The organism is Luteibacter yeojuensis (assembly GCF_000964085.1).
In the GTDB taxonomy this organism is placed as follows: Bacteria; Pseudomonadota; Gammaproteobacteria; order Xanthomonadales; family Rhodanobacteraceae; genus Luteibacter; species Luteibacter yeojuensis_A.
In genome coordinates, this window is sequence record NZ_JZRB01000021.1 from 112,382 (window position 1) to 168,446 (window position 56,065).

General features: G+C 66.8%; 49 protein-coding genes (1 of these 49 only partly in view). 28 read left to right on the forward strand and 21 right to left on the reverse strand.

Annotated features, from left to right (window positions below):
* Positions 1-82: the 5' portion of a YajG family lipoprotein gene (locus tag VI08_RS10670; protein WP_198148917.1), read on the reverse strand. 554 nt of this gene lie to the left of the window's left edge; the window shows 82 of its 636 coding nt (coding positions 1-82); the start codon lies at positions 80-82; its stop codon lies off the left edge, out of view.
* A gap of 107 nt (positions 83-189) precedes the next feature.
* On the opposite strand from VI08_RS10670, the gene treS reads away from it, so the two are divergent.
* Together treS and VI08_RS10680 are read left to right on the forward strand one after the other, a co-directional pair.
* On the forward strand, positions 190-2,271 hold the full coding sequence (gene treS, locus VI08_RS10675) for a maltose alpha-D-glucosyltransferase (RefSeq protein ID WP_045829560.1): 2,082 nt from the start codon (positions 190-192) through the stop codon (positions 2,269-2,271).
* 30 nt (positions 2,272-2,301) lie between these two features.
* Positions 2,302-3,519 carry a glycoside hydrolase family 27 protein gene (locus tag VI08_RS10680; RefSeq protein ID WP_052697829.1) on the forward strand — a complete coding sequence of 406 codons (1,218 nt, stop codon included), beginning with the start codon at positions 2,302-2,304 and terminating at the stop codon, positions 3,517-3,519.
* A gap of 3 nt (positions 3,520-3,522) precedes the next feature.
* On the opposite strand, the gene VI08_RS10685 is transcribed toward VI08_RS10680, so the two are convergent.
* Both VI08_RS10685 and VI08_RS10690 read right to left on the reverse strand, forming a co-directional pair.
* Positions 3,523-4,779 (reverse strand): hypothetical protein, encoded by a 1,257-nt coding sequence (locus tag VI08_RS10685; RefSeq protein WP_045829561.1) that lies wholly within the window; start codon positions 4,777-4,779, stop codon positions 3,523-3,525.
* Between the two features lie 110 nt (positions 4,780-4,889).
* The gene (locus VI08_RS10690; RefSeq protein ID WP_198148918.1) at positions 4,890-6,062 is read right to left on the reverse strand and encodes a lactonase family protein; all 1,173 of its coding nucleotides are present in this window, start codon (positions 6,060-6,062) and stop codon (positions 4,890-4,892) included.
* A 168-nt stretch (positions 6,063-6,230) separates the two neighbouring features.
* Here VI08_RS10690 and VI08_RS10695 point away from each other — a divergent pair, with 168 nt between their 5' ends.
* The 3 genes from VI08_RS10695 (at position 6,231) to VI08_RS10705 (ending at position 10,968) form a co-directional block, all read left to right on the forward strand.
* Positions 6,231-7,091 carry an alpha/beta fold hydrolase gene (locus VI08_RS10695; RefSeq protein ID WP_045829562.1) on the forward strand — a complete coding sequence of 287 codons (861 nt, stop codon included), beginning with the start codon at positions 6,231-6,233 and terminating at the stop codon, positions 7,089-7,091.
* Between the two features lie 292 nt (positions 7,092-7,383).
* Positions 7,384-10,437, forward strand: a complete 3,054-nt coding sequence (locus VI08_RS10700; RefSeq protein WP_045829563.1) for a TonB-dependent receptor — start codon at positions 7,384-7,386, stop codon at positions 10,435-10,437.
* A 171-nt stretch (positions 10,438-10,608) separates the two neighbouring features.
* Positions 10,609-10,968, forward strand: a complete 360-nt coding sequence (locus VI08_RS10705) for a hypothetical protein (protein WP_045829564.1) — start codon at positions 10,609-10,611, stop codon at positions 10,966-10,968.
* Between the two features lie 130 nt (positions 10,969-11,098).
* Here the strand turns inward: VI08_RS10705 and VI08_RS10710 are convergent, their stop codons facing one another.
* Both VI08_RS10710 and VI08_RS10715 read right to left on the reverse strand, forming a co-directional pair.
* Positions 11,099-12,523 carry a sugar porter family MFS transporter gene (locus tag VI08_RS10710; RefSeq protein ID WP_045829565.1) on the reverse strand — a complete coding sequence of 475 codons (1,425 nt, stop codon included), beginning with the start codon at positions 12,521-12,523 and terminating at the stop codon, positions 11,099-11,101.
* Positions 12,520-13,149 (reverse strand): nucleoside/nucleotide kinase family protein, encoded by a 630-nt coding sequence (locus tag VI08_RS10715; protein WP_045829566.1) that lies wholly within the window; start codon positions 13,147-13,149, stop codon positions 12,520-12,522. The genes VI08_RS10710 and VI08_RS10715 overlap by 4 nt, the downstream gene beginning before the upstream one ends.
* A gap of 90 nt (positions 13,150-13,239) precedes the next feature.
* Here VI08_RS10715 and VI08_RS10720 point away from each other — a divergent pair, with 90 nt between their 5' ends.
* From VI08_RS10720 to VI08_RS10735, 4 genes are all read left to right on the forward strand, one after another.
* Positions 13,240-14,004: a MipA/OmpV family protein gene (locus VI08_RS10720; protein ID WP_045829567.1), complete on the forward strand. Its 765-nt coding sequence runs from the start codon at positions 13,240-13,242 to the stop codon at positions 14,002-14,004.
* 86 nt (positions 14,005-14,090) lie between these two features.
* On the forward strand, positions 14,091-14,690 hold the full coding sequence (locus VI08_RS10725; protein ID WP_045829568.1) for a carbonic anhydrase: 600 nt from the start codon (positions 14,091-14,093) through the stop codon (positions 14,688-14,690).
* A gap of 32 nt (positions 14,691-14,722) precedes the next feature.
* Positions 14,723-15,526, forward strand: coding sequence for a helix-turn-helix domain-containing protein (locus tag VI08_RS10730; protein WP_045829569.1), 804 nt, complete (start codon positions 14,723-14,725; stop codon positions 15,524-15,526).
* Between the two features lie 19 nt (positions 15,527-15,545).
* Positions 15,546-15,920 carry a response regulator transcription factor gene (locus tag VI08_RS10735; protein WP_045829570.1) on the forward strand — a complete coding sequence of 125 codons (375 nt, stop codon included), beginning with the start codon at positions 15,546-15,548 and terminating at the stop codon, positions 15,918-15,920.
* Here VI08_RS10735 and VI08_RS10740 read toward each other — a convergent pair.
* The 4 genes from VI08_RS10740 to glgX all read right to left on the reverse strand — a co-directional run bounded on the left by VI08_RS10740 (position 15,917) and on the right by glgX (position 19,724).
* Positions 15,917-16,678 (reverse strand): alpha/beta fold hydrolase, encoded by a 762-nt coding sequence (locus VI08_RS10740; protein WP_084621441.1) that lies wholly within the window; start codon positions 16,676-16,678, stop codon positions 15,917-15,919. The genes VI08_RS10735 and VI08_RS10740 overlap by 4 nt on opposite strands.
* Positions 16,679-16,728: 50 nt before the next feature.
* Entirely contained in the window at positions 16,729-17,184 is a 456-nt protein-coding gene (locus tag VI08_RS10745; RefSeq protein WP_157006634.1) for a DUF2442 domain-containing protein, read from the reverse strand.
* Positions 17,181-17,411 carry a DUF4160 domain-containing protein gene (locus VI08_RS21335; RefSeq protein ID WP_198148919.1) on the reverse strand — a complete coding sequence of 77 codons (231 nt, stop codon included), beginning with the start codon at positions 17,409-17,411 and terminating at the stop codon, positions 17,181-17,183. The genes VI08_RS10745 and VI08_RS21335 overlap by 4 nt, the downstream gene beginning before the upstream one ends.
* Positions 17,412-17,558: 147 nt before the next feature.
* Complete coding sequence (gene glgX, locus VI08_RS10755; protein ID WP_428992145.1) at positions 17,559-19,724, reverse strand: glycogen debranching protein GlgX; 2,166 nt, start codon at positions 19,722-19,724, stop codon at positions 17,559-17,561.
* A gap of 126 nt (positions 19,725-19,850) precedes the next feature.
* Between glgX and VI08_RS10760 the strand changes: the two genes are divergently transcribed.
* Positions 19,851-22,730, forward strand: coding sequence for a glycoside hydrolase family 35 protein (locus tag VI08_RS10760; protein WP_045829575.1), 2,880 nt, complete (start codon positions 19,851-19,853; stop codon positions 22,728-22,730).
* Positions 22,731-22,736: 6 nt separating this feature from the next.
* Here the strand turns inward: VI08_RS10760 and VI08_RS10765 are convergent, their stop codons facing one another.
* Positions 22,737-22,949, reverse strand: a complete 213-nt coding sequence (locus VI08_RS10765) for a hypothetical protein (RefSeq protein WP_045829576.1) — start codon at positions 22,947-22,949, stop codon at positions 22,737-22,739.
* Between the two features lie 169 nt (positions 22,950-23,118).
* Between VI08_RS10765 and VI08_RS10770 the strand changes: the two genes are divergently transcribed.
* The gene (locus tag VI08_RS10770) at positions 23,119-23,523 is read left to right on the forward strand and encodes a hypothetical protein (RefSeq protein WP_045829577.1); all 405 of its coding nucleotides are present in this window, start codon (positions 23,119-23,121) and stop codon (positions 23,521-23,523) included.
* Between the two features lie 8 nt (positions 23,524-23,531).
* Here the strand turns inward: VI08_RS10770 and yjjJ are convergent, their stop codons facing one another.
* The gene (gene yjjJ, locus VI08_RS10775; protein ID WP_084621443.1) at positions 23,532-24,905 is read right to left on the reverse strand and encodes a type II toxin-antitoxin system HipA family toxin YjjJ; all 1,374 of its coding nucleotides are present in this window, start codon (positions 24,903-24,905) and stop codon (positions 23,532-23,534) included.
* A 100-nt stretch (positions 24,906-25,005) separates the two neighbouring features.
* Entirely contained in the window at positions 25,006-26,355 is a 1,350-nt protein-coding gene (locus VI08_RS22370; protein WP_045829578.1) for a cation:proton antiporter, read from the reverse strand.
* A gap of 127 nt (positions 26,356-26,482) precedes the next feature.
* Here VI08_RS22370 and VI08_RS10785 point away from each other — a divergent pair, with 127 nt between their 5' ends.
* The gene (locus VI08_RS10785) at positions 26,483-26,665 is read left to right on the forward strand and encodes a hypothetical protein (RefSeq protein ID WP_045829579.1); all 183 of its coding nucleotides are present in this window, start codon (positions 26,483-26,485) and stop codon (positions 26,663-26,665) included.
* A gap of 94 nt (positions 26,666-26,759) precedes the next feature.
* Here VI08_RS10785 and VI08_RS10790 read toward each other — a convergent pair whose 3' ends face one another.
* Complete coding sequence (locus VI08_RS10790) at positions 26,760-28,358, reverse strand: Na+/H+ antiporter (protein WP_045829580.1); 1,599 nt, start codon at positions 28,356-28,358, stop codon at positions 26,760-26,762.
* A 52-nt stretch (positions 28,359-28,410) separates the two neighbouring features.
* On the opposite strand from VI08_RS10790, the gene VI08_RS10795 reads away from it, so the two are divergent.
* The 3 genes from VI08_RS10795 to VI08_RS10800 all read left to right on the forward strand — a co-directional run bounded on the left by VI08_RS10795 (position 28,411) and on the right by VI08_RS10800 (position 31,207).
* Positions 28,411-28,875: a heme-degrading domain-containing protein gene (locus tag VI08_RS10795; protein WP_045829581.1), complete on the forward strand. Its 465-nt coding sequence runs from the start codon at positions 28,411-28,413 to the stop codon at positions 28,873-28,875.
* Positions 28,876-28,923: 48 nt separating this feature from the next.
* Positions 28,924-29,142 carry a hypothetical protein gene (locus VI08_RS20850; protein WP_157006637.1) on the forward strand — a complete coding sequence of 73 codons (219 nt, stop codon included), beginning with the start codon at positions 28,924-28,926 and terminating at the stop codon, positions 29,140-29,142.
* A 79-nt stretch (positions 29,143-29,221) separates the two neighbouring features.
* Entirely contained in the window at positions 29,222-31,207 is a 1,986-nt protein-coding gene (locus VI08_RS10800; protein ID WP_198148920.1) for a CocE/NonD family hydrolase, read from the forward strand.
* Between the two features lie 141 nt (positions 31,208-31,348).
* Here VI08_RS10800 and VI08_RS10805 read toward each other — a convergent pair whose 3' ends face one another.
* Both VI08_RS10805 and VI08_RS10810 read right to left on the reverse strand, forming a co-directional pair.
* Positions 31,349-32,116: a LytR/AlgR family response regulator transcription factor gene (locus VI08_RS10805; RefSeq protein ID WP_045829582.1), complete on the reverse strand. Its 768-nt coding sequence runs from the start codon at positions 32,114-32,116 to the stop codon at positions 31,349-31,351.
* Positions 32,109-33,356 (reverse strand): histidine kinase, encoded by a 1,248-nt coding sequence (locus VI08_RS10810; RefSeq protein WP_045829583.1) that lies wholly within the window; start codon positions 33,354-33,356, stop codon positions 32,109-32,111. The genes VI08_RS10805 and VI08_RS10810 overlap by 8 nt, the downstream gene beginning before the upstream one ends.
* Before the next feature lie 194 nt (positions 33,357-33,550).
* Between VI08_RS10810 and VI08_RS10815 the strand changes: the two genes are divergently transcribed.
* A complete protein-coding gene (locus tag VI08_RS10815) occupies positions 33,551-33,883 on the forward strand; it encodes a hypothetical protein (protein ID WP_045829584.1) in 333 nt (110 codons plus the stop codon).
* Positions 33,884-33,899: 16 nt separating this feature from the next.
* Here VI08_RS10815 and VI08_RS10820 read toward each other — a convergent pair whose 3' ends face one another.
* The 3 genes from VI08_RS10820 to VI08_RS10830 form a co-directional block, all read right to left on the reverse strand.
* Positions 33,900-34,844, reverse strand: a complete 945-nt coding sequence (locus VI08_RS10820; RefSeq protein ID WP_045829585.1) for an LD-carboxypeptidase — start codon at positions 34,842-34,844, stop codon at positions 33,900-33,902.
* Positions 34,845-34,946: 102 nt separating this feature from the next.
* The gene (locus tag VI08_RS10825) at positions 34,947-35,921 is read right to left on the reverse strand and encodes a helix-turn-helix domain-containing protein (protein ID WP_045829586.1); all 975 of its coding nucleotides are present in this window, start codon (positions 35,919-35,921) and stop codon (positions 34,947-34,949) included.
* A 207-nt stretch (positions 35,922-36,128) separates the two neighbouring features.
* Positions 36,129-37,520, reverse strand: coding sequence for an Hsp70 family protein (locus VI08_RS10830; RefSeq protein WP_045829587.1), 1,392 nt, complete (start codon positions 37,518-37,520; stop codon positions 36,129-36,131).
* A 124-nt stretch (positions 37,521-37,644) separates the two neighbouring features.
* On the opposite strand from VI08_RS10830, the gene VI08_RS10835 reads away from it, so the two are divergent.
* Positions 37,645-39,381 carry a M28 family metallopeptidase gene (locus tag VI08_RS10835; RefSeq protein WP_045829588.1) on the forward strand — a complete coding sequence of 579 codons (1,737 nt, stop codon included), beginning with the start codon at positions 37,645-37,647 and terminating at the stop codon, positions 39,379-39,381.
* A 117-nt stretch (positions 39,382-39,498) separates the two neighbouring features.
* On the opposite strand, the gene VI08_RS10840 is transcribed toward VI08_RS10835, so the two are convergent.
* Complete coding sequence (locus VI08_RS10840) at positions 39,499-40,944, reverse strand: porin (RefSeq protein WP_045829589.1); 1,446 nt, start codon at positions 40,942-40,944, stop codon at positions 39,499-39,501.
* A gap of 322 nt (positions 40,945-41,266) precedes the next feature.
* Between VI08_RS10840 and VI08_RS10845 the strand changes: the two genes are divergently transcribed.
* From VI08_RS10845 to VI08_RS22055, 7 genes are all read left to right on the forward strand, one after another.
* Positions 41,267-43,534 (forward strand): TonB-dependent receptor, encoded by a 2,268-nt coding sequence (locus VI08_RS10845; protein ID WP_084621444.1) that lies wholly within the window; start codon positions 41,267-41,269, stop codon positions 43,532-43,534.
* A gap of 355 nt (positions 43,535-43,889) precedes the next feature.
* Positions 43,890-44,081: a hypothetical protein gene (locus tag VI08_RS10850; protein WP_045829590.1), complete on the forward strand. Its 192-nt coding sequence runs from the start codon at positions 43,890-43,892 to the stop codon at positions 44,079-44,081.
* Positions 44,082-44,123: 42 nt separating this feature from the next.
* Positions 44,124-44,459: a hypothetical protein gene (locus VI08_RS10855; RefSeq protein ID WP_045829591.1), complete on the forward strand. Its 336-nt coding sequence runs from the start codon at positions 44,124-44,126 to the stop codon at positions 44,457-44,459.
* 5 nt (positions 44,460-44,464) lie between these two features.
* Entirely contained in the window at positions 44,465-44,839 is a 375-nt protein-coding gene (locus VI08_RS10860) for a GntR family transcriptional regulator (protein WP_045829592.1), read from the forward strand.
* Entirely contained in the window at positions 44,836-45,693 is an 858-nt protein-coding gene (locus VI08_RS10865) for an ABC transporter ATP-binding protein (RefSeq protein ID WP_045829593.1), read from the forward strand. Before VI08_RS10860 ends, VI08_RS10865 begins: the two co-directional genes overlap by 4 nt.
* Positions 45,690-46,652, forward strand: coding sequence for a hypothetical protein (locus tag VI08_RS10870; RefSeq protein WP_045829594.1), 963 nt, complete (start codon positions 45,690-45,692; stop codon positions 46,650-46,652). The genes VI08_RS10865 and VI08_RS10870 overlap by 4 nt, the downstream gene beginning before the upstream one ends.
* Positions 46,653-46,792: 140 nt before the next feature.
* Positions 46,793-50,308 (forward strand): patatin-like phospholipase family protein, encoded by a 3,516-nt coding sequence (locus tag VI08_RS22055; protein WP_045829595.1) that lies wholly within the window; start codon positions 46,793-46,795, stop codon positions 50,306-50,308.
* 85 nt (positions 50,309-50,393) lie between these two features.
* Here VI08_RS22055 and VI08_RS10880 read toward each other — a convergent pair whose 3' ends face one another.
* Positions 50,394-51,791, reverse strand: a complete 1,398-nt coding sequence (locus tag VI08_RS10880; protein WP_045829596.1) for a class II fumarate hydratase — start codon at positions 51,789-51,791, stop codon at positions 50,394-50,396.
* A 150-nt stretch (positions 51,792-51,941) separates the two neighbouring features.
* Here VI08_RS10880 and purB point away from each other — a divergent pair, with 150 nt between their 5' ends.
* Complete coding sequence (purB, locus tag VI08_RS10885) at positions 51,942-53,309, forward strand: adenylosuccinate lyase (protein ID WP_045829597.1); 1,368 nt, start codon at positions 51,942-51,944, stop codon at positions 53,307-53,309.
* A 194-nt stretch (positions 53,310-53,503) separates the two neighbouring features.
* On the opposite strand, the gene VI08_RS10890 is transcribed toward purB, so the two are convergent.
* On the reverse strand, positions 53,504-53,857 hold the full coding sequence (locus VI08_RS10890) for a thioredoxin family protein (protein WP_045829598.1): 354 nt from the start codon (positions 53,855-53,857) through the stop codon (positions 53,504-53,506).
* A 191-nt stretch (positions 53,858-54,048) separates the two neighbouring features.
* On the opposite strand from VI08_RS10890, the gene VI08_RS10895 reads away from it, so the two are divergent.
* The 3 genes from VI08_RS10895 to VI08_RS10905 all read left to right on the forward strand — a co-directional run.
* Complete coding sequence (locus VI08_RS10895) at positions 54,049-55,251, forward strand: cupin domain-containing protein (protein WP_045829622.1); 1,203 nt, start codon at positions 54,049-54,051, stop codon at positions 55,249-55,251.
* Positions 55,248-55,745 (forward strand): hypothetical protein, encoded by a 498-nt coding sequence (locus VI08_RS10900; RefSeq protein WP_045829599.1) that lies wholly within the window; start codon positions 55,248-55,250, stop codon positions 55,743-55,745. Before VI08_RS10895 ends, VI08_RS10900 begins: the two co-directional genes overlap by 4 nt.
* A gap of 94 nt (positions 55,746-55,839) precedes the next feature.
* Positions 55,840-56,065: 2-oxoglutarate dehydrogenase E1 subunit family protein (locus tag VI08_RS10905; RefSeq protein WP_045829600.1), on the forward strand; the 226-nt coding region annotated here is incomplete at its 3' end.

Genomic DNA, 56,065 nt, shown 5'->3' on the forward strand with positions numbered 1-56,065 from the left:
ACCCCAACACTAGCTTTTGCATCACTGCTCCCCCTTCTCCATGAAGTGTGCGCAAGCTATCAGAAAATTCGTAGATATTCACCTTCCCTACACAATGCGTTTTGGGGCGCCGAGTCGCCATGAGACCGCCCACCTCCCGTAGACGCCCCATCCATCACCCTTCACGTTTCCACGCACCCGCGACCCGCCATGACCGACAAGAAGCCCACCCTGCCGCCCAGCGCCATCGAGCAACTGGCCGCCGAATCCATGCTCGCGCAGGCACGCGCCATGGCGGTGGCCTTCAGCGGCACGGGGCGTATGTGGCAGCACCCGTACGCCATCCCGCGCCCGCGCTCGGCCTCGGCCATCGCGCCGGTGTGGTTCACGGCCTACCCCGCCTCGATCATCACCGGCGAGGGCGAGTCGGTGCTGAAGACCCTTTCCGATCCGTCGCTGTGGTCCGCCCTGTCGTCCATCGGCATCCGCGGCGTGCACACGGGTCCGATGAAGCGCGCCGGCGGGTGGACGCCAGAGGGCTACACACCCACGGTGGACGGCCATTTCGACCGCATCGGCTTCGAGATCGACCCGGATTTCGGCAGCACCGACGAATACGTGGCCCTCAGCCGCATGGCCGCCGCCCACAACGTGGTGGTCATCGATGACGTGGTGCCTGCGCATACCGGCAAGGGTGCGGACTTCCGCCTCGCGGAAATGGGCCATGGCGATTACCCGGGCCTTTACCACATGGTGGAGATCCCCGAGGAAGACTGGCCGCACCTGCCCGAGGTGGCCGACGGTGACGACGCCGCCAACCTCTCCCCCGCGCAGGTGGATTACCTGCACGATCGCGGTTATATCGTCGGCCAGCTGCAGCGCGTGATCTTCTTCGAGCCGGGCGTGAAGGAAACCGACTGGAGCGCCACGCCCGTGGTGGTCGGCACCGATGGCAAGGCGCGCCGCTGGGTGTACCTGCATTACTTCAAGGATGGCCAGCCCAGCCTTAACTGGCTCGACCCGTCGTTCGCGGCGCAGCAGCTCGTGGTGGGCGATGCGCTGCATTCGATCGACCGGCTGGGCGCGCGCGGCCTGCGCCTCGATGCCAACGGCTTCCTTGGCGTGGAGCGGCGCACGGGCGGCCCGGCGTGGTCGGAGGGCCACCCGCTGTCGCTCACCGGCAACGCCCTGCTCGCGGGCATGATCCGCAAGGCCGGCGGTTTCTCGTTCCAGGAGCTCAACCTCACGCTCGACGACATCGCCGCGATGTCGCGCGCTGGCGCCGACCTCTCGTACGACTTCATCACCCGGCCCGCCTACCAGCATGCGCTGCTGACGGGCGATGCCGAATACCTGCGCATGATGCTGCGCATGGCCCACGAGTACGGCATCGACCCGGGTTCGCTCATCCACGCGCTGCAGAACCACGATGAGCTGACAACGGAGCTGGTGCATTTCTGGACGCTGCACGCCAACGACATGTATACGTTCGGCAACCAGTCGTGGCAGGGGCGCACGTTGCGCACGCACCTGCGCGAGACGATCCACGAGCGCCTCGCGGGCACGCACGCGCCGTACAACCATCGGTTTGTCACCAACGGCATCGCATGCACCACGGTAAGCGTGATCACGGCGGCGCTGGATATCACTGACCTTGACGCCATCACCGACGAGCAACTCGCCCTCATCCGCAAGATCCACCTGCTGCTGGTGATGTACAACGCCTTCCAGCCGGGTGTGTTCGCGCTATCGGGCTGGGACCTGGTCGGCGCGCTGCCGCTCCCGCTCGAGGCGGTGGCCGAGCGTGCCGCGGAAGGTGACGTGCGCTGGATCGAGCGCGGTGGCTACGACCTTGCCGGGCGCCACCCGGAGGCGGACGCCTCGGCCGGCGGCCTGCCCCGCGCGCGGTCGCTCTACGGTGCGTTGCCGGCGCAGCTCAAGGACCCCGACTCGTTCGCGAGCCAGTTGAAGCACCTGCTCTCGGTACGCGAGGCCTACCAGATCGGTGCCAGCCACCAGATCGCCATCCCCGACGTGGCCCACCCGGGCTTGCTGGTGATGGTGCATGAGCTGCCCGATGGCCGCGGCACGCAGGTCACGGCGCTGAATTTCAGCGGCACCGCGCTGGAGGAACAGCTCACCCTGCAGGGCGTGCAGCCCGGCCCCGTCGTCGACATGGTCGCCGAGACGATCACCGGCGACCTGGCGGAGGATGGCCTGCTCACGCTGGCCCTCGGCCCCTACGAGGGCGTATCGCTTCGCGTGGTGGGTGCCCTGCCGTCGATGGCATAGTCACGCTTTCGCCGTTGGGTGGGAGCAAGCATGTCGTTGCATCGAAGGTTCCGCACGGCCGTCGCCGCCGCCGTCGTCGCCGCCACGCTTGGCTGCAGTTTGGGCGTGGCTGCGGGTAGCGACACCCGGCACGTCGCTGCCGAACCCGCCGTTCCCTCTAACGGCCTGGCCCAGCTGCCACCCATGGGCTGGAACAGCTGGAACCATTTCGCCGGCCGCATCACCGCCGCCGACGTGCGCGGCATGGCGGATGCGATGGTCGCCACGGGCATGCGCGACGCGGGCTACACGTACGTCAACATCGATGATACGTGGGAGGGCGAACGCGATGCCGCGGGCCACATCCGCCCCAACGCGAAGTTCGGTGACATGGCCGCCCTCGCCGCCTATGTCCACGCACGCGGGCTGAAGCTCGGCCTCTACTCGTCGCCCGGTGCGAAAACCTGCGCGAAGTTCGAAGGCAGCTTCGGCCACGAAGACGACGACGCCCGTACATACGCGGCGTGGGGCGTCGACTTCCTCAAGTACGACTATTGCGGGGCCACGCTGCTCTACCCGGTGACCCGCGAGAACCAGGAAGCGCTGTTCCGCCGGATGGGCCACGCCCTGCGCAACGCCGGCCGGCCCATGGTCTACAGCCTCTCGCAATCGGGCGAATTCGATATCTGGCGATGGGGGCCCGGAACCGGCGCCAACCTGTGGCGCACCACGCCGGATATCAGCGATACCTGGGCGTCGATGTCGCAGCGCGGCTTCCGCCAGCTTGAGCTGGCCGCCTGGTCGGGCCCGGGGCATTGGAACGACCCCGACATGCTGGAGATTGGCAATGGCGGCATGGACACCGACGAATACCGTACGCAGATGAGTTTGTGGTCGATGCTCCCCGCGCCCCTGCTCGCGGGCAACGACCTGCGCACGATGGATGCGGCCACGCGCAGCATCCTGCTCAATCGCGAGGTCATCGCCGTCGACCAGGACCCTGCGGGCAGGCCCGCGCGCCGGCTGCAGAAACAAGGTGATGTCGAGGTGCTTGCCCGCGACATGGCCGACGGCTCGGTGGTGGTCGGCTTCTTCAACCGCGGTGACGCAAGCGCCAGTGTGTCATTCGCGTGGCACCGCCTGGGTAGCGGGTTCGCAGGCACCGCGACCGTGCGCGACCTTTGGGCGCATCAATCCTCGCCAGCGGGCGACGCCTTCCATGGCGACGTGCCCCGGCACGGCGTTGTCCTGCTGCGCCTCAGCCGGTAGCGCTCACGGGCCGGGTGCCGGCTCGATCCAGTGCGCCAGTTCCATCGGCGACGCCTTGTCGGCCGAGCCAGCCTGCGGCACGTGCACGTTCAGGCGCACGTAGTAGGGCCGGCGGTGCGGGCCCTTGTACAGGCCCTTGTCGTCGGTGGGCGCATCGGACGGGTCGTAGCCGGCGAACGTGAGGTAATAGTGCTCGTGGCCGTCGCTGACGATGGCCGGCACGCCCGGAGCGTAGACCTGTTTTCCGACGTAGTTGGGCCACCGCGGCTTCTGCGACTGCAGCAGGTACACCACCTCGGGGTGGTTTGGCTGGCCCCAGATATTGGCCACGTCCGGCATGGCCACGCGGCGGTAGTAGTGGCCCGACGAAGGCAGGAAGGTGTCGGAATACGCGATGCCCGCCTTGTAGTCCGGCCGGTTGAACGTGCCCACCGAGTACGTCATCACGTACTTCCCGTTGATCTTCGTGACGTTGCCCGTCTCGATCAGCCGCACGTTGCGCGGATCATCCAGGCCATAGGCCCGCTCGGAGTTGTGACCCCCGTTGGCCATCTCGGGCCCGAGCAACGGCACGGGCATGCGCCGCGTCATCGCCGTCGGCGATGCCATCAGCTGCGCCACCACCGCGTCCTGCCCCTCGCCCACCTTCTTGTTGTAGATGAGGTAGAGCGAGCCGTCGTCGTCCTGGAAATACTTGCCGTTGTAGTTGTTGGGCGCAAAGGTGGCGAGGTCGCCGACCAGCAGCGTATCCGCTTCCCAGTCCGTGGGCACGCCGGCATCGGTGCCGAGAGGGTGCGCGTGCATGATGACGTTCCAACCCGTGCCGGTGCCGCCGATCTTTTTGACGTGCGCCGTCACCGCCATCTCCCAGGAGCCGGTGTTGTCCTGGAAGATATTCAGCCCTTCGAAGTTGTTGATCTGCACGCCGGCCGCGGCCGCCTTGGCCGTGAACGGGCCCGGGTCGATCGTCACCTTGGTTGGCGTGAAGCAATTCGGCTGGATCGCGCCATCGCAGTTGAGCAGCTGCTGCGTGGTGCCGGAAAACGTCGGCAGCCCGGCCTTCGCATTGCGCGGGGCGGTACGGATCGGGTACGGGTCCTGGAAGTACCCCGTGTGCGCCGCCACGTCGACGGTCGTCATGGGCTGGATCGTGATGCGCTGTTTCTGGATGTCGATATCGCCATCCTGCGCGCTGGCGCCCGCGGTGGCGCTGGAGAGAACGAATAACGAGAGACCCGCTGCAAGTGCGTTGCGACGCATGGCTTGCTCCGTCTTGAAAGGCGTCAAGGCTAGCAGCCGTGGGTGAATTTTTTGTCCCATCGCACGCGCCCGTTCGTGAGAACTTGCGCGTGCAAGGAACAGCCGCAGGGCTACAGCGCCAGGCCCTGCATGCCAGACGCGCCTGCGAACACGGGTGTGTTGCCCACCTGCAGCAGACGCCCATCCGGCAGCACGAGGAACGTATCGACGTTGCCGCCGAGCGAGTTGCCGACATACAGGAACGCGCCATCGGCCGAGGCCTTGAGGTCGGTCGGGGCCGCGCCGGCCTCGAGCGAACCCGCGACACCCTTGCCGACAAGGCTGAGCTCACCGCCCTGCCCGATGCGGTACGCGCTGATGTTCCCCTTGCCCGCGTTGGCGGTGAAGGCGAAGCGGCCCGCGACCGTCAGCCAGCATGCGGCGGCCTGCCCGTTCGCGACATCGGCGGTGATCGCACGCAAGCCGCCATCGCCACCCACGGCATAGGACGACGCGGCCGAGCCCGCAGCCTGCGAGGTGATGAGGTGCCCACGGTTATCGAAGTCGAAGCCGAACGGCTGCGGATCGTTCGACGGCGTGATGGACGGGTCGGCGGCGAGCGAGCCATCGCGGCCCACGCCGAACACTTCGAACCAGCCCTTGCCGGCGGCGTTCTTCACCGAGACGGCGAGCCAATGGCCATCGGGCGAGAACTGCAGCTGCGCCGGCGTCTGGCCCACGTTAGGCTGGTTGCCCACCAACGGCGCATCCGTGCCAAGCAGCCGCGTTTCCCTCGGCAAGGCCACGAGCTGGCCGCCCGGCGTGAGCTGGAATGCCGTGACGGTCGAGGTGCCGGCACTGTTGAGCACGTACACGCGGTTGCCGCGCTGCGCGATGCTCACAGGGAACGTACCGCCCGATGCCTGCACGTCGACAAGTTCGAGGTGGCGCCCCTGGATGGCGAACACCGATACCTGGTTGCTGCCGGCGTTGGTGGCGAACAGCCAGCGGCCATCGTCACTCTTCACCAGCGCGTTCTGCGAACCGAGCGGATCCGGCGGCGGCGCGGTGGTACCCACGCCGACACCCTTGCCACCGGTGGCGACGACATCACGCTTCACCAGGCTGCCGAAGAAGCTGCGTTGGAGCACGGCAACGCTGTTTTGCGCGATATCGTTGGACATGACGTAAACGTACGGGGAATCAAAGCGTGGAAGCTGGAACGATGCCGTTGGGTTGGCGTGTGCGGCGCCCGCAAGGCAAAGCGCGGCCACCGCGGCGGAAAGCGTGTGTGCACGATTCATGGCGATCTCCATTGAAGAGCCAGGGGGCTCCCAAGGGATTCGCACGGGCGGGCACATCGGTTACACCGCAGAGAAAACGTAAGAATCCGCGGCCCGCGGGCAATCCTCGCCAAGTCGCGCGCGGCGTATTCAAGGATAGTCACGGGACACCGACACCCGAGGCCACCCATGAGCACCCACGACACGTTTTCCTCTTCGTACGTCACGACCAAGGACGGCGTCGCCATCTATTACAAGGACTGGGGCCCGAAGGATGCCCAGCCCATCATGTTCCACCACGGCTGGCCGCTCAGCTCGGATGACTGGGACGCGCAGATGCTGTTCTTCGTGCAGCACGGGTACCGCGTCGTCGCCCACGACCGCCGCGGCCATGGCCGCTCGCAGCAGGTCGGCGAAAACCACGACATGGACCACTATGCCGCCGATGCCTTTGCCGTCGTCGAGCATCTCGATCTCAAAAACGCCGTGCATATCGGCCATTCCACCGGTGGCGGCGAAGTGGCCCGCTACGTGGCCAAGTTCGGCGAACCGGCCGGCCGCGTGGCCAAGGCCGTGCTGGTCAGCGCCATCCCGCCGCTGATGCTGAAGACCGAAGGCAACCCGGGTGGCCTGCCGCGCGAGGTCTTCGACGGCTTCCGCGACGCGCTGGCCGCCAACCGCTCGCAGTTCTATCTCGACGTGGCCTCGGGCCCTTTTTACGGCTTCAACCGCCCGGGTGCGAAGGTGGCCCAGGGCACCATCTGGAACTGGTGGCGCCAGGGCATGGCGGGTAGCGCCAAGGCCCATTACGACGGCATCAAGACGTTCTCGGAAACCGACCAGACCGACGACCTGAAGACGATCACCGTGCCCACGCTGATCCTGCACGGCGACGACGACCAGGTGGTGCCGTACAAGGATGCCGCCGAGCTTTCAGCCAAACTGGTGAAGGGGGCGACGCTGAAGATCTACAAGGGCTACCCGCACGGGATGCTGACGACCGAGGCCGAAACGCTCAACGCCGACCTCCTGGCATTCATCAAGGGCTGAGCCCCTTCACACGCTTTCTTGCGGCCTTCGGGCCGCCTTTCCTGCCGCACAAACGGCGCGCCGCAAGGCGCCCCGGCTGTGCGGCATTTTCTTGCGGCACATCGTAATTTCTTGTTCGTAAGTTATTGTTGGATATAGGAAAAAGTCGTATAGACGATGTTACACACAGACTTTTAACGTCGGCGCGCACTGACGGGCTGGGAGCACCGCCAGGCGGTGGCCTAAAAGGCTTTGCACCACACTTTGAACTTTTTTTCTTGCACGGCCGCGAGGCCATCGGGGAGTCGAATACATGGTACGGAACACAGCACAGGCGCAGTTGCTGCGCCGGTCGACGCTTGCGCTCGCGCTCGCGGCTGGGTTGGGCATGGCGGGCGGCGCATATGCGCAGGCCACGACCGGCGCGATCGCCGGCTCGGTGCAGCCTGGCAGCGTCACGACGGTGCAGGTCATGGGCAGCAACGGCCTGACGCGCGAAGTGCCGGTCGATGCGCAGGGCCACTACAACATCAGCAACCTCCCGCTCGGTACCTACACGGTCAGCGCGAAGAACAACGGTGCCGTCGTTGATTCGCGCAAGAACGTGAGCATCAAGGTCGGCGGCAGCACCGATGTCTCGTTCGTCGCGGCCGCCGCGTCGGCTGCCAACGCGCAGTCGCTCGAGTCCGTGACGGTCTCGGCCAGCGCCCTGCCGCCGATCGATACCTCGCAGGTCGATTCCCGCACCGTCGTCACGTCCGAAACGCTTGCGCGCCTGCCGCTCGGCCGCAACGCGGAAGCCATCGCGCTCCTCGCGCCGGGCGCTGTCCAGGGCAACAGCAGCCTGGGTGGCGGCCGTTTCCGTACCGTGTCGTTCGGTGGTTCGGGCGCGTCTGAGAACGCCTACTACGTCAACGGCTACAACACCACCGACCCGTACAAGGCCCTCGGCGGCGTTGGCCTGCCCTACGGCGCCATCGACCAGCAGGAAGTCTATACGGGCGGTTACTCCGCCAAGTACGGCCGTTCCGACGGCGGCGTGATTTCGCAGGTCGGCAAGCGCGGCACCAACGACTGGCACTTCGGCGCGCAGATCCTCTGGGAGCCCAAGTTCGCCGCCTCCAACCCGGGTAGCGTGTACTACGGCAACAAGACGCTGCCGGCCGGCTACGGCTACCAGCAGGCGGACAAGGTCGGTTCGATCTACCGCTCGGGTGACGACAACACCAAGTGGACGCAGACCTACAGCGCCTACGTGGGCGGCCCGCTGATCAAGGACAAGCTGTTCTTCTTCGTCGCGGCCGAAGCCGAGAAGTCGGAAGGCAACAGCACCGCGAACGTCGAATCGAACCCGGTGGCGACCAACCACTACACGTACAACCTGCCGAAGGTGTACGCGAAGCTGGACTGGAACATCAACGACTCGAACATCCTCGAACTGACGGGTATCCACTCGACGGACGAACAGCGCGGCTACTACACCGGCTACGACTACGACAGCCGCTCGGGCACGGGCCGCACCGGCGCCGACGCCGATACGTCGAAGATCACGTCCAAGTACGCCATCGCCAAGTACACCTCGTACATCACCGATGACATCACGCTCTCGGCCACGTACGCGAAGGGCTGGACCACCGACTACCTGCAGAATCCCACGCCGAACATCGACCAGCAGCCGTACATCTATAACCCCGGCCTGCAGGACCCGGCGATCACGGGCGGTACGCCCATCACCAACCTCAACTCGTCGCTGACCACGCAGAACCCGAATGCCGGCAGCCGCACGCATGGCTTGCGCCTCGACCTCGAGTGGCAGCTTGGCGACCACCACCTCGCCGGTGGTATCGACAACATGCACTACAAGGGCATCAACGAAGGTACCGTCAGCAGTGGCCCGGGTTACTACTGGCGCTACTTCCACTCGGCCAACCCCGGCACCGCGATCAGCCCGGGCCAGGGCATCGGTGCGCCGGGCGGCAACGGTTACTACGTGCGCCGCGTGGTCTTCAGCGATATCACCAACATGTCGCTCGACCAGCGCGCCCAGTACCTCGAAGACCGCTGGCAGGTCAACGACAAGGTCATGGTCAGCATCGGCGTGCGCAACGACGGCTTCAAGAACTTCAACGGCCAGAACAAGCCCTACGTGAACAACCAGGCGCAGTGGGCTCCGCGCCTCGGTGCCTCGTGGGACGTGTTCGGTGATTCCAGCCTGAAGGTCTACGGCAACCTCGGTCGCTACTACCTCGCCCTGCCCAACAACGTGGCCGTGCGTGGCGCCTCGCCGTCCACCTACACCTACGAGTACTTCACCTACACCGGCATCGACCCGAATGGGCGCCCGACGGGCCTGAAGCAGCTCGGCGGCCTGGTGTCGCCCGACGGCGAGTTCGGCCAGTCGATCGACGCCCAGGGCGTTGCCGCCCGCGACCTGAAGAGCCAGTACCAGGACGAAGCCATCCTCGGCTTCGACAAGACGCTGGGCTCCGACTGGGTCACCGGCGCGAAGGTCACGGTGCGCAAGCTGCGTACGGCCATCGACGACGTGTGCGACACCGGCAAGATCGCCGACAAGATGACCCGCGAAGGCCTCGACCCGGATTCGGTCGTGATCCCTGGCTGCATCATCTTCAACCCGGGCGACACCAATACGTTCAGCCTCGCCAACACCGACGGCTCGGGCCGCACGGAAGTGAAGATGAACCAGCAGGACTGGGGCTTCACGCAGAAGGCCAAGCGCTCGTACTACGCGCTCGACCTCTACCTGGAGCACCCGTTCGACGGCAAGTGGCAGGGTCGCGTCGACTACACCTTCTCGCGCTCGTACGGCAACACCGAAGGCCAGACCAAGTCCGATATCGGCCAGACCGATATCTCGAAGACGCAGGACTGGGATTCGGCCGAGCTGATGCAGTACGCCAACGGCCTGCTGGCGAACGACCGCACGCACTCGATCAAGGCCTACGGCGCCTACCAGTTCACGGATGAGTGGATGGTGTCGGGTAACCTCCGCCTCGCCTCCGGCGCGCCGGAATCGTGCCTTGGCTTCGAGGACGGCGCCGCCGACCCGGATCCGATCGGTTACGGCTCGTCGTACCACAACTGCAACGGCATGCCGTCGCACCCGGGCGACAAGCGCAACCCGTGGTACCGCCAGCTCGACCTCGCCGTGACCTACCGTCCTGCCTACTTCGAGGGCAAGCTCGCGTTCGGCGCCAGCGTCTTCAACGTCACCAACGAGCGCAAGCCGCTCAACAGCTATGCGACGTACGAAGCCTCGCCCCAGACGGTGCTCAACAACTACGGCATTGGCCAGTACTTCCAGACGCCTCGCTACGCCCGCCTGACGGCGACGTACGACTTCTGATAGCGCACAGCCCGCCGGCGCCCCTCGGGGCGCCGGTATCCGGACATAACAATTCGCCCCGGCCCACGGGGCAACGCAAGTCTCCCCTCGCCACCGCACCTGCGGTGGCGTTTTTTTTGGCGCTACGATAGGCGGACCCCACCCCGGGGCCAGCGATGGGCGCCATCCGCCATGATGAAGAACCTGATCCCGAAGATCTTCTACGACACCCTGCAGCAGGGCCTCGACTTCTTCGTTGGCGGGCTGGGTTTCGAAGTGAGATACCAAGACGCCGACCTGGCCGTGATCGAGCGCGACGGCGCCAAGGCCTACATCGTGGCCAGCCCGGAATACGCTGCGAAGGACCGGCCCGAGCTCAGTATCGACACCGACGACATCGACGCCCTTTACCGCGAGATGTCAACGCGCGTGCCACACCTGCTCCATCCCAACGGCAAGCGGGTGGAACACAAGCCCTGGGGCTCGCGGGAGTTTGCGATGTTGGATGCGACGACGGTATGCGTCGTTTTCCGCGAGTGGCCGGCGGGCTGAAGAATCGGATCATTCGCGTGTGCGGATGAACCTGGACAGGAGCATCGCGCGCAAGCGCGCTCCCACAGAAGCGTTAGAACAAAAAAAGGCCCGGCTGTGGGCCGGGCCCTCTCGTGGGTTGCGGGGGGGCTTATGCCTTCGCTGCCGCCAGCCGCTTCTTCTGGTAGGGGAAGAACCGGTGCTCGCGTAGCTCGTGTTCGATTTCTTCCAGGCTCTTGCCCATCGTCTCGGGCACGAGGAAGTAGATGAACAGTAGCGACACCACCGAGATGGCCGCGTACAGCCAGAACGTGTGCGTGGCACCCAGCCAGGTCACCAGCGACAGCGTGGTCAGGGTCACGATGAGGTCGAATATCCAGTGGCTGAACGAGCCCAGGCTCGCGCCCTTGCCGCGGACGAACAGCGGGTACACCTCGGCGTTGATCAGCCAGATACACACGCCGAAGCCACCGCAGTTGAGCATCATGTAGGCGGCGAGGCTGGCCACGGCCAGCCAGCGGCTGAAATCGGTCTGCGGGCCGGCGCCCTGGAACAGGTAGCCCATGACCAGCAGGGCCACGATGCTGCCGGGGATCATCCACAGCAGGTAGGTGCGGCGGCCGATCTTGTCGACGAGGAAGCTGCCGATCACCGTCATGACCACGACGAGGATGGTGCTGAGACCCGTTCCGAGCACGGCCGCCTGGTCGGAGAAGCCGGCCTTGGTGAGGATCGTTGGCGCGTAGTAGATCAGCGCGTTGTTGCCCGTGATCTGCGAGAACATCGAGATGCCCGCGCCGACGATGATGGCGGGGCGCACCCATGGCTTGGCCAGGTCTTTCCAGCTGCCCGAGGGCACGTCTTCCGAGACCGTCTCGATCTCGGTGATCTCCGCGCGGGCCGCGGCCTCGTTGCCACGGATGCGCTCGAGGATCTTCAGCGCCTCGGCCTGGCGCTTCTCGGCCACCAGCCAGCGCGGGCTCTCGGGCAGGAACGCCATGCCGGCCAGCAGCACCAGCGCGGGGATGAGGCCCAGGCCGAACATCCAGCGCCAGTGTTCGCCGAACGCGAAGCCGGTGAAGTACGCCACCGTGATGCCGAACACGATCATGAACTGGAACAGCACCACCATTTTGCCGCGGTGCTTAGGCGGGGCCACCTCGGCGATGTAGACCGGGATGATCTGCGTCGAGCTGCCCGCGGATAGCCCGAGGATGAAGCGCGCGGCGATCAGCCAGCCCACCGATGGCGCGAGCGCCGAGGCGATGGAGCCCAGCGCGAACACGATGCCCACGAAGATGACCATGCGGCGCCGGCCAAGCCGGTCCGAGAACGGGCCCGTGCCGAGGCAACCGAACAAGGCCCCGAAGATGATGGCGCCAGTGACCAGCTGCTTCGTGGTGTCGTCCAGGGCGAACTGGCGGCCCAGGCCGAGCAGCGCGACACCGATGACGCCGGTGTCGTAGCCGAACAGCAGGCCACCCAGGCCCGCGATGGTGGCGATGCCAACAACGATGCCGGTGCGTGGCGTGGCCAGTGCGGCAGCGCCGCTGGACGGTGAAGTAACGGCGCTCATGCAGCCTCCATGGGAAGGGGTCGTGCTCGGAAATCCGCCCGGTGCGCCGTGGCGGCGATGCGCCGGGCGTTGGGTTCGTCGGTGGTTTCTATCCAGTGCAGCGCATCCTCGCGCGAGCGGCCGAAGCGCATGTGGCGCGCCAGCAGTTGCGCGAGGCGTTGTTCGTCATCGACATCGACGAACCAGACCTCATCGAGGAGCGGGCGCACGTCGCGCCAGGCGCCCTCCTCCATCAGAAGGTAGTTACCCTCGGTGATCACCAGCCGCGTTTCGGCCGGTACGCCGATCTCGCCGGCGATGGGCTCTTCGATCTCGCGATGGAAGGCCGGCGCGTACACCGTCTCGCCCTCCACGGGCGATCGCAGGCGGCGCAACAACGCGACATAGCCGCTGGCATCGAAGGTATCGGGGGCGCCCTTGCGCCCGGCGCGGCCGAGCCGCTTGAGTTCGGCGTTCGCGAGGTGGAAGCCATCCATCGGCACGTTGACCGCGCCAGGCACCGCCGCGAGCAGCTGCGACGACAGGGTGGATTTGCCCGAGCCGGGCAAGCCGGCGATGCCGAGGATACGCCGGCCGCCCCCTGCCATGAGGGCCTCGAGCCGTGCGCGCGTGGAAACGTCGATCATCCTGTGAAAGCTAGCACGTTGCCGCAGGCAATGTTGCCACAATGTTGTTGTCCGACCATGCGGGCCCCGTTGGTGAAGGCAGTCTGGTTGATGGCACGTAAACTCATGTTCTGTGGTGTATCGGCACTGGCGATGGCGTCGGCGCCCCTCGCCCAAGCCCAGGAAAGCAAGCCCGGTGGTTTCAGCCTGGGCCTGGGCGTGGCCTGGAGCCCAAGCCCCTACCGGAGCTACGACAATAAGGCATGGCCCCTGCCCATGGCGAGCTACGAGGGGAAACGGTTCTTCCTGCGTGGCCCGAGCTTCGGCGCACGCCTGTTCCAGGGCGGCAACAACGGACTCTCCGTGGTCCTCTCTCCCATCGGCAACCGCTTCCGCGCCGAGGATACGCACGACCCACGGCTGCGCCGGCTCGAGGACCGCGACCTGTCGGCCCAATTGGGCCTGCAGTGGCTCACGCATGGCGACTGGGGCCGGCTCACCGTGGCAGCCCAGCGCGAAGTCACGGGCCATGGCGGGGGCCATGTCTTCGATGCGAACTACGCCTACCCCATGCCGTTCGGCCGCAGCGTGGTACTCATCCCGATGGTGGGCGCCGCCTACACCAACCGCAAACTCAACGATTACTACTACGGCATCAGCCGCAAGGAAGCGCTGCGTAGCGGCCTGCCCGCCTATCGCAGCGATTGGGCGACGGCACCGTACGCGGGAGCCACGGCCATGATCCGCCTTGGCGAACGCTGGTCGGTTCTGGCGTCGTTCCGCTACAGCCGCCTGCCCGATGCGGTAAGCGACAGCCCGATGGTGGACGCGGATTCGACGCTGGCCTACTCCGCGGCGCTGATGTACCGGTTCTGATGGCCGGTTTATTACCCGGCACGTAATTGCCGGTGGTTTTGCGCGAACCCACACTGCACCGCACACCCCCAAGGCGGAGCAGCCCCATGACATCCCCCCACCCGTTCAGCGAGTACGTCTTCAGCGCACAGGAAGGATTCGACGAGGCCGCCACGCGTGCCGCGTTCGCCCACGCGATACCGCTGAAGACGCTCGTCATCTACTGTCTCGATCCCCGCGTCACCGAGATACCGCATGCCGTCGCGCGGTTCATGGGCGGCCAGACCTACCCTGGCGAAGTGATCACCAATGAGCACGGCCAGCGCGTCGGTTCAACGACGGAGGTCGCGACCGTCGCGGTGGCGGCAGGCCGGGCCATCGACGCGCTGCGTTCGGTCACCGTGCTGGAACACCTGTTCGGTGTCGAGACCGTTGTCGTGGTGCATCACTCGAACTGCGGTGCGACCTCGTACAGCGCCCATGGCATCGTCGACGCCTTCCGCAAGGAGAATGGCGCCGATATCTCGGCCGCTTACGACCACGGAAGCGTTTGCATCGACGACTTCGAGGCATCCCTGGCATATGACGTGGCGCTGCTGCGCCGCAGCCCAGGTGTGCCGATGCACGCCGATATCCTCGGCCTCTTCTACAACACCGATACCGGCGAGCTCACCGAAGTTGTCCGCGATGCGGGCACGCCGCGGTGATACGCTCCGGGGCTCGACGGGAGGACAGCGCGATGCCCCACCACGTGAGCACGGCGGGCAGTGAACTCGGTGCGTTGCTGAAAGCCTGGCGGGGCCTGCGTGGCCTCAGCCAGATCGATCTTTCGCTCGAGACCGGTGTCTCCCAGCGCCACCTGAGCTTCATCGAAAGCGGTCGCAGCCAGCCGACCCGCCAGACGCTCATGGCCGTGGCAGACGGCCTCGACATGCCTTTCCGCGAGCGCAACCAGTTGCTGCTCGCGGCGGGGTTCGCGCCGCGCTATGCGGAGGAAACCTGGGACGACGCCTCGCTGGCCATCGTCCGCCAGGCGCTCGAACGCATGCTGCGGCAACACGACCCATTCCCGGCGCTGGTCATGGACCGCTACTGGAACGTCGTCATGGCCAACGATGCCGTGCGGCGCTTGCTGGGTACATTCATTGACCTTGAACGCTGGCCTAAGCCTCGCAACCTGCTGCACCTGATGTTCGCCCCGCAGGGTCTCAGGCCCCACGTCGCCGACTGGGAGCGATTCTCCGCCGCCCTGCTCCAGCGCGTGCGCCGCGAGGCCGTGGGTGGTGTGCCGGACAAGGCGACGAAGGCGTTGGTGGCCGAGTTGCTCGCTTACCCCGGCGTGGAAGACCCGGGCCTCCACGTGGATGGCCGTGACCTGCCAGTGATCCCCCTCGTGCTCGTGCACGGCGGCCAACGCCTCAGCTATTTTTCGCTGGTAACGACCGTGGGCACGCCCCAGTCGCCGGGGCCCCAGGAATGGCGCCTCGAGTGCATGGCGCCCGTGGACGAAAGCACGGAAGCCTGGCACAACCCAGCGGTTTGAAATCGGGTAAGGTGGGCGCATGCCAAACCGCACCGCCATCGTGGTCGAGCCCGACCATAACCTCGCTCACGCGCTGGAGGATATCCTGCGCTCGTGGCATTTCGACGTCGCCCTGTTCACCACGCACCGGGCGGCCATGCACCATGCGGAAACCACGCCACACACCGAGTTGCTGGCCGCCTGCATCCCCGCGTCGGACGACGACCGCGATGGGGCCTACCTCGAAGCCGCGCGCGAACGGCAAGGTGGCACGCTGGCCACGGTGCTGATGCTCTCCGATCCATACGCGGCCGACGGCACCGAGCCCGCGGGCGCCGTCCCCATCATCAAGCCGTTCACCCGCGACGAGTTCCGGGCCGCGATGGCGCAGGCGGGTGTCACGGTCGATCGTTAGCGCGCGCCCCGTGCGCGGACGGCATCCACCACCAGCGAGAGGCAGCGCGATACCTCTTCGGGTTCTTCCAGCACCATCAGGTGCCCCGTGCGCGGGATGACGAAACTGCCCTGCGCAAGGTCGCGAGCCCACGCGGGCGAACGCATGGCATCGGGCGTCTTCTCGCCGGAGACCAGGTACGTGGGCACCGCCGCCATCGTGGCGCGCACCTCGGCCTCGTAGCTGGCCCGGCTTGTTTCCGCCAGCACCGCGCGTGCCGCAGTGTGGATGGTCTTCGCCGACTGGTGCGCCAGCCACCCTGTCATGCGCACAAGCGCCGGGCCCGTAAGGCGGTGGCCGTCGGAGGTCATCAGGGCGGCCGGATTGTCCCTGGCGGTTTCCAGCCACCCCTCGACATCGGCGGGACTCATCGGCGCCAGCCGGGACGACAGGAACGCGTCGCTCGGGGCAAGGTTACCCTCGGCGCTGACGATGGCGGCGACGCGCGCGGGGAACTGCCGCGCATAGCGCATGACGATGGCCACGCCGGCGGAATGACCGACCAGCATCACCCGCTCGCCCGGGAGTTCCCGGTCGAGGTAACGGGCCAGGTGCCGCACCTGTTCGGGCACGGTGAGGTTTTCTTCCGGGATGCCGCGGTACAGCCCATAGCCCAGCAGGTCCGGACTGAAGACGGACGCCGGGTCGAGATGCGCGCGCAGTTCCCCGAGATGCAGGTTCCCCACAAACCCGTGCACCAACACAACTGGAATACGCATGCGCTCCTCCCTCCCACCCGTATCGGCGCGGGGAAGGTGATCTTGAGGGGTCAGGCAGCTGTCCTGGCGTGGAGGTGGTCCCAACCGACCATCGCAAGACCTACCGTCCTGGGAACGAGCTTTTCGCCGCTTCGATAATACGCAAGCATCCGGCGGCTCAATCCAAGGGCATCAGCCGCCTGATCAAGGGTGAGGTCGTGGTGTTCCATCCACACGATAACGTGCTCGTGCGTGTAATGACCCAGTTGTTCGAGGGCTCGGGCACGAAGGTTGTCACTCGCCAGGTCGATCTCGTCGGTGAAGACGACACTCCTCCCCGATGCGCCGAGCGCCACGCCGCTAAACACGGTCCAGTCGCGAAGGGGCGATAGCGCCTTATAGCGCCGGATGACCGGTGCAAGATCGACCCGCGCGCTGAAACCATCGTCGAACTCGAGGGCCAGCGCGTTGGGTTGGACAGCCCGCACGGCACGAAGGGTGAACTGAGGCGGCGGCAAACGGCTCATGTGTTGAGCTCCCGCCATTTGAATTTCAGGAACGCCGCATGCCGATGAGCCCAGGCCAAGGGCTCGCCAAGCTCCTGTGCGGCGACCTCGCCAAGCATCGGGGCCAGGCCTCCGATACGGACCATTGCTTCCCGACCATCCTTCATCCGGATGTGGAAATGCGGTGGCGGATGATCAGCGGCATACATGTAGATCACGCAGTCGTCGAAGCGGGCAAGAGCAGGCACTTTGGATCCTACGATCTGGCGGCTTTGAGTGCAACCATTGCACTCCTCAACCTTGTCACCTGATCGTAGGGACGGCCTTGCTAGGCGTCTGTCAGCCTCGGCCCAAATGCTCGTAGGGGCGCGGCTCGGGCGCCGCGCCCCGTCGCGTTACGTCACGGAGTCCGCCGGCCCGGCAAAGACATTGAGCGACCGCGGCGGGCAGATGAACGTCTGCCCGGCCTCGAGGGCCAGCGCCTCATCCAGCTCGGGGGCCGTCGACAGCGCCAGCTGCCACGCGTGGCCGTCATCGCGGGCGGGCAGCACGAACTCGACGCCCTCGGCCCAGGCATTGGCGATGACCAGCACCGTCGTGTCCGTGCCCTGGCCCGAGACGGCGGATTTCTGCGCGCGGCCATCCACCAGGAGGGCAATGGATCGCGCCCCGGCATCCTGCCACTGTGCCTCGCTCATGGGCGTGCCGCCCGGCGCGAACCAGATGAAATCGGCGATGCCCGAGGCTTTCTGGTAACGCCCGTCGAGGAAGCGCGAGCGCGTGAGCAACGGGAACCGTTCACGCAGGGCGATGGCCTTGCGCACGAAGTCCGCGAGGCGGCCCTCGGTCGGGTCGCGCTCCCAGTTGATCCAGGCGATCTCGCTGTCCTGGCCATAGGTGTTGTTGTTTCCGCCCTGTGTCTGCGCGCGCTCGTCGCCCGCCAGCAGCATCGGGGTGCCCTTGGCGAGGAACAGGGTGGCCAGCAGGTTGCGCATCTGCCGCTCGCGCAGCGCGTTGATGGCCGCGTCATCCGTTTCGCCTTCGGCACCACCGTTCCACGAGTGGTTGTTATCCGAGCCATCACGGTTGTCCTCGCCGTTGGCCTCGTTGTGCTTTTCGTTGTAGCTGACCAGGTCGCCCAGCGTGAACCCGTCGTGCGCCGTGATGAAGTTGACGCTGGCCCAGGGGCGCCGCCCCCGCTTGTTGAAGAAATCCGCGGAGCCGGTGAGGCGCGTGGCGAAATCGTTGAGCTTGCCCTCGTCGCCCTTCCAGAACGCGCGCATGTCATCGCGGAAGCGGTCGTTCCATTCGGCCCAGCCCGGCGGGAAATGCCCGACCTGGTAGCCGCCGGGGCCGCAATCCCACGGCTCGGCGATCAGTTTCACGGTGGCCAGCAGGGGATCCTGCACCACCGCATCGAGGATGCCGCCGCGCTGGTCGAATCCGCTGGGTTCGCGCCCGAGGATGGTGGCCAGGTCGAAACGGAAGCCGTCGACATGCATCGCCTCCACCCAGTAGCGCAGCGAATCGGTCACGAGCTGGATCACCCGGGGGTGGCTCACGTTGAGCGTATTACCCGTGCCCGTATCGTTGATGTAGTAGCGGGGGTCGTCGGCGAGCCGGTAGTACGACGCGTTATCGATGCCACGGAACGACAGGGTCGGCCCCAGCTCGCTGCCTTCGGCCGTGTGGTTGTACACCACGTCGAGGATCACCTCCAGGCCACGGGCATGCAACGCCCGCACCGTGTCGCGGAACTCGTCGCGGTGGCCGCTGGCCAGGTAGCGGCGCTTGATGGCGAAGAAGGCCAGCGTGTTGTAACCCCAGTAGTTGCGCCGCCCGTCGTCGAGCAGGTGCTTGTCGTCGGCGTAGGCGTGGATGGGCAGGAATTCGACGGCGGTGACGCCCAGCGAACGGATGTAGTCGGTCACCGGCTCGGCGGTGAAGCCGGTGAACGTCCCGCGCGCATCCTCGGGCACGCCCGGGTGGCGCATGGTGTAACCGCGCACATGGGTTTCCATCACGATGGTGGCGTCCCAGGGGGTCAGCAGGCGCTCGTCGCCCCGCCAGTCGTACGTCTCCTCGACCACGACGGCCTTGGGCACGTAGGGCGCGCTGTCGCGCTCGTCGAAACTGAGGTCGGCATCGGGGTGGCCAATGGTGTAACCGAACAGTTCATCGCGCCAGACGAGGTCGCCGGCAAGCTCGCGCGCATAGGGGTCGATGAGCAGCTTGTTGGGGTTGAAGCGATGGCCTTGCGCCGGCTCGTAGGGCCCGTGCACACGGTACCCGTACAGTTGGCCAGGTTTTACGTCCGGGAAATAGCCATGCCACACCTCGTCGGTGAACTCGGGCAGGTCCACGCGCGTCTCGTTGCCCGCTTCATCGAACAGGCACAGCTCCACGCGTGTCGCATGCGCGGAGAACAAGGCGAAGTTGGTGCCCTGGCCATCGAACTGGGCGCCACGCGGAAACGGGCGCCCCTCCTGGACAAGCGGGGGGTCGGTCGGGGTCTGGCTCATCGGTAGGCTTCCTCTGGGAGCGCGGATGGTGCTGTGCATCAGGTGGAAGCGCCGTCGACGCCGCCTCGCGGGTGCCCTCACCGGGAGCCACCCCATTCCACCCACAATTGCATAAAACCCCAAATTGCCCCACCCTTGGGCGACCTTCCTGGTGGGGTGTTGGGGATGACCGCTTTCCACGTGCGCCGCCCGGCGCTTGCGTTGCTCGCCTTGGGCACGGGTATCGCCGCGCTGGCGCCGGCCATCGCCGCCGACGCGCCCCCCGTCCCGCACAAGGTCGCCTTCGACCGTTACTCGATGACGCTGGATGGCAAACCCCTCTACGTGTGGTCAGGCTCGTTCCACTACTGGCGGCTGCCCAGCCCCGACCTGTGGCGCGACGTGCTGCAGAAGATGAAGGCCGCGGGCTTCAACGCGGTGGAAGTCTATTTCCACTGGGGTTACCACTCGCCAAAGCGCGGCGTCTACGACTTCACGGGCATCCGCGACGTGGACAGGCTGCTGGACATGGCACGCGACGCAGGCATCTACGTCATCGCGCGGCCCGGCCCCTACATCAATGCCGAGACCGACGCCGGCGGCTTCCCCAACTGGCTGGTGGCGACCGCGGGCAAGCCACGCTCGCCCTCGCCGGACTACACCGCGGCTTACCGGGAATGGATGACGCAGATCAACCGCATCATCGCCCGGCACCAGGTCACCGATGGCCGTGGCACGGTGCTTCTCTACCAGGTGGAGAACGAGTTCTACGACGATTCCCCGGACGGGCAGCGCTACCTGCAGGACCTGGAAGACGAGGCCCGCGCGGACGGCATCACCGTGCCACTGTTCGGCAACCACAACGAGAACTTCTTCGAGGGCCTTGGTGCGCTCGACCTGCCCGGCTTCGACTCCTACCCCCTCGATTTCGACTGCACGCGGCCGGCGCGCTGGAACGCGGTGTACGACTTCAGCCACGAGCGCGAGAAGCTCACCCGGTGGCCCCTCTTCTTCCCCGAATACCAGGGCGGCGCGTTCGATGTGTGGGGCGGCCCGGGCTACGAGGCCTGCCGCAAGCTCACGGGCCCCGAGTTCGAGCGCGTGTTCTACGAGGCCACCATGGCCTCGGGTTCCACGATGCAAAATTTCTACATGACCTATGGCGGCATCAACTGGGGGTGGCTGTCGTCGCCGGGCGTGTATACCTCGTACGACTACGGCGCCGCGCTCACGGCTAGCCGCCAACTGACGTCGAAGTACGACCAGCAAAAGCTTCTGGGCTACCTGACGCAAACCGTGGCGCCGCTTGCCCGCACCGATGCACGGGCGGCCACGGCCGCCGAAAACCCGCGCGTGCGCGTCACGCGCCGCGTGAACCCCAACGATGGCACGCAGTTCTATTTCCTGCGCCACGCGGACGCGTCGGATACCACGAGCGACGCGACCCACCTCACGCTCGCCCAGGCAGCGGGCAAGCCGCTGGTGGTGCCGCAGCAGCCGGGCACGGCTATCCGCCTGGATGGCCGTGACGCGAAAGTGCTGCTCGCCGACTATGCCTTGGGCGCGCAGCGCCTGGCCTACTCCACGTCCGAACTCCTGACCCACGTGCGGCAAGACGACCGTGACGTGGCGGTGTTCTACGGCCGCCAGGGCGAAGACGGCGAAACGGTGCTGCGTTTCGATGCAGAGCCGGCGGTCAAGGTGGTCGCGGGCCAGGTGGCAAGCCACTGGGATGCCGGCACGCACACGCTGCGGCTGAACTACCGACACGACGGCCTGGCGCGGGTCGCCATCACGCCGAAGGCCGGCGGCGCCCTGTTCGTGCTGCTCGCCGACAACGACGCGGCGGTGCGCTTCTGGCGCCTCGACACCGCCGCGGGCCCCCTGCTCCTGCGTGGGCCGCATCTTGCGCGCACGGCCGCGCTTTCGGGTGGCGCTGTGGCCCTGGCCGGTGACACCGATGCGGCCACCGACCTTGAAGTTTTCGCGCCGCGCGGCACGCAGGCCGTGACGTGGAACGGCTTGCCTGTCGCGACGACGGCGACGCCCTCCGGTAGCCTTGAAGGCCACCTCGACGGCCCGGCCCCGGTCACGCTGCCAGCGCTCGACACATGGCGCGTGCACGATGCCGCCCCAGAGATCGCCCCGGGCTTCGACGACCGCGCCTGGCAGGCCACCGACCGCACCAGCACGCCCAACCCCTACTGGAACAAGGCCCTCCCCATCCTGGATAGTGATGACTACGGCTTCCACCACGGCAACGTGTGGTACCGCGGCCATTTCACCGCCACGGGCAAGGAAACAGGCATCCGCCTCTCGGCCAGCCTCGGCGTGCACCTGGGCAACCATGGCATTTTCACCGCATGGCTTAACGGCCATTTCCTGGGCAACAACCCCAGTGGCTCGCAGCAGTTCCCCATCGACCCGGCGTGGCTGAAAAAGGGCGCCGATAACGTCATCGCGGTGCTGGTCGATAACCACGGCCACCTGCAGGAAGAGAAGAACGGCGCGTTCCGTGAGCCGCGCGGCCTGCTCTCGGCGGTGTTCGCGGGGGCGACGACGGCCATCCACTGGCGCATCCAGGGCAATCGCGGCGGCGAAGACCTGCCCGATGCCGCGCGCGGCCCGTTCAATGCTGGCGGCCTGTATGGCGAGCGCATGGGCTGGCAGATGCCCGCCTTCGCCGACGCGGCGTGGGCCACGGCGACCCTCCCGCGCCATACCGCGCAGCCTGGCGTCGAGTGGTACCGAACCGATTTCACGCTCGACCTGCCGAAGGACCAGGACGTGCCCATCGCCCTGCGCATCCACGACGATGCGCCGCACCGCTACCGCGCCGTCATCTTCATCAATGGCTGGCAGCTTGGCCGCTATATCAGCGACGTGGGCCCGCAGACCGATTTCGAACTACCACCCGGCCTGCTCAACCCGAACGGGAAGAACACCATCGCCATCGCGGCGTGGAGCACGGCGCAGGATGGCGGCCTCGGCCAGGTGTCGCTGGTGATGCAGGGCAACTACAGGACGTCGTTGCGCGTCGCGCCGGTGACCGCACCCGTGAAGTAGCTCCCGTCACTCCCGCACGATATGCCACGCCCCGTCCGCGTCCTCCTGGCGCACGACCACGTCGTGGCCCATCTGCTCCAGCACGCGCGCTTTTTCGCAGGCGGCATGCAGGGCCACCAGGCCGTCGGTGTACGACTCCCCTTCGTGGCCATCGGTGGATACGTGCCACGTACGCGAGTTGGTGGAGGGGTACATCACGAAAATGCGGATCTGGGCCATCGAGGGTCCTGCTGGGTACGGCGGGGCCGGACAGGGCCCGGGCATGACGGCATCCTCGGCAGTGCGTGATGGACGACGCGTGAGGGCCGGCTGAGCGACGTTGGCGGGGCCGTTCACATTCACGGCGATCGGCCTACAATCAACGCGTCCCCACTCGCCGGAGGCCGCCATGTCGCCCTCTTTCCGCTTCGTGCTCGCACTGGCCGCCGCTGTCGGCCTGGCATCCCCCGCCCTGGCCAGCAAGGACGCCCCGCCCGACCAGCTCGCGAAAATCATGGAGGGCCGGGTCGCCGGCACGCCACAGAACTGCATCAGCCTGCCCCAGGTCTATGGCATGCAGATCATCGAGAAGAAAACCATCGCCTACCGCATCGGCAGCACCTGGTACGTCAACCAGCTGCGCTCGGGCGCCGAGTCGCTCAATGCCGACGATGTCCTGGTGACCCGCACGTTCGGCTCGCAGCTGTGCTCGCTCGACACAGTGAAGCTCGTCGACCGCTTCGCTGGCGGCCTGCGCGGCTTCGTGGTGCTGGGGCCGTTCACGCCTTACAAGCTGGCCGACAAGAAGAACTGACCCGCGGCCTACGCGCCGAACCGCTGTCGAAGGCGCGCCACGGTTTCCGCATTGCGTGCGGCCACCTCGCGAAACGGGTGGCTCACGTCGCCGGCCATCGTCACCCGGGCCCAGAACGCTTCGGCCCACGCCGCGGCCCGCTGCCATAAAGCCATGTCCGCCGGCAACGGCGTGGCAGGCTGGAGGTCGCGCGACACGATGGCGCCGTTCGACGCAGGCCGATAGAGCATCGGCAGCATGTCGTAGCTGGGGGCGAGCGCGAGCGGCAACGCATCGTCGAGGAAGAACCCGATGTTGCCGAAATGCATGTCGGTGTTTCCGATCATCCGGCCAAACCACCATCGTTGGCGCACGTCGGCGGCATCGGCCGCCGTCAGCCACCGTGCCGCGCACATGCGATCCGCCGCGCTCGCCCAGTCGTCGCGCACGCCATCGTGCGCGTCGCTCCAGGCCGCAAGCGTGACGAAGCCGCGCCGGCCGTACGTGCCCACGCGGTCGAAACGCGTGGATTCCAGGCACAGGCGTTCGCCCGACCAAAGCAGTTCGGTGTGGGGACTGGCCACGCCGTGTTCGGCCAGGACCTGGCCCGCGACGTGCTCGCACGCAAGCAGGTCGGCCCAGCGCCGGCCCGCGTCGCTGGTGACGGGCTCGCTGAACTTGACGATCACGTGGCGTATATCGCCGTGGCCGTCGTCGATGCGGGCGGTGAACTTGGGCTGTTCACCGGCGGCGGACGAACCGACCGCCTCGCCGGCAAGCGCGCGGGCGGCGAGGCGCGTGTATTCCACGGAACGCGACGATGCGGGAAGTGCATCGGCGCTTCCGGCCAGGGCCTGTTCGAGCGCCGATGTGCCGATGACGAAATTGCCCGGGCCGTCCTCGCCATGCAGGAGCAACGCCGCCAGCACGGCGTCATCGCTCCAGCGGAGGATGTCGGCCGGCAGGCCGAGCTCCCTCGCCCATGCCTGCGCGAACTGCCGCCCGAGGAAACCCTGGGGGCGCTGATCGTCGAGGAACCATGGGATGCCGGGAAACAGGCCATCGACGAACTCGTCGCGCAGCCAATCGGGGGGCGAGACAGCCTGCACCAGGCTGCCGCCACCATGCAGTGCCGTGAGGTCGCCGAACGCCTGGGGATGGCCCTGCGCATCGATGCGAAACAGGGGCCATGTGGTGCCAAGGCCTCGGACATCGCGCACCGCGGCATAGCGGGTGCGCCTCGCCCGGCCTATCCGGGTAATGGCGGTGCCGGCCTCGGCAAGCGCCCGGGATACCGTGGGCTGGCTGGAGCCGGTGGCGGCCGCGAGCTGCGCGGCTGACGACAGCCCGCGCGAGCGCAGGACATCAACCAGAACCGAACCCAGGGAGGAGCTTGCTGTCATGAATGCATAGATAATTGAATAGATAATTAAAGTCAATATGCATTAAATACAGCAATATAAGAAAAAAACAGGCGAGATATTGAATAGATTTCTATAAGATCTAGCGCCTTGCCTCGGTGGCCCGGCGGATCGCATCCGCCCGCCACCGCATCAACGGCGTCACGCTTACCCCGTGGATCAACACGCTAAAGGCCACGACGGTCACGACCACGCCCTGCAAGGCGGTCGCCTGGGGCCCGCCCAGCCCGTGGCCCATGCCGAACGCCAGGTAGTTCAGGCTACCGAGGCCGCGGATGCCGAACCATCCGATCAGTACGCGCCGCTGCCACGGTACCTTGCTGCCGATGGTCGCGATCCAAACGGCCACGGGGCGGATGACCAACAGCAGCACGGCCGCCACGCCAGCCGCCGCCCAGCCGAACGCCGGCACCGCGGCAATGCCAACCGCCAGCACCAGTGCCGCGGCGATAAGGCGCTCCATGGTCTCGCCGAACGACAGGGCATCGGAGACGACCCAACCCACGGTATGCGCCGAGTGCTCCACGCTCGCCCTCGCCCGCTCATTCGGGTTGATCCGCATCTCGGCCGGCGCGACCTGCAGTGCATCGAGCCCGGGGTCCTCCTTTGTCAGCTCGCTGACGCCAAGCTCTACCCGGCGCAACCCCACGCCCGCCGCGAACGCGGCGAGGAACCCCGATGCGTGCACCGCTTCCGCCACTGCGTAGACAAGCACCATGATGCCCAGCGCAAGGAAATCGCTTGGCGCGACGTCGCGTGTCGCGTGGCGCAGGTGGGTACCGACGTAGCCGAGGCCCCAACCGCCCGCCAGGCCGATGAGGAGGCCACCGGCGAGGCCCCACACGACGTCGATGCCAAGCCATGCCGGCCACTCACTGGCGAGCGTCGCGTCCGGCGCAAGCAGGGATAGCGCCAGGAACAACAACGGCAACGCCGTCGCGTCATTCAAGCCCGCCTCGCCGGAAATCGCTACGCGCAACGCGTCGTCGTCACGGGCGTCGTCGACGGAGACCAACGAAGCGAGGACCGGGTCGGTGGGGCTCACCATCGCAGCCAGCGCGAGCGCCCAGGGGAGCGACCACCCAAGCCCCCACATCGCTAAGGCGATGACAGCTGCCGCGGTGATCGCCATCGCCGGCACGGCAAGCCTTATGGCCATACGCCAGCCACCATCCCGCAGGCGCAGCCGCAACTTCAGGCCCGTGATGAACAGCGACACCACCAGCGCCGCCTCCGATGCCACGCGCAGCCAGTGCACGCGATCCACTGAGAGCGGCAGCGACACCAGCCCGAGCACGCCAGGCCCGACCACCACGCCGGCAAGCAGGTAAATGGCAAACGTGGTCACGGGCCCGCGCTGGATCCACCCCGAAAGAAACGAGGTGGAGAGGAGAAGGACGGCGACGAAGACCAACCAGGCAAGCGCGGGCATGCAGTCATCGTGGCCATGTGTCGATCAACGCCCCGCGAAACCACGCGGCCGCGCTGACGCCCACGCGACCCGCCGTTCACGGCTGCGGGAAAACAGTGGGGGTGCGATTCAACGCGGAGGGCACGCCATGAACCACGATCGCCACGACATCCACCACCCCGACCACAAGACGCCGGCCAAGCCGGAATCCCCGGCCGACAAAAAGAGCCGCAAGGCGCATGAGAGTGACAACCAGGACCAGGCGCTGGACGAGACCTTCCCGGCCAGCGACCCTGTGTCGCCCTTCGTGCCCGCGAAGGCGCCAGACTAGCCATGCGGCGATCCCGGGCCGTATTCACCGCATAAAAAGCGGGGAATATTTGACCACGAGGAGTCGGTTCCCTCGTCCCTAGCACGTCTTGGTGTTAATCCGCTGGACCCATCCGGTCGTTCTCGGCCGATACCTGCTGGAAATCCAGGTCACGCTCCAGGTAGTGGAGCAGCTCGTCGTGGATGCGCCCCGCGCGGTGCAGGCGCAGGAGCTCCGTGCGGCCGGCCGCCAGGGCGGCAAGCACCACGTCGTAGTGCGATTCGCGGTCGCTGGTGATGGTGATGTTCTCGTCGATGACGCGCTGCGCAATGGTGACCCGGTAGCTGTACTGCTCGAGCAGGCGCGGGTGGATGACCGTGCCATCAGCGCCATAGGCATGCGCCTTGACGGCCTCGAGCTGGGCCGCGTCGATGGCAAGGTATGCCTCCATTTCGTTGAGGTGGTTGCCCTCGTTATGCACGTTGCGATCAAGGCCGAGCCAGCGGATGACCGGGCCGATGGTGCCGCCCTGCACCACCACCGTGACCAGGATCGTCGCGAACGCCGCCGCCAGGGTGAGGTCGCGGCCGGGCATCTCCTCGGGTAGCGACAGCGCGATGGCCAGCGTCACCACGCCACGCATGCCCGCCCAACCGAGCAGGAAGCTGGATTTCGGCGATGGCGGTGCGGGCTTCCTGCCCACGGCGCGCAGCACGGGCACGCGCAGGTAGTCGGTGGCGTAGACCCACGCGAAGCGGGAAACGATGACGGCCAGCACGACACCGAGGATGGGCACGCCAAGCTGCTCGAAGGTATTGCCGATGCCACCGAGCCGCTCGACCACGCCGCGCAGCGAGAAGCCGATGAGGATGAACACCAGGGCCTCGAGCAGGAAGATCATCACGGCCCAGAACGAGCTGCCACGCACGCGCACGTTGGCGGAGAACACCTCGTGCTGGAACCAGCCGAAGATGATACCGGTGGTGACCACGGCCATGACGCCGGAGACATGGCAGGCCTCGCCGCCGATATACGCCGCCCAGGGCGACAGGCACGACGCAGTGATGGCGAGGAACACATCGTCGATGCGGCGGAGCACCAGCACCACCAGCGCGCCGATGATCGCACCCACGGCGATGCCGCCGAGCGCCAGCCCCGCGAAGCTCATCAGTGCGCCGCTGGCGCTGAAGGCGCCCGTCAGCGCGGCGGCCACGGCGAAGCGGAACAACACCAGGCCCGTCGCATCGTTGAGCAGGCTTTCGCCCTCGAGCAGCACCATGAGGCGACGCGGCAGCCGCACCTTGCCGAGCACGGCCTTGGCAGCCACCGCATCGGGTGGCGACACCACCGCACCCAGGGCAAAGCACGCCGCCCATGGCAGCGACGGCACGAGCCAGTGCACCGTGGCGCCCACCGCCAGCGTGGTGAAGACCACCGCGCCGACGGCAAGCCACAGGATGCCGCCGAGGTAGCGGCGGAAGTCCGACCACACCGTGTAATAGGCGCCGTCCATGAGCAGTGGCGGCAGGAACACGATAAGCACCAGCTCCGGGTCGAAGCTGACCGCCGGCACGCCCGGCAGGAACGCGATACCCGCGCCCCCGGCCAACAGCGCCGCGGCGGTGGGCAGGTGCAGTTTCCGCGCGATAAGCTCCAGCGCCACGATGGCCACGAGCAGGATCAGGACGAACTCGAAGGTCGTGGTCGAGGACATGAGGGGTTTCGGTAGGGCGATGCCGGGGAGCATACCGTCTTACAATCCCCCCATGATTGAACTAAACCTCGATACGCTGGCCCGCGAAGAGCAGGAACTGCAGTTCGAGCGCTTCACGCTCGACACGGCCTGGGCGCTCGGCGATGCGTTGCGCGCCGCCGCCCTGCAACGGGGTGCCGCCGTCGCCATCGACATCAGCCTCCGCGACCGGCCGCTGTTCCATGTTGCCCTGCCCGGCACCGATGTCTCCCACGCCAGCTGGGTCCGCCGCAAGCGCAACACCGTGCTGGCGCTCGGCACCAGCACGCTCGCGGTAGGGCTGAAGCTGGCCAGGGCCGGCCAGACGCTCGAGGAACGCTACGGCCTGGCCCCCGCCGACCACGCCAGCGATGGCGGCGGCTACCCGCTCCGCCTGCGCGGCCTGGGCGTCATCGGGGCCATCACGGTCTCCGGCATGCCCTCGGCCGACGACCACCGGCTGGTGACCTCTACCCTGCCGGCATTCCTGCCGGGCTAACGGCCGCCTACACGACTTACGGACACATGCCGGGGGTACCCTTGGGCCATGAGCCATCAAGACGACCTGCAAGGCATGCTTGGCCGCCTCGACGCGGAGGTGGCCTCCGGCCTGCGCGACAACCCCGACCCGGATGCGTTCTGGCCCACGTTCGCCGCGCTGTCGAACGCGGTGCTCGAGGCCGCTGGGCCCGACGACTTCGACTGGGTGAGCGGCGAGATCGCCGCCATGCTGGCCCGCCACGGTATCCCCGTACCCGAAGCCTGACCCTGCCGGAAGTCACGATTTACCTGCCATGGTGCGTAGGCCAGACTCGGGCGATCGTCCCGAGTAAAAGGCCTTGCCCATGCGACACACGCGCCCTGCCCTCCACTTCGCCAGGACGGCGCTGACCGTCGCCCTCGGGGCCACCGGCCTCGCGATGCTCGCGGCGCCCGTCGCCGCGCAGGCCGTGCTCACGCCCGAGCAAAAGAAGCTAATCGCCCAGCGCAACGACGTCGAAAAGCAGCTCGAGGACGTGGCGACCATCGACCGCAAGGTGATGGTGAAAATGCGCGATGGCAAGCGCATGGCGGCCGACGTGTACCGGCCGAAGGGCGCCACCGGCAAGGTGCCCACGATCTTCGTCCGCACGCCCTACAACTTCAATTTCTGGGACGTGAAGAATGGCGCGCCGCGCGACATGAGCCGCCAGCTCGAAGCGGTGAAGCGCGGCTATGCGTACATCGACATGAACGAGCGCGGCCACTATTTCTCCGAGGGCAACTACGACATCCTCGGCGCCCCGCTCACCGACGGTGTCGACGCGGTGAAGTGGATCACCGCGCAACCGTGGTCGAACGGCAAGGTGGGCACCACGGGCTGCTCGTCGACGGCGGAATGGCAGATGGCCGTGGTGGCGCAGGATACCCCGGGGCTTGCCACGTTCAACGTGCAGGGTTTCGGCGCGGGTGTCGGCCGCGTCGGCCCGTATTACGAGCAGGGCAACTGGTACCGCGGCGGCGCCATCCAGATGCTCTTCATCGACTGGCTGTACAAGGAGCAGAACCAGGTTCGCCCCATGTTCCCGGCGAACACGTCACAGGCCGACCTCATCCGCGCCTCGAAGCTCTTCGACCTCGATTCGCAGCCGCCCGAAGCGGACTGGGACAAGGTGTTCTGGACCCTGCCGGTGAAGGACATCATGAAGGCCGCGGGCGGCCCCGACGGCATCTTCGCCGAGGCGATGCCCGTGCCCACGGGCGGCAACATGGTGGCGCGTACGCCCAACAGCCCGGCCTGGTACAAGGGTGGCCTGTGGCACGACGACATGAAGATCAAGAAGCCGGGCCTGTGGTTCATGAGCTGGTTCGACGTCTCGGTGTCGCCGAACCTCGCCGCCTATAACCACGTCCGCGCCACCGCCCCCAAGGACGTGGCCGACCAGCAGTACGCGATCATCGCGCCGGTGCTGCACTGTGCGTACACGCGGGCCACCGAGCACACGATGATCGGCGACCTCGACGTGGGCGACGCACGCTTCGATTACAACAGCCTCGTCTACGGCTGGTTCGATAAATGGCTTAAGGGCGTCGACAGCCCGGTCGTCGATAAGCAGCCCAAGGTGATGTACTACGTCATGGGCGAGAACAAATGGCATAACAGCACGATGTGGCCGCCGGCAGGCTCGCAGTCGCGCGATCTCTACTTCACCAGCGGCGGCAAGGCCAACACGCTGTATGGCGATGGCAAGCTGGTCGCCCAGGCGGGTGGTACCGACCAGCCCGACCGCTTCATCTACGACCCGATGAACCCTGTGACGACCTTTGGTGGTGGCGGCTGCTGCCAGGGCACGGCGGTGAAATTCGGCTCGTTCGACCAGAACACGCAGCTGGCCCGCAACGACATCCTTGTGTACGACTCGGAGCCGTTCAAGGAAGGCACGGAAGTCTCCGGCCCCATCACGGTCACCCTGTACGTATCGTCCGATGCGAAGGACACCGACTTCACCTTCAAGGTGATGGACGTGTACCCCGACGGCCGCGCGTTCAACCTCACCGAAAACATCCAGCGCATGCGCTACCGCCAGGGCTACGACAAGCCGCCGGTGTGGATGAAGGATGGCGAGGTCTACAAGGTGACGTTCCAGCCCATCGACACCAGCAACTTCTTCTTTCCGGGGCACAAGCTGCGGGTGGCGGTGTCGAGCAGCAACTTCCCGCGCTTCGACCGCAACCTCAACACCGGTGGCAACAACTACGACGAGAGCAAGGGCGTGGTGGCGCACAATGCCGTGCACCACGATGCCGAGCACCCGTCGAAGATCACCTTCACGGTGGTGCCGCGCCAGTAACCCTGCACGTTGCCTTGGGACGCCACGCACGCGCTGCGTGGCGTCACCGCGACGAAGCGGTCTGGGCCCGGGCCGATGAAGCCGGCCAGGTGCGTGAAGCAGTAGAGGATCGCGAGTAAGAGGCTCATGGCGTGTCCTTCGTCACATGGCCCGGAAGATGGCCATGAACGGCTGGCTTACGGTGAGGGTCTCGGGCCGGCCACGCAGGCGCAGACAGCCCTTGCCGCCATCGTCGCGCTCCACGGAGGCGACCTGGCGCAGGTTCACGATGGTGGAACGATGGATCTGCCGGAACGTGCGCGGATCCAGTTGCGCCAGCAGCTCGCGGATGGGCCGGCTCAGCAGCGCGTCGCCATCGGCCGTCGCCACCAGCGTGTACTTGTTGTCGGCACGGAAATAAATGACATCCTCGACCAGGATCAGGCGCGTGGCGCGGCCCGTGCTTGCGGTGATCCACGTGAGCGGCTCGACCGGCGTGGCCTCGAACTGGTCGCGCATGTCCTTGGCCAGGCGCCCTGCCCGGCCAGCATGCTTCTCCACGTCAGCCAGGCGGCTGCGCAGGCGGGCCACGGTCTGCGCGAGGCGATCGGCCGCGACGGGCTTCAGCAGGTAATCCACCGCACCGCGCTCGAAGGCGTCCACGGCGTACTGGTCATAGGCGGTGATGAAGACCACCAGCGTGCGCGGGCTCGCATCCGCCGCCGCGGCCGCCACTTCCATGCCGGTGAGGCCAGGCATGCGGATGTCGAGGAACGCGATGTCGGGCGTGTGCTCCGCGATGGCGTCGAGCGCCTCGCCACCGTCCTCGGCCACCGCCACCACCTCGAGCTCGGGCCACGCTTTCGCCAGCTCGCGCTGCAGGGCCGCCGACAGCAGCTTTTCGTCTTCGGCAAGGATGCACTTAGGCATGGGCCGGCTCCGCCACGGGCAGCGTGATCGTCGCCGCCACGCCATCGGGGAAGTTATTGCCGATGGTGAAGCTCGCCGTGTTGCCATAGGTGAGGCGCAGGCGCTCGCGCAGGTTCTTCAGGCCAATGCCGCTGCCGGCGCCGTCGCTGCGCAGGCCCAGGCCGTCGTCGGCGACCGTGAGCGACAGCCCCGTCGTATCGCAGGCGGCTCGGATCCACACGCCACCGCCACCAGGCTTGGGTTCGAGGCCGTGCTTGATGGCGTTTTCCACGAGGGTCTGCAGCATCATCGACGGCATGGCGTAGCCCTTGCACACCTCGGGGACGTCCACGTGCACGACCAGGCGGCTACCCATGCGCAGCTGCATGATCTCCAGCCACGCGGTGGAGCGTTCCAGCTCCTGGCCCACGGTGGAGAGCGAACCGTCGGTCTTCGGCAGCGAGCGACGCAGGTAATCGATGAGGTGGCCAAGCATCTTGTCGGCACGCGCCGGGTCGGTGCGCACCAGTTCCTGCGCGCTGGCCAGCGTGTTGTAAAGGAAATGCGGCTCCACCTGGGCCTGCAGCAGCGTCAGTTGCGCAGCGGTGAGTTCCTTTTCCATGGCGGTCTGCCGGGCATCGGCACGTTCACGGGTGCGGCGTTCGTTGATTCGCTGGGTGAGCGCGCGCACCAGCGTTTCCGCCAGTTCGAGCGAGACACCGCCGTCGGGGTTGAACCAGTCCATCCACGCGCCGCTATCGGGTTCGCAGACAAAGAGGACGGTGCAGGTGCCCTCGCCCGGCAGCACCGAGGCGTTGATGCGCGTGTTGCGCTGGAACGGATCCTTCGGCCGGCGCTTGCGCAAGGGCGTGCCCGGGGGCTGCGGCTCGGCAAACGCGTGCCGCACCATGCCCCGCACCTGCAGGCCACCGCGCGCCGCCGCCACGTCCTGGATATCCGGTAGTGCCCGGACCACCTGCTCGACGAGGTCGAGCGTCTCGTCGGTGCCGTAGGGTACCTCCACGCGGCGGCGCTGGCGGTTGGCGAGCGTCTCGGGGTCGATGCGGCCGGCGAACGTGCGGACGCGGTACAGATGCGAGATGCCCCGGCCCAGCGCCAGCACCAGGCCAACGAACCAGATGAAGATGAAGATGCCGGGGAAATCGCGGCTGACGTCCAGCGCGTTCCAGGCGACGAGGGCGACGCACAGCGCGGCGACCCAGGCGGCCACGAGGCGGAACAGGAAACGGATGCTGGCCATGCGCTGCACTCCCTTAAAGATGGCGGCGAGGATACGACGCACATCCGGGCATGGGTCGGTTTTCCCGACGAAACGCCGCCGTGGCCGATGAAACGGGTGGCGCGGCGCAGCATGACGTAGCCGCACGCATCCGCCATCCTCGGTAGGCCGGCTCTAGCGGTGGGGACCGCGAGCCACGACCAAGGGGTTAATGCATGGCTTTGCTGCTCATGGTTTTCGCTGTCGTCGTTCTTGCCATTTATCTCGGCATCCAGCTCCTGCCAAAGAACCATCCATCGAACTGGCTCCTGGGCATCGTCGGGGGCGCCTGCCTCGTCCTCGCCTGGTTCGCCATCTTCCGTCCCATGCTCATCGCCTCCGGCGGCGACCCGTCGCTGGCCCAGCTCGGCCTTACGGCCGCGGGCATCGTCTCGTGCACGCTGGGCATCGTGTGCCTGGGCGTGTGCGTATGGCGCGACCCCGCCCGCTTCTGGATGCTCAGCATCGTGTTCATCGGAGTCATCGGCGCCACGCAGGCCGCGGCCTGACGCAACCACCGCCGGCTTACGCGCCGGCGGTCTGCCTTACATGCCGGTAGTCGTGCGCGGCCAGCATGGCCTGGCCATGGCGCACCTCGAGCGTGCCCACCGCGCCGAACGGCAAGGTGCACTTGTCGGGCCCGTGGCCAATGCCGAGGCCACGCACCATCGGCAGCCCGCATGCGCGGCCGAAGCGTTCAAGGGCGTGGTCGATATCGTAGCCATTGTCGTATTCGCTTACCCGCTGGCCGCCGAGGCCGCCCAGCAGGATGGCGCGCTGGGTGGCCAGCACGCCGCCGTGCAGCAGTTCGTAGAGCATGCGCTCGATGCGGAAAGCCTGTTCACCGCTTTCCTCGAGATAGAGGATGCCACCCTCCACCCTGGGCATGTAAGGCGTACCCACGAGGCTGCAAAGCGCGGAGAGGTTACCGCCCCACAACGTACCCTCGAGCGTTAGCGCAGGCGCGTTCTCGTTGCATGCCCATGCCACGTCCATGGACGGCCCCTGCAGCGTCTGCCAGAAATGCCGCCACGTGGTTTCCCGCAGGTAGCCGGCGCCGAAATCCTGCACCAGCATCGGCCCGTGCAGGCTGCCCACGCCGCAGCGCGCCAGCAGCGCGCACTGGATCACGGTGAAATCGCCGTGGCCGACGAGGACGCATCGCCCGTCCTCGAAGCGGGCCTTCAGCCCGGCGTAGTCGAGGCGATCGAGCAACGCGATGGCGCCATAGCCACCGCAGGTGGCCATGGCGACATCCGGCAGCGGGTGGTCGGGGTTGGCCAGGTGGTTGATGTCCGCCGCGCGCTCGGCATCGCTGCCGGCGAAGCGCAGGTCGACCCGGTCGACCACGGCGCCGCCGTGCACCGTGTGCCCGGCGGCCTGCAGCCGTTCGATGGCGCGTTGGCAGGCGGCACGATCTTCCGCGTACCCAGATGGCGCAAGGAGCCGTATATCGAGACGTTTCGGCATGTGATGCAAGCTGTGACTTGCCTTACCAATACCGCTACGCCCCGGGAAAGGCAACCAGAAGTTGACTGGTTACCTTCCTAACCTTCACGCGGGCCGCACCGACTACAAATCGTCGATCTCTTCCACGGCCAGGTCGTCCGGCACGCTGCGCGTGAGCGTCTCACGGGGCTGCTCGCCAAACACACTGCGATATTTCTCAGCAAAGCGGGAGAGATCCCACATGCCGCAGCTGAGGGCCACCGACTTGACCGAGCGCCGCCCCGCTTCCGCGGTGACAAGGCTGCGGTGCGCGGTGCACAACCTCAACATGGCGAGGTAGCGGTTTGGCGGGATGCCAAGCAGGTCGTCGAACGCGTAACGCAGCCCGCGCTCGCTGGCCCCGGCGGCCTGGCAAAGTTCCTGCGAGTAGATGTCGCGGCGCAGGTTGGCGCGCATGAAGCGCTCCGCGCGCCGCATCACCTGGTAGTGCGCACGGCGGCCACGCGATGCCACCGGGCGGTCCTCGGACGACGACGACAACGCCACGCGGATGTGTTCGTCCAGCAGATCCTCCACCGGGCCGAACGCGTCGGCGGCGCCGTCGCGCACGCGGTCGCGGATCTGCCGCCATGCGCGCTTGAGCGGATCGGAATTGACCGCGAAGAGGCGAAGGCGCTGCGCGGCCATGTCGACGTCGGCATGGTCCGATGCCATGAAACGCGCGCGGAAACGTGCGTATGGCGCTACGACCAGGGTAAATCGCGTGCCGCGTTCGAACATGAAATCGGTGGGCGTGCCGCGCAACAGCGTGACGGCCATTTCCGATTCGATGCCCACGCCCTGGCACCAGCTTCGCTCCCCTGCTTCGTGCAGGTAGATGAGCATGCAGGATTCGTCCGGCACCGTGAGCGTGCCGCGCACATCGAAGTCGAGGTGCGCGGTGAAGTACGTGACGCCGTCGTGCGTCTGCGACGCGATAGCGGCACGAGGTCGTGCCGGGCTTAATGTCAGCAGGTCGACGTCACATACGCCCAGGGCGGCGCCAAGCGTGACGAGGTCGTAGTCCTCGAGTCCGTGCAGGTCGATGGGGCGGCTCATGCGAACCCCTCCATCGTGCTGCGACTGCCATCGACATCTGTATTCCACTGTCCCATACGCACCCCCGCGTTGATCCAGGCAGGCACGGCGCCTGCACGCGTTGAAACTCCCTGGGCGCTGAGACGCCCATGGGAGGGCGGCTCCCGCCGCTATAACTAACCGTGTAAGACAGGAAATGCCAGCAATTTGTGAAAGTGCCGATTTAGCTTAACTCGCGCTTGAAACATTTGATGAAACTGGCAAAAGCGCCGCCTGGGCAAGCCCAGAAACCACACCCAGCGATGGGTCGCCATGGACGACGGGTATCCCGGGGAAGCTGGCGGCCACCCGGTCACGCACCTGGGGCGAGCGCGAGGTGCCGCCCGTGAGGAAGATGCTGGCGGGTGCGTCGGCGATGTCGACCCGGGCTTCGTCCAGTAGCCGGGCCATCCGGTCGAGGAAGTCCTCCGAGGCAGCGTGGAAATCGCCGCCGCCCGCGCTGACGGCAAGGCCGGGCTCGATGAAGTCGAGCGATGCCGAGGCCTCGCCTGCCCCGGAAAGCTCGATCTTCACCCGTTCGGCCTGCTGGTTGAGGCGCGTGGTGGCGCCGGTGCCCTGCAGGGCGCGCAGGCGCGAGGCGAAGGGTTCGTCCACGCGGCGGTAGTCCTGCTTGCGGAACTCGCGCTGCTTGGGCAGGTTGTGGACGCTGGCCGCCTCGACGAAGTGGTGCACCGGCACGCCGGCGACATCCTTGCCAAACAGCGGCATGAAGGCATGCAGGCTCATGCCGACATCGAGGTCGGTGCCACCGCGCGGCAGGCCCCAGCTGCGATGCATGACCGGTGCCTGGCCGGCGCCCAGTTCGGCGTAGGCCACGTCGGTGGTGCCACCGCCGATGTCGACGATGAGGGCACGCTGCCGGCCGGCCAGCGAGAGGTGGTAGTGCATGGCCGCCGCGGCCGGCTCCTCGAGGAACGACACCCCGTCGAAGCCGGCGATGCCCGCCGCCTCGCGCAGGATACCCAGGGCCTGGTCGCCGCCCGCGGGGCCCATCGAACTGCGGAACTCCACGGGGCGGCCGATGACGGCCTCGCGCACCGGCGTACCGAACTGGCGGGTGGCGGTGAGCCGCACGTGCTCGAGGATATGGGCCGCGATGCTGACGATGGTCTTGCGCACGCGGGGATCGAGCTTGTAACCGAACATCGATTTGGGGGATTCGATGAGGTTACCCGTGCCTTCTTCCAGGTAGGCCTCGACCGCTTCCTCGCCGAACAGGGCATCCTGGAAACTGGCGACCGACGACGAGGCGGCCTCGCGTAGGCGCTCCTCCATCCACTGGCGGCGCACCACGCGGATGGCGTCGCGGCGCACCTCGCCCTCGCTGCGCGGGGTGCGGCCGGTGCGGCGCTCGTCGGCGCGGGTGGCGCGGATGATCGTCTCCACCTGGGCCTCGAGGGCCGGGGTGAGCACGAAGTCGTCGAAATCCGGCACCACCTCCGGGAAGAACACGGCGGTGCGGAACTGGCGCTCCTCGCCAAAGCGGACCAGCTCCAGCTGGCCGTCCACGACGGCGGCGGCGGCCGAGTAGCTGGTTCCGAAGTCGATGCCGATACGCATGGGGCGGGCCTTAACAAACCGGGAAAACCGTCCATTATGGCTTGCCCGCGTATCAGGCGACAGCGGGACCGGGTCGGCTACACTCGGGTTTCGAGCCACGAACGCCATAGGGAATCCCCGACCGATGCGCCGAATCGCCCTCGCCTGCCTGTCCGCCCTCGCCCTGGCGGCATGCTCATCGCACGACGAAGACAAGGCGGCGCCGGCCGCCGCCGCCACGGCACCTGCCAGGCCGGCGACCTCGCCACCGCCGCCCCTGCCGGCGGTGGCCAACGAGAAACACGACTTCAGCCCGGATATCACGGCGGGCGACTTCGCCGCGCACCTCCGGGTCATCTCCTCGGATGAATACGACGGCCGCAAGCCCGCCACCCTGGGCGAGCGCCTCACCACCAATTACATCATCGCGGCGTTCAAGGCCGCCGGCCTCGAGCCCGGCAACAAGGGCGAGTGGGTGCAGACGGTGCCGGCGGTGTCCACCGAGCTCACCGGCCAGGATGCCCTGAACCTCAACGTCGCCGAGGGCGGCGGCAACGAGGCCTTCGCGTTCGGCACCGACATGGTCGCGGGCACGCTCCAGGCCAAGGCCGACGTGGAGCTGAAGGATTCCGACATCGTGTTCGCCGGCTACGGCGTCGACGCCCCCGAGGCGCAGTGGAACGACTTCGACGGCGTGGACGTGAAGGGCAAGACCGTCATCGTCCTGGTCAACGACCCGGGCTGGGACGCTAACGACCCGAAGCTGTTCAAGGGCCGCGAGATGACCTACTACGGCCGCTGGACCTACAAGTTCGAAGAGGCCGCGCGCCAGGGGGCCGCGGCGGTGTTCATCGTCCACCAGGCCGAGCCCGCGGGCTATGGCTGGAACGTGGTGAAGAGCGGATGGACCATGCCGCGGCTCGACCTGCCCGAAAGCGAAGACCCGGCACCACGCGTGGCCGTGGCGGGCTGGCTCACCCGCGACGCCGCGCAGCGGCTGTTCGCCAGGGCGGGCAAGAACTTCGACGAGCTGGCGAAGCAGGCCGGCGTGCGCGGGTTCAAGGCCGTGCCGCTCGATGCCAAGGCCAACCTGCAGCTGCACAGCAACATCACCCATTCGCTCAGCAACAACGTCATCGGCATGGTGAAAGGCACCGACACGCCCGACGAGGCCGTGGTGTACACCGCGCACTGGGATCATCTCGGCCACGACGCCTCGCTGAAGGGGCATGCCATCTACAACGGCGCCGTGGACAACGGCACCGGCATCGCCGCCCTGCTCGAGATCGCGGCGAAGTTCGGGCACGACAAGCCCAAGCGCAGCGTGGTGTTCGCCGCCGTCACCATGGAGGAATCGGGCCTGCTCGGCTCGGCCTACTACGTGGCACACCCGCCCTTCCCGCTCAACAAGACCGTGGCCGACATCAACATGGATGCGCTCGACATCACCGGGCCCACGAAGGACATGATCGTCACCGGCCTGGGCCAGGGCACGCTCGAAGACACCCTTGCCGATGTATTGAAGGCGGATAACCGCGTCGTCGTCGGCGACGCCTCGCCCGAGAAGGGCTACTACTTCCGCTCCGACCACTTCAACTTCGCCAAGGCCGGCGTGCCGGCGCTTTCGGCGGGCGGCGGCATCGACATGGTCACCGGCGGCAAGGCCGCGGGCCAGGCCGCCGCCGACGACTACGGCAAGAACCGCTACCACCAGCCCACGGATGTCTTCGACATGCGCTGGGATTTCACCGGCGTGATGCAGAATGTCATGGCGTTCTACAAGGTGGGCGAGAAGCTGGCCGACAGCGACGAATGGCCCACCTGGAAGGATGGCAGCGAGTTCAAGGCCGTGCGCGAAAAATCGCTGGCGAAGAAAAAATAATCGCCTGATTGCGGCGAATAACGTTGTAGGAGCGCGCTTGCGCGCGATGGGTGCTTGCCGCAACCCCATCGCGCGTTTACCCCCTTTTCGGGGGCAAGCGCGCTCCCACATGGTCTTCTAGTAATTCACCTGCAGCTGCACGCGCAGCAGCTTGCCTTCCACCATGCGGTACGGTGCCGCGCTGACATCCGTGCGGCGCATGTTGGCAAACGCCACCGCCAGCTCGACGGCGCTGTTCGGTTGCCATTCCACGCCGGCTTCCAGCTCGTCCACGCTCATCTTCGGCGCGTTGGTGTCGAACTTGGCGGCGCCGCGGTAGGTTTGCCACTTGGCGAACGGCATGAATGAGCCGTACTCACCATCGAACTTGTACATCACCTGCGCATAGCCACCTCGAAGCGACTTGGTGCGGACGGTGCGGCGGGCGACATCGAGTTCCGGGCCCTTGCCCACCGTCCACTCGGCCTGGAAACCAAACGGCTGCGGGTAGTACACCACGTGCGCCGCGACGCGCTGGTCGGTGCTGCCCTCTTCCGGCGCATCCACCACCGGGGTGAACGTGGCGCCGCCGATGGTGGCCGAGCCCGTGGAGACCACGTAGCGGCCCTTGTACGCATCCGCGCCCACTTCAAGGTACTGGCCGTTCGCGAACTTGAACGGGTACGAGAAGTGCACCACGGTGTGCAACTGGTCATTACGGTCGGGCCGGTTGGCGCCCTGGCCGTTGTACACGCCGATGCCGAACATGCCGTAGTCGCCAGAGCCCTTCAGGCCCGACTTCTGCAGATAGCTGAAGCGCTCCTTGATCTCGGTGGGCGACCAGTACGCGAACACGCCAAGGTCGCGCTCGTCGCGCACCGCCGAGTTGAGCGCATCGGCGCGGTCCATCGTGAGGCGGTTCTGGCTGCTTTGCAGGTCTTCGAATCCGTAAGGGATCTTGGACTGGCCGGCGCGGATGCGCCAGGTCTTCTCCTTGTCCAGCCACAGGTCGGCGTAGGCGTCGCGCAGCTGCGCGAAGTTGGTGGTACTCGAACCCGTCGGCGTGCTGGCCAGGTCGGGCTGGATATAGATCGACATCTTGTCGGAGACATCGCCGCTGATGACCACGCGTGCGCGGCGGATGCCAAAGCCCTGGTCGCGGCCAATGAAACGATCGCCCGGCGACTTCAAATCCTTGGCACCGTCATCCAGGCCCTGGTTGTAACGCATCTGCACATAGCCGCGGATCGAGAGCTTGTCGTACCACGCCTTCGACGAAGCCAGCGGCTTGCCAGAGGCGCCCGCCGGGGTGGTGGCACCAGCCGCCGACGACGCCGTGGCCGTGCCAGCGGGGGCGCGCACCGAAGCACCCGCCGGTGCGGTGGCCACGCTGTTGGCGGCAGGCGCCGCCTCGTCGGCGGCCTGCACGAACTTGCCGAGGCGCTGCCGGCCCGGGCCCGGCTCCGCAAAAATCTGCCGGGTGGCCGTATCGACGTAGAGTTCGATCGCAGCCTGTGGCGCACCCTCGGCGGCCGCGGTGCCACACATCGTCCAGAAGGCGGCGGCCAGGGGAAACTTCTTCATGAGAGAGCTGCTCCGAAAGGTTTGAGAAAATACTCAAACGTCGGCGATACCGACGTCTTCTGTCGGCATCGTGTTCAAGGGCCGAACCCGGCGGCACGTTAGGACGTGCCCGTTTCACTTCCATGACAACGCCGCGCTCCCCTCCGAAATGCGAGCGGAAGTCGCTTGTTACGTAGAAGCAACACTTCCGTCATGCCCTCGTAACGGGGGATAATTTGCGAAGCTCGGCCCCCGCCAGGGGTTTTGGCACCGTACGTCGGTTCGTACGTTGGCGAGGGCCGGTTTCCATCCCCAGTACCCCCACCAGGCGGAAAACATCACCATGACCCACGCACGCACGCGCCGCATGCCGCGTCGCCTCGCTATGGCCTTGAGCATCACCACCGTCCTCGCGGCCGGCACGGCCTTCGCCCAAGACGATACGCAGGCCAGCCAGGCCCCCAGCAAGGCCAAGTCGGCCACCCTCGAGACCGTCACCGTCACGGCGGAGAAGCGCACCGAAGACCTGCAGAAGGTGCCCATCTCCATGACCGTCGTCACGGCGGAGAAGCTCGAATCGTTCGGCCAGGCCGGCGATGGCGTGCTGCAGCTGGCGTCGCGCGCCCCCAGCGTGTATGCCGAGACCTCGTACGGCCGCGAGTTCCCGCGCTTCTATATCCGCGGCCTCGGCAACAGCGACTTCGACCTCAACGCATCGCAGCCGGTATCGATGGTCTACGACGACATCGTGCAGGAGAACCCCATCCTGAAGGGCTTCCCGCTGTTCGACCTCGAGCAGGTGGAAGTGCTGCGCGGCCCGCAGGGCACGCTGTTCGGCCGTAACTCGCCGGCCGGCGTCATCAAGTTCGAATCGCGCAAGCCCACCCAGGAAACCGAGGGCTACGCCCGTGTTTCGTACGGCTCGTACGGCACCGCCAACGCCGAAGCCGCCATCGGCGGCAAGCTCGCCAGCAACTGGTCCGGCCGCGTCTCCGCGCTGGCGCAGCACCGCGACGGCTGGATCGACAACGACTACACCGGCAAGAAGGACGACCTGGGCGGCTACAACGACCGTGCCGTGCGCCTGCAGGCCCTGTACAAGGCCACCGATGCATTCGATGCGCTGGTGAACGTGCACGCCCGCTGGCTCGACGGCAGCGCCATGGTCAACCGCGCCAACTCGATCACCCTGGGCGGCGACCAGTTCGTGCCGGGCTTCGATCGTGATTCGGTATCGCAGGATGGCCGCAACAAGCAGCACCTGTTCACCTGGGGCAGCAATGTCCATCTCAACTGGCACTTCGGCGACCTGAACTTCGCGTCAATCACGGGCCTGGAGCGCGCCACCACGTACAGCCTCGGCGACGTCGACGGCGGCTACGACGCCTCCGAAACCCCGGCCAAGGCCACGTTCACCAACCGCACCACCCCGTTCTACTCCGAGACGGCCGACGCGCTGCCGAAGGACCGCCAGATCACGCAGGAATTCCGCCTGTCGAACGACTCGTCCGAGCGCCTGAAGTGGCAGGTTGGCACCTACTACTTCGACGAAGACATCGCGATCACCAACTTCTCGTACGACACGCTCAACAACCACGTGCTCAACGGCTGGGTGAACCAGAGCCAGCGCACGAAGGCGTACGCACTGTTCGGCTCCGCGGATTACAACTTCACCGATACATTCGACGTCCGCGCCGGCGCCCGTTGGTCGCACGACAAGCGTGACTTCAAGGCCGACCGCACCCTGGGCTTCACCGGCCCCGTCGGCCCGCTCACCTCCGACCCGACCGATGCCCGCTGGAGCGGCGACCTGACCGGCACCTGGCAGCTCAGCAACAACTCCAACGTCTACGCCCGCATCGCCAATGGCTTCCGCGCGCCCAGCGTGCAGGGCCGCATCAACTTCGCCAACAGCATCTCCACGGCGAAGCCGGAAACGATCACCTCGTACGAGTTCGGCTACAAGTCCACCTCGGACGACAACAAGATCCGTTTCAACGCGGACGTGTACAAGTACAACATGCACAACCAGCAGCTCACCGCGGTGGGCGGCGCCAGCAACGTCACGCAGCTGATCAACGCGAAGAAAACCGAAGGCTACGGCGCCGAGTTCGACCTCGAGGCCTACCTCACGCCCAACTTCTACATGACGGCCGGCGGCAGCTATAACCACACCGAGCTGAAGGACCGCGACCTGTCCATCGCCCCGTGCGGCGGCGGCTGCACCGTGCTCGATCCGCTCAATGCCTCGGGCAACGCGCTCATCAACGGCAACACGCTGCCCAACGCACCGAAGTGGATCGGCACCTGGACCGCCCGCTACGGCATCCCGTACGGCGAGAGCGGCGAGTTCTTCGTCTACACCGACTGGAACTACCGCAGCGAAGTGAACTTCTTCCTTTACGACTCGGAAGAATTCAAGAGCAAGCCGTTCCTCGAAGGTGGCGTGCGCATCGGCTACAACTGGGACTTCGGCAAGCGTGAAGTGGCGCTCTACGGCCGCAACATCACGAACAAGAAGGTCATCACCGGCGGCATCGACTTCAACAACCGCACCGCCTTCGTCAACGACCCGCGCATCATCGGCGTGGAGTTCCGCGCGGAGCTTTAAGCCGCCCGGTTCGTCGCGAAAGGAAAAAGGCCGCGAGCAATCGCGGCCTTTTTCTTTCGCCCTGTGGGAGCGCGCTTGCGCGCGATGCCGCATCCACCCGAAGCATCGCGCGCAAGCGCGCTCCCACAGAGAAGGGGGAGGCGGCACAACGTTCCGGCAATGTCGCCTTGCAACCCTTTCGCGGGGTGCTGCATCCGAATGGGTGCCCGGCCTGCTAGCGCACCAGCACAGCCCCTCGGCCCGGCATAGGCCATAAGTCATATGGAAATCCCGAAAATTTTCCTTGACTCGTTCTGATTCGGTGTTATAGTTCACTACAACACCGGTCACCCAGACCACTACTGAGGAGAGCACCATGAAAACCGCTACCAACAACCTGAACGTCGTTGCCCTGGCCGCTTCCTTCGCCATCGCCGTCGCCGCCCTGGGCGTCTTCCACAGCTCGTCGTTCTCCGTCGCACCGCTGGCTGAGATCAACGGCACCAAGGTCACCAACCTCGCCCCCGTCGTCTACGCCGATGCCGGCGCGGATGTCGCCTCCCTGTAACCGAAGCACGACGCACCACGTCATCGGAGTTGGAGAAGTCCCATGAAAGCGCCGAACCTCATCGCCCTGACCGCTTCGTTCCTTATCGCCGGCACCAGCGTGTTCGCCCTGCGCTCCTTCGATGACCGCGCCGCCGCGATGGTCGCCGCGCCGCACTTCGTCAACGGCATCCGTGTCGTCGACCTGCCCGCCCTCGAAGTGCGGCCCACCGACGCCGATGTGCGCGAGGCCGCCCTGCTGGGCGAAGCGACCCTGGATTCGGCAGCCGACGCGCTGCGGCGCAGCGCGGAAGACCGTGCGGCAGCCCTCATCAGCGCGCAGCTGGCCATGCCCTACTATTCGTTTGGCAACGCACTGCGCCATACGGCGAAGGATTGAACTACATGTCCATCACCTGGAACGACAGCGTCCCGATTTACCGCCAGCTCCGCGAACGCGTGGTGGCGATGATCCTGGACGGCGCCTTGAACGAAGGCGACCCGCTGCCGTCGGTACGCCAGGTCGCGGGGGATTTCCAGATCAACCCGCTGACGGTTTCAAAGGCGTACCAGGAGCTGGTCGACGAACAACTGGTTGAGAAACGGAGGGGTCTTGGCATGTTCGTTATCGATGGCGCCCGCGAGGCGCTGCTCAAAAGTGAGAGGGAGCGCTTCCTGCGCGAAGAATGGCCGGCCCTGTTCGCCCGCCTGCAGCGCATGGGCCTCGACCTGAAAACCCTGATGCGTGAAGCCCCTGGCTCCACGGAGGATCCGTCATGACAGCGGTCGTCACCGCCAACGGCCTGTCCAAGCGCTTCAAGAACACGGTGGCGCTCGATGGCGCCTCGTTCCAGATCGCCGCCGGCCGCATCGTGGGCCTTATCGGCCCGAACGGCGCCGGCAAGACCACCGCGCTGAAGGCCATCCTGGGCCTCACCACCTTCGATGGCCAGCTCAGCGTGCTGGGCCTGGACCCGCGCAAGGACCGCAACAAGCTGATGGAGCAGGTGTGCTTCATCGCCGACGTGGCGGTGCTGCCGCGCTGGCTGCGGGTCCGCGATGCCGTCGATTTCGTGGCCAACACGCACCCCCGCTTCGACCGCGCCAAGTGCGACGCCTTCCTGGCCCGCACCAAGCTGCAGCCGCAGCAGAAGGTGAAGCAGCTGTCGAAGGGCATGATCGTGCAGTTGCACCTCGCGCTGGTGATGTCGATCGACGCGAAGCTGCTGGTGCTCGACGAGCCCACCCTCGGCCTGGACATCCTCTACCGCAAGCAGTTCTACCAGAGCCTGCTCGAGGATTACTTCGACGAGGAGAAGACCATCCTGGTCACCACGCACCAGGTCGAGGAGATCGAACACATCCTCACCGACCTGATGTTCATCCGCGACGGCAAGATCGTGCTCGACACCGACATGGACAGCCTCGGCGAGCGTTTCAGCGAAGTGCTGGTGAACGCCGAGATGGCCGCCGCCGCCCGAGAGCTGAAGCCGCTGGACGAGCGCCAGGTGTTCGGCAAGAGCATCTTCCTGTTCGACAACGTCAGCCGCCCGCAGCTTGAACGCCTGGGCGAGGTGCGGCGCCCGTCGATCGGCGACCTGTTCGTCGCCACCATGAAGGGTACCTACGCATGAAAAGCTTCTACTGGCTGGTGAAGCGCGAGTTCTGGGAGCACAAGGGTGGCTTCTTCTGGGCACCCATCGTCACCGGCATCGTCGGGCTCGTGCTCAATGTGATGATGGTGATCACGGCCGAGGTCATGGGCCGCCGCTACGCGGGCACCAACACCCATTTCCACAGCAACTTCGACCGGGCGTTCGACAGCAAGGACCTGGTCGCCGCGGGCTCGGTGCTGGACATGACGCTGTACGGCGTCACCTTCCTGCTCCTGGGCGTCATGGCCATCGTGGTGTTCTTCTACTGCCTTGGCTCGCTGTACGACGACCGCCGCGACCGCAGCATCCTGTTCTGGAAGTCGCTGCCGCTGTCCGATACCGGCACGGTGCTGTCGAAGGCCGCCAGCGCGGTGGTGCTGGCCCCGGTCATCGCGGTGGTGGTGGGCGTCATCGTGGGCCTGGTGCTGGTGGGCTTCCTTGCCATCGTCGCCACGTTCCACGGCATACCGGCCTGGCGCCTGCTCATGGAAGCGCACCCGTTCCGCGTCGTCGGCACGCTCATCGCCCTGCTGCCGCTGTACGCCATCTGGGCGCTGCCCACGCTGGGCTGGCTGATGCTCTGCTCCGCATGGGCCCGCAGCAAGCCGTTCCTCTGGGCCATCGCCCTCCCGGTCGGCGCCGGCATCATCGTCTCGTGGTTCGGCCTGATGGGCATCTTCAACCGCAGCACGGGCTGGTTCTGGACGAACGTGGTGGGCCGCCTGCTGGGTAGCCTGGTGCCGGGTGGCTGGGTGGGGCAAAACAACGAGCTGGTGATCATGCCGGGCCATGACGACCCCGCCTCGGTACTGAATGCGCTCGACCTGTCGTACCACTACAGCGCGCTGGCCAATCCCTCGCTGTGGGTTGGCGCGGTGGCCGGCATCGCGATGATCGCCGGGGCCATCTGGTTCCGCCGCTGGCGCGACGATTCCTGATGACCTGGCATGCCGCCTGACACAACGGCCCCTTCGGGGGCCGTTTTTTTGTCTGATGGGGATAAGCCAACTGGCCAATTGTGGCCGCCCGCCCCGGGGTCTAAAAACGTCGGCTGGTACTTGGCCCCGGGGAGACGGCCATGGCGACCACGCAAGAAGACGATGCCCTGGCCACGCGCCGTGCCCGGGCCGGGATCCCAGCCGACGCGCCACGCCTTGGGCTGGCGTTCTCCGGCGGTGGCATCCGCAGTGCCACGTTTTGCCTCGGCGTGTTGCGCGCCCTGGCCCGGCACAAGCTGCTCAGGCGGTTTGATTACCTCTCGACCGTCTCGGGCGGTGGCTATGCCGGCTCCGCGTTTGGCCGCCTGTTCCACGCGGGCGATGGCGGTGACGCCGCCGCCGTGGAAGACGGCCTGGGCCGCGACGATACGTCGTTCCTGTGGTGGCTGCGCAACAACGGGCGCTTCCTCGCGCCCGCCGGTGCCGGCGACCTGTTCCAGACCTGGGCCACCCAATTGCGCGGTTTTATCGCGACACAAGTGGAAGTGGCCGTCCTCGCCATCGTCCTGGCCTGCCTGATCACGCTGCCGCACCTTGCCTACACCGCGCTGCCGGACGACAGCTGGTCGCCGCCGGTGGTGGTGAGCCTGTGGTGGTGGCTGCTACCGATCCCCGCGGTGATGGCGGCCATCGCCTGCTACGGCTACTGGTTCCTCGGCCGCGCCAACCTCGCCGGCCTGGTCACCGCGCTCGCCTCCGGCTTCGCCAGCGTGACACTGGCCATGCGCGCCTACGCCAGCCATGACGCGGTCGAGCAGGCCGTGTGGACGGGCTGCGCGCTGTTCTTCGGCCCCGGGCCGCTGGCGTGGATCGCCGCCCGCATCAGCTCCGCGCTGCGCACCGAAGAGGCCAACCGCGTGCGCTACGCGCGGGCGTTCGCGGCGTTCAACGGCCTGTTCGCGCTCGTCTTCCTCATCGGCGCCGTTGACATGCTGAGCTGGTACGTGCGCTCTCGCCTCGGCAACCTGCATGCGGGCGTCAGCCTGTTCACCGGGGCCGGCGTGGCGACCGTGGTGCTGGCCATCGTCCGCGCGGTGATGCCGATGACCCAGTCGAACGGAAAGGCCGGGGCACCCTTGTCGCTGGGCCTCATCGCGCAGGTGTTCGGCTTGCTCACGCTCGCGCTCATCGTGCTGTTCTGGACCACGATCTTCCAGTTCCTCGTGTTCCCGCCCGACCAGAGTGGCACCGGCGTGTTCCAGCATGCGTGGGTGCGATGGCTGGCGGCGGCGCTGGTGGTCGTCGTGTACCTGCTCATCAACGGCCGCGCCATGGGCCAGCTGAACCAGTCGTCGTTGCACATGTTTTACCGCTCGCGCCTGGCGCGTACGTATGTCGCGGTGGGCAACGCGCCGGTGCCGGGCAGCACGGCGCGGACACGTTTCCCCGAGGCCATGCTGGCGCCCGTCACGCGTGGCACCACCGAAGCCATCGTGAAGGTGACAGAGCTGCTCCCCGGCGATGACGTGGCCCTGCCCGACTACGCGCCGTACCGCTACGGCGGCCCCATCCACCTCGTGAATTGCTGCATCAACCAAACGGTCGATGACCGCACCGGCACCTACAATGCCGACCGCAAGGGCGTGAGCCTGTCGGTGAGCGCGCTGGGCGTGGAAACCGGCACGCATCACCCGAATGCCGCCGTGCTGCCCACGCTCGCGCGCACCACGCTGGCGGAATGGGTGGCCATCTCGGGCGCCGCCCTGGGTTCGGGCATGGGCTCGCTGACCCAATCGGGCACCGCGGCGCTGTTGTTCCTCAGCGGGCTGCGCCTCGGGTACTGGCAGCGCAACCTTTCCGACGAGCCGCCGCCGAGGCGCGGCATCGTCGCGAAATACCAGGCGCTGGTGCGCGAGATGCTCGCGCGGTTCCCCGGCCTGCGTGACGCCGACTGGTACCTCAGTGACGGCGGCCATTTCGATAACACGGGCGTGTACGCACTGCTGAAGCGCGAGCTCGACCTGATCGTGCTGGTGGATTGCGGTGCCGACCCCGACTACCGCTTCGCCGATGTCGAGAACCTCGTGCGCAAGGCGCGCATCGACTACGACGCCGGCATCGCCTTCGTGGATCCGCTGCAGCTCGCACCCGTGGCGGGCGATGACGCCGCGCGCTTTGGTACGCCCGATACGATGACCTCGGACCCCGGCCCCGCGCACCTGCTGCTCGCGCGCATCGCTTATGCCAGTGGTGCGAAGGGCACGTTGCTGATCGTGAAGCCGCGCTTGCCCGAAGGCCTGCCCCTCGACGTGGCCGGTTACGCCGATCGCGAACCCACCTTCCCCCAGCAGAGCACGACGCAGCAGTTCTTCAGCGAATCGCAGTGGGAGAGCTACTGCCAGCTTGGCGTGTGCCTGGGGAGCTCGATCACGGCAGGCATGCTCGACAAGCTAACGTCATGGGCATGGCAGGCGGGTGTCGTCGGCACGCAGGCCACGGCGCTCACGCCCGCGACGGTGCCGCCCAGCCGCTTCCGCCAGATGGCCACCACGGTGGGGACATCCATCGGCCTCGGCGCGATATTCACCGCGGCGCTGGCGGCGTGGCAGTCGATCGACGCCGCGCGCAAGCAGGATGCCGCGTTGCAGGCCGCCACCGTGCAGAAGACCCAGGATATCACCGCGAAGGCGGTGGCCCTCGGCGGCAGCCTGCAGCCGGGTACCGCGTTCGACGACGGGATGCGCGCGAAGATCGCCGACCTGCTGCGCGACCTCGCGACGGTGCAGATGCCCGACCGCCTGCGCGAGCGCGTGGCCGGCCTCGTCGAGCCCCTGTCCTCAGCGTGCGATGCCACGACCGATCCGCAGGCGCAGGCCTCGTGCGAGTACTACGCCAACGTGCTCGCGTGGCGCACCAGCGTACCGCCCACGGCGTGGGAATCGGCGATGCGGGACTACGACCGGTGGCGTGATCCGTCGCAGGCGCTCGACGAGAGCTACGCCTCGACGACAGGCAACGAGGCGCCCGCGCCGGCCCCACCGCCACCTGCGCCCGAGGCCTCGCCGCCTCCACCGCCGCCGCCACCCGAAGCGGCGCCAGCGACGCCCACATCCGGGTACGTGGCAGAAAGCGGTTCGCCGCGCGAGCGGTACGGTGCGCGGCCCGGGTCGATGCCGCCGCCTGAAAACGCGACGCAGGCGACAGCCACCGCACCGGCACCGACGTACGCGCCAACACCTGCGCCTGCTCCGATGCCTGCGCCAACGCTTTCGCCCGCCGAGCTCGAAGACCAGGTGCGCAATGCCTGCGGCCAGCCGGGCCAGCCGTTCACGCTCTACACGCAGGTGTACGACGAGGCGACACGCAGCATGGCGGCGTCAGTGCTTGCGCGCGTCCACGCGCTGGGGCTGGTGGTGCCCGGCATCGAGAACGTCAGCAACACGGCATCGCGCAACGGCACGCGCGCACCGTTCGAGTGGCGCGCGCCGACGGTGCTGTATGCGTCCAGCGGCGCCTCGTGCGCGAACGCGCTGGTGGCGTGGGCGAACGCCACGCTGCCCGAGCTCGCGCACGTGAAAGCACGCGCGGTGGCCCTGCCGCCGGGTACGGGCAAAGCGGAAACCCTGGAACTCTGGCTACCCCGCAAGCGAATGTAGGAGCGCGCTTGCGCGCGATGGATCTTGCCGCACCACCCATCGCGCGCAAGCGCGCTCCCACACCACAAGAGGAGGAAGGGGGCGATTAACCGCCGCCGCCACCGCCGCCGTGGATGCCGCCCTTGGTGAGTGCGGCGGGGTCGAGCAGCTTGGCCAGCTCCGCCTTCGAGAGGCCGGTGGTTTCCAGTGCCACGTCCATGATGGGGCGTTTTTCCTTGTAGGCCTGCTTGGCGGTCGCCGCGCCCTTCTCGTAGCCGATGACCGGGTTCAGCGCGGTGACGAGGATGGGGTTTTTGTCGAGTGCTTCGCGCACGTGCTCCTCGTTGACCTTGAAGCCCGCGATGGCCTTGTCGGCGAGCAGCGTGGTGACGTTGGCGAGGATCTCGATCGACTGCAGCAGGTTGTACGCGATGACCGGCAGCATGACGTTGAGCTGGAAATTACCCGACTGGCCCGCGATGGCGATGGTGGCGTCGTTGCCGATCACCTGCGCGGCCACCATGGCGGCGGCTTCGGGGATCACCGGGTTCACCTTGCCCGGCATGATCGACGAACCGGGCTGCAGCGCGGGCAGCTCGATTTCACCGAGGCCGGCGAGCGGCCCGGAATTCATCCAGCGCAGGTCGTTGGCGATCTTCATCACCGCCACGGCGAGCGCACGGAGCTGGCCACTGAGCTCCACCGGCGCATCCTGCGCGGCCATGCCCGAGAAATAGTTGTCGGACGATTCGAACTTCACCCCGGTGAGCTTGCCCAACTCCGTTGCCACCGCCGGGCCGAACTTCGGGTCGGCGTTGATGCCGGTGCCGACGGCGCTGCCCCCCTGCGGCAGGCGGCGCGTGCGCTTCAGCGTATCGCCGATACGCTCCTCGGCATCGCGCACCTGCGCCGACCAGCCGGAAAGTTCCTGGCCGAACGTGATGGGCATGGCGTCCATGAGGTGGGTGCGGCCGGTCTTTACCACCTTCTTCAGTTCCTTCGCGCGGCCGTCGATGGCCTTGCGCAGGTGCTTCAGCGCCGGCAGCAGCTTCTCGGTGGTGGCCAGCGTGGCGCTGACGAGGATCGCGGTGGGGATCACATCGTTGGAGCTCTGCCCCGCGTTGACGTGGTCGTTCGGGTGCACCTTGGCGCCCGCCGCCTCGGCGAGGTGGGCGATGACCTCGTTGGCATTCATATTCGAGCTGGTGCCCGAGCCCGTCTGGAACACGTCGATGGGGAAATGTTCGTCGACCTCGCCCGCGGCCACCTTGTCGGCGGCGGCGCGGATGGCCTTGGCCGTGGCCTTGTCGAGCTGGCCCAGCTTCACGTTGGCCTCGGCGGCGGCGGCCTTAACCAAGCCCAGGGCCCGGATGAACTCGCGCGGCATGGTGAGGCCGGAGACCGGGAAATTGTCTACGGCCCGCTGGGTCTGGGCGCCGTAAAGCGCTTTGGCGGGTACCTTCAATTCGCCCATGCTGTCGCGTTCGGTGCGGAAACGGCTCATTCGTCGGGGACTCCTGGGAGGATTCCACCAAGATAGCCCCTTCGGCGACCCTGTGGGAGCGCGCTTGCGCGCGATGGCCTCCCAGCCCGCCCCAGGCCCGCCACCCGGTTATAATCACCGGCTGCCCCACATCGCCCCCAGGACCCCGCCATGTCCCACGCCACGCTGACCGCCCTTTCGCCGCTGGACGGCCGCTACGCCGCCAAGTCGGGTTCCCTGCGCCCCATCTTCAGCGAGTTCGGCCTCATGCACCGGCGCGTGCACGTGGAGATCCACTGGCTGCTCGCCCTCGCCCGCCACCCGGGCATCGTCGAGCTGCCGGCGTTCCCGGCCGATGCCGTGGCCCGCCTCGAAGCCATCGCCAACGATTTCGCCGTGGACGATGGCGAGCGCATCAAGGCCATCGAGGCCACGACCAACCACGACGTCAAGGCGGTCGAGTACTTCATCAAGGAAAAGATCGGCAACGACCCCGCCCTGGCCCAGGCCAAGGAGTTCGTGCACTTCGCCTGCACCAGCGAAGACATCAACAACCTCGCTTACTCGCTGATGCTGCGCGACGCGCGCGAAGAGGTGCTGCTGCCGGCCATCGACCAGGTCATCGGCACGCTGCGCGGCATGGCGCATGAGTACGCCGGCCTCTCGCTGCTTTCGCGCACGCATGGCCAGACCGCCTCGCCCAGCACCATGGGCAAGGAGATCGCCAATGTCGTCGCGCGCCTCGAGCGCCAGCGCAAGCAGCTCGTCGCCATCGAGATCCCGGGCAAGATCAACGGCGCCGTCGGCAACTACAACGCCCACGTCATCTCGTACCCCGACGTGGAGTGGCCGCAGCTGGCGGCGGGCTTCGTCGAAGGCCTCGGCCTCACGTTCAACCCGTACACCACGCAGATCGAGCCGCACGACGGCATCGCCGAGTTCGCCGACGTGCTCCGCCGCATCAACATCATCCTCATCGACCTGGCACGCGATATCTGGGGCTACATCTCGCTGGGTTATTTCCGCCAGGCGCTGAAGGCCGGCGAAGTGGGTTCGTCCACCATGCCGCACAAGGTGAACCCCATCGACTTCGAGAACGCCGAAGGCAACTTCGGCCTCGCCAACGCCCTGCTCGGCCACTTCGCCGAGAAGCTGCCGATCAGCCGCTGGCAGCGCGACCTCACCGACTCCACCGTGCTGCGCGCCCTGGGCACCGCCTTCGGCCACTCGCTGGTGGCGCTGGAGTCGCTGATGAAGGGCCTGGGCAAGCTCAACGTCAACGCCGAGCGCATCGCCGCCGACCTCGACAACAGCTGGGAAGTGCTGGCCGAAGCCGTGCAGACGGTGATGCGCCGCTACGGCCTGCCGGAACCCTACGAGCAGCTGAAGGCCCTCACCCGCGGCCAGGGCATCACCAAGGATTCGATGCGCGCCTTCATCGACGGCCTCGACATGCCAGCCGACGCGAAGAAGGCGCTGGCGGAGCTGACCCCGGCTAGCTACATCGGCCTGGCAGATGCTCTGGCGAAGGCGATCTAGACGCCGTACCCCTGTAGGAGCGCGCTTGCGCGCGATGCTTTTGAAAACGCCCGGCACATGCCGGGCATTTTTCGAGTCATCCTCGCTTTTCAGGAGTTGGTCACTGCGTGACGCGTCGACAACGGGAATCCGGCAGGCCGGTGCAGCAGTCGAATCTCCGCGCAGGCCATTCGCTAACGACCCGCCATCGCGCGCTATTGAGAATCGTCCCGCAGCAAGGGCGTGATCATGTCGACCACTTGTTCCCTGCTTAGGAAACCGCTGCGCGTACCGGCCCACGTCCCCCGTTTGATAACGGCTTTCTCGAAGACGCAAAGCGTGGGGAGAGTCGTGATCTTGTACGTTGCCACCGTGTCGGGTGCGTTGTCCGTATCCAGCGTGCCTACCTTTACCTGATCAGCAAAGGCCTCGCAAAGCTCGACCATCACCGGCAACATCTGCCGCCCCGGTCCGCACCAGGCGGAAGTGAACAGGACGACGACTGGTATATCGGACTTGAGCACTTCGCAGGAAAAATTGGTGTCATCGAACGTGCTGAGCGTGGCCATTGCAGTGTCCTCCCTGACGTGGTCGACACCATGTCGACGTTCGTGTCTTCTCATGCCGGTCGTTACCGGATGGATAAGTGGTGGTGAAGGCCTGCAGCTGAGCCATCGCGCGCAAGCGCGCTCCCACATGAGCTGGTTCGTGCGGTCCCATGGTGGTGTCGAGCGCCCCCGCGCCGTTTACAATCCCGGCCATGGCCATCAAGACTCCCACCCAGAAGCCCCTCCCCATCGAAGTCCGCGGCTCGGCGTCGCAGCCGCTGGGCATGAGCAGCACGCAGTTCCTGCGCGATTATTGGCAGAAGCGCCCGTTGCTTATCCGCAATGCCTTCCCTGGTTTCGAGGCGCCGATCGAGCCGAACGACCTGGCCGGCCTCGCCTGCGAGCAGGGCGTGCTGGCGCGGCTCATCATCCATGACGAGAAGCGTGGCAAGTGGACGGTGAAGACCGGCCCGTTCGACGAAGCCGAATTCGGCAAGACCCCGAAGCGCGACTGGACCCTGCTGGTGCAGGACGTCGACAAGTGGGATACCGACGTGGCCGCCCTGCTCGATACCTTCCGCTTCCTGCCCACGTGGCGGGTCGACGACATCATGGTCTCGTACGCCGAGGACGGCGGTGGCGTGGGTGCCCACGTCGACCAGTACGATGTCTTCCTGCTGCAGGGCCTTGGCCAGCGGCACTGGGCCATCAGCAACGACCCGGATGCCCCGCTGGCTTTCCGCGATGACGTGGAACTGAAGCAACTGAAGACCTTCGAGCCCACCCACGAGTGGCTGCTCGAGCCGGGCGACATGCTCTACCTGCCGCCGGGCGTGCCGCACGATGGCGTGGCCCTGGGCGATTGCATGACCTTCTCCGTCGGCATGCGTGCCCCCTCGCAGGCGGAGCTCACGGGCGACCTGGCCGATTTCCTGGCCGATCGGATGCCCGAGGAGCTGCGCTACACCGATGCCGACCTGGCCCCGGCCAAGCGCCCGGGCGAGATCGATTCGGCGGCGCTGAACCGCCTGCGCCAGGCCCTGCCCTTCGCCGCCGCCCTCGACCGCGAGCTGCTGGCGGACTGGTTTGGCCGCTTCATCACCCGCTACCGCAACGCGCAGGAGGCCGCCCCGCCGCCGAAGGCCACCACGGCCGCGGCGCTGGACAAGGCCATCGAGGCCGGCGCCACCTTCGTCCGCCACCCCTTCGCCCGCCTGGCATGGGTGGCCGGCAAGAAGGACGCCACCTTGTATGTAAGCGGCAACGCCTACGAATGCCCCACCCGCCTGGCCGAGACCCTGGCCGGCGAGCGCGAGTTCGCGTTCGAGAAGGCCCCGGCCGCCGCCGACAAGGCCCTGCTGCTGGCCCTCGTCAACGATGGCCACCTCGGCATCCGCAAGGGCCGCCGCCGGTGACCGGCCCGGCGGACAAGGGCCTCGAGGCAGCCGACCGCGCTGGCCTGGAAGCCGCCCATGTCCGCCTGCTCGCCGAGGCCCGCTACCGGGCCTCGATCTACCTGCCGGTGATGGAGCCGGGCGTGCTCGACAGCGATGCCGCCCTCGCCGAGCTGCGTCGGCTGGCCACCAGCGGCCGGCATGCGCGGATTCGTATCCTTACCCACGACGCCAACCGGGCGCATCGCGAAGGGCACCGGCTGCTTGCGCTGGTGCAACGGTTGCCGACGGCGGTAGCCATCCGTGTTCCAACGGATGAGACACATCTCCACTACCCCTCGGCGTTCACCACCGCCGACGACGCGGGTGCGTATCTGTTCAGGCCCGTGTTTTCGCGGTTCGAGGCGGAAGGGTCACTCGACGCGCCCGGCCAGACCTCTCGTTTGCTGGCCTATTTCGACGAGGTCTGGGAGCGCTCCGAGGCGGCCTGGGAGATAAGACCACTGGGTATTTGATATCTCAGACATACGGCAAAAAGCTTGGCGCGGTGCAATGTCACAGGGCTATACTTAATGAATTCTTTCGCCCTTTCCGTGTGTTGGTGGTGACGTGAGCGCAAATCTGATCCGCGAGTTTTCCGAATCTTCCCAACTCGCCGGCGGGAACGCCGATTACGTAGAGCAAGTCTACGAAGCCTGGCTGGCCGATCCCGGCACCGTCCCGGCCGAATGGGATGCCTACTTCAAGACGTTCAAGGGCCGCGAGGCCGGTGATGTGCCGCATTCCAGCGCCATCGCCCGCATCGAAGCCGCGCAGAAGCAGCGCCGCGGCGCTG

What these genes read in the sequence shown, in the direction of transcription:
- yjjJ (WP_084621443.1), bottom strand. Translation starts at nt 24,905, where the DNA reads ATGACAGCAAGCTCCTCCCTGGGTTCGGTTCTGGTTGATGTCCTGCGC.
- VI08_RS10745 (WP_157006634.1), bottom strand. Translation starts at nt 17,184, where the DNA reads ATGAGCCGTTTGCCGCCGCCTCAGTTCACCCTTCGTGCCGTGCGGGCT.
- treS (WP_045829560.1), top strand. Translation starts at nt 190, where the DNA reads ATGACCGACAAGAAGCCCACCCTGCCGCCCAGCGCCATCGAGCAACTG.
- VI08_RS10735 (WP_045829570.1), top strand. Translation starts at nt 15,546, where the DNA reads ATGCCAAACCGCACCGCCATCGTGGTCGAGCCCGACCATAACCTCGCT.
- VI08_RS10855 (WP_045829591.1), top strand. Translation starts at nt 44,124, where the DNA reads ATGAAAGCGCCGAACCTCATCGCCCTGACCGCTTCGTTCCTTATCGCC.
- VI08_RS10705 (WP_045829564.1), top strand. Translation starts at nt 10,609, where the DNA reads ATGATGAAGAACCTGATCCCGAAGATCTTCTACGACACCCTGCAGCAG.
- VI08_RS10805 (WP_045829582.1), bottom strand. Translation starts at nt 32,116, where the DNA reads ATGCCTAAGTGCATCCTTGCCGAAGACGAAAAGCTGCTGTCGGCGGCC.
- VI08_RS10880 (WP_045829596.1), bottom strand. Translation starts at nt 51,791, where the DNA reads ATGAGCCGTTTCCGCACCGAACGCGACAGCATGGGCGAATTGAAGGTA.
- VI08_RS10830 (WP_045829587.1), bottom strand. Translation starts at nt 37,520, where the DNA reads ATGCGTATCGGCATCGACTTCGGAACCAGCTACTCGGCCGCCGCCGCC.
- VI08_RS10795 (WP_045829581.1), top strand. Translation starts at nt 28,411, where the DNA reads ATGATTGAACTAAACCTCGATACGCTGGCCCGCGAAGAGCAGGAACTG.
- VI08_RS10695 (WP_045829562.1), top strand. Translation starts at nt 6,231, where the DNA reads ATGAGCACCCACGACACGTTTTCCTCTTCGTACGTCACGACCAAGGAC.
- VI08_RS10865 (WP_045829593.1), top strand. Translation starts at nt 44,836, where the DNA reads ATGACAGCGGTCGTCACCGCCAACGGCCTGTCCAAGCGCTTCAAGAAC.
- VI08_RS10845 (WP_084621444.1), top strand. Translation starts at nt 41,267, where the DNA reads ATGACCCACGCACGCACGCGCCGCATGCCGCGTCGCCTCGCTATGGCC.
- VI08_RS10770 (WP_045829577.1), top strand. Translation starts at nt 23,119, where the DNA reads ATGTCGCCCTCTTTCCGCTTCGTGCTCGCACTGGCCGCCGCTGTCGGC.
- purB (WP_045829597.1), top strand. Translation starts at nt 51,942, where the DNA reads ATGTCCCACGCCACGCTGACCGCCCTTTCGCCGCTGGACGGCCGCTAC.
- VI08_RS10730 (WP_045829569.1), top strand. Translation starts at nt 14,723, where the DNA reads ATGCCCCACCACGTGAGCACGGCGGGCAGTGAACTCGGTGCGTTGCTG.
- glgX (WP_428992145.1), bottom strand. Translation starts at nt 19,724, where the DNA reads ATGCACAGCACCATCCGCGCTCCCAGAGGAAGCCTACCGATGAGCCAG.
- VI08_RS10835 (WP_045829588.1), top strand. Translation starts at nt 37,645, where the DNA reads ATGCGCCGAATCGCCCTCGCCTGCCTGTCCGCCCTCGCCCTGGCGGCA.
- VI08_RS10815 (WP_045829584.1), top strand. Translation starts at nt 33,551, where the DNA reads ATGGCTTTGCTGCTCATGGTTTTCGCTGTCGTCGTTCTTGCCATTTAT.
- VI08_RS10890 (WP_045829598.1), bottom strand. Translation starts at nt 53,857, where the DNA reads ATGGCCACGCTCAGCACGTTCGATGACACCAATTTTTCCTGCGAAGTG.
- VI08_RS10740 (WP_084621441.1), bottom strand. Translation starts at nt 16,678, where the DNA reads ATGCGTATTCCAGTTGTGTTGGTGCACGGGTTTGTGGGGAACCTGCAT.
- VI08_RS10825 (WP_045829586.1), bottom strand. Translation starts at nt 35,921, where the DNA reads ATGAGCCGCCCCATCGACCTGCACGGACTCGAGGACTACGACCTCGTC.
- VI08_RS10725 (WP_045829568.1), top strand. Translation starts at nt 14,091, where the DNA reads ATGACATCCCCCCACCCGTTCAGCGAGTACGTCTTCAGCGCACAGGAA.
- VI08_RS10700 (WP_045829563.1), top strand. Translation starts at nt 7,384, where the DNA reads ATGGTACGGAACACAGCACAGGCGCAGTTGCTGCGCCGGTCGACGCTT.
- VI08_RS10850 (WP_045829590.1), top strand. Translation starts at nt 43,890, where the DNA reads ATGAAAACCGCTACCAACAACCTGAACGTCGTTGCCCTGGCCGCTTCC.
- VI08_RS10840 (WP_045829589.1), bottom strand. Translation starts at nt 40,944, where the DNA reads ATGAAGAAGTTTCCCCTGGCCGCCGCCTTCTGGACGATGTGTGGCACC.
- VI08_RS10810 (WP_045829583.1), bottom strand. Translation starts at nt 33,356, where the DNA reads ATGGCCAGCATCCGTTTCCTGTTCCGCCTCGTGGCCGCCTGGGTCGCC.
- VI08_RS10870 (WP_045829594.1), top strand. Translation starts at nt 45,690, where the DNA reads ATGAAAAGCTTCTACTGGCTGGTGAAGCGCGAGTTCTGGGAGCACAAG.
- VI08_RS10790 (WP_045829580.1), bottom strand. Translation starts at nt 28,358, where the DNA reads ATGTCCTCGACCACGACCTTCGAGTTCGTCCTGATCCTGCTCGTGGCC.
- VI08_RS10765 (WP_045829576.1), bottom strand. Translation starts at nt 22,949, where the DNA reads ATGGCCCAGATCCGCATTTTCGTGATGTACCCCTCCACCAACTCGCGT.
- VI08_RS22370 (WP_045829578.1), bottom strand. Translation starts at nt 26,355, where the DNA reads ATGCCCGCGCTTGCCTGGTTGGTCTTCGTCGCCGTCCTTCTCCTCTCC.
- VI08_RS10860 (WP_045829592.1), top strand. Translation starts at nt 44,465, where the DNA reads ATGTCCATCACCTGGAACGACAGCGTCCCGATTTACCGCCAGCTCCGC.
- VI08_RS10760 (WP_045829575.1), top strand. Translation starts at nt 19,851, where the DNA reads ATGACCGCTTTCCACGTGCGCCGCCCGGCGCTTGCGTTGCTCGCCTTG.
- VI08_RS10785 (WP_045829579.1), top strand. Translation starts at nt 26,483, where the DNA reads ATGAACCACGATCGCCACGACATCCACCACCCCGACCACAAGACGCCG.
- VI08_RS20850 (WP_157006637.1), top strand. Translation starts at nt 28,924, where the DNA reads ATGAGCCATCAAGACGACCTGCAAGGCATGCTTGGCCGCCTCGACGCG.
- VI08_RS10720 (WP_045829567.1), top strand. Translation starts at nt 13,240, where the DNA reads ATGGCACGTAAACTCATGTTCTGTGGTGTATCGGCACTGGCGATGGCG.
- VI08_RS10680 (WP_052697829.1), top strand. Translation starts at nt 2,302, where the DNA reads ATGTCGTTGCATCGAAGGTTCCGCACGGCCGTCGCCGCCGCCGTCGTC.
- VI08_RS10690 (WP_198148918.1), bottom strand. Translation starts at nt 6,062, where the DNA reads ATGAATCGTGCACACACGCTTTCCGCCGCGGTGGCCGCGCTTTGCCTT.
- VI08_RS10820 (WP_045829585.1), bottom strand. Translation starts at nt 34,844, where the DNA reads ATGCCGAAACGTCTCGATATACGGCTCCTTGCGCCATCTGGGTACGCG.
- VI08_RS10895 (WP_045829622.1), top strand. Translation starts at nt 54,049, where the DNA reads ATGGCCATCAAGACTCCCACCCAGAAGCCCCTCCCCATCGAAGTCCGC.
- VI08_RS10800 (WP_198148920.1), top strand. Translation starts at nt 29,222, where the DNA reads ATGCGACACACGCGCCCTGCCCTCCACTTCGCCAGGACGGCGCTGACC.
- VI08_RS10715 (WP_045829566.1), bottom strand. Translation starts at nt 13,149, where the DNA reads ATGATCGACGTTTCCACGCGCGCACGGCTCGAGGCCCTCATGGCAGGG.
- VI08_RS10710 (WP_045829565.1), bottom strand. Translation starts at nt 12,523, where the DNA reads ATGAGCGCCGTTACTTCACCGTCCAGCGGCGCTGCCGCACTGGCCACG.
- VI08_RS22055 (WP_045829595.1), top strand. Translation starts at nt 46,793, where the DNA reads ATGGCGACCACGCAAGAAGACGATGCCCTGGCCACGCGCCGTGCCCGG.
- VI08_RS10685 (WP_045829561.1), bottom strand. Translation starts at nt 4,779, where the DNA reads ATGCGTCGCAACGCACTTGCAGCGGGTCTCTCGTTATTCGTTCTCTCC.